Source organism: Thermococcus nautili, assembly GCF_000585495.1.
In the GTDB taxonomy this organism is placed as follows: Archaea; Methanobacteriota_B; Thermococci; order Thermococcales; family Thermococcaceae; genus Thermococcus; species Thermococcus nautili.
In genome coordinates, this window is record NZ_CP007264.1 from 327,107 (window position 1) to 380,299 (window position 53,193).

General features: G+C 55.0%; 63 protein-coding genes and 1 tRNA gene (2 of these 64 only partly in view). 19 read left to right on the forward strand and 45 right to left on the reverse strand.

The genetic code is table 11. The features are described 5' to 3' along the window. From hcp to BD01_RS01870, 3 genes are all read left to right on the forward strand, one after another. Positions 1-978, forward strand: the 3' portion of a protein-coding gene (gene hcp / locus BD01_RS01860) for a hydroxylamine reductase (RefSeq protein ID WP_245599262.1). It extends 396 nt beyond the left edge of the window; 978 of the gene's 1,374 nt are visible here — the last part of the coding sequence; its start codon lies beyond the left edge, outside the window; it ends in the stop codon at positions 976-978. A 96-nt stretch (positions 979-1,074) separates the two neighbouring features. Further along, positions 1,075-2,415: a DUF438 domain-containing protein gene (locus BD01_RS01865; protein WP_042689350.1), complete on the forward strand. Its 1,341-nt coding sequence runs from the start codon at positions 1,075-1,077 to the stop codon at positions 2,413-2,415. Between the two features lies 1 nt (position 2,416). Beyond that, on the forward strand, positions 2,417-3,493 hold the full coding sequence (locus BD01_RS01870; RefSeq protein ID WP_042689352.1) for a M24 family metallopeptidase: 1,077 nt from the start codon (positions 2,417-2,419) through the stop codon (positions 3,491-3,493). On the opposite strand, the gene BD01_RS01875 is transcribed toward BD01_RS01870, so the two are convergent. Beyond that, positions 3,490-3,951 carry an Lrp/AsnC family transcriptional regulator gene (locus BD01_RS01875; protein ID WP_042689354.1) on the reverse strand — a complete coding sequence of 154 codons (462 nt, stop codon included), beginning with the start codon at positions 3,949-3,951 and terminating at the stop codon, positions 3,490-3,492. The two genes, BD01_RS01870 and BD01_RS01875, sit on opposite strands and share 4 nt — an antisense overlap. Positions 3,952-4,066: 115 nt before the next feature. On the opposite strand from BD01_RS01875, the gene BD01_RS01880 reads away from it, so the two are divergent. Together BD01_RS01880 and BD01_RS01885 are read left to right on the forward strand one after the other, a co-directional pair. Then, positions 4,067-5,404, forward strand: a complete 1,338-nt coding sequence (locus BD01_RS01880) for a leucine/methionine racemase (RefSeq protein ID WP_042689356.1) — start codon at positions 4,067-4,069, stop codon at positions 5,402-5,404. 76 nt (positions 5,405-5,480) lie between these two features. After that, positions 5,481-6,779, forward strand: coding sequence for a uracil-xanthine permease family protein (locus tag BD01_RS01885; RefSeq protein WP_042689357.1), 1,299 nt, complete (start codon positions 5,481-5,483; stop codon positions 6,777-6,779). 19 nt (positions 6,780-6,798) lie between these two features. On the opposite strand, the gene nuoI is transcribed toward BD01_RS01885, so the two are convergent. The 14 genes from nuoI to BD01_RS01955 all read right to left on the reverse strand — a co-directional run bounded on the left by nuoI (position 6,799) and on the right by BD01_RS01955 (position 17,342). Then, positions 6,799-7,476, reverse strand: a complete 678-nt coding sequence (gene nuoI, locus BD01_RS01890) for an NADH-quinone oxidoreductase subunit NuoI (protein WP_042689359.1) — start codon at positions 7,474-7,476, stop codon at positions 6,799-6,801. Positions 7,477-7,481: 5 nt separating this feature from the next. Further along, complete coding sequence (locus tag BD01_RS01895) at positions 7,482-8,666, reverse strand: NADH-quinone oxidoreductase subunit D (RefSeq protein WP_042689361.1); 1,185 nt, start codon at positions 8,664-8,666, stop codon at positions 7,482-7,484. A 10-nt stretch (positions 8,667-8,676) separates the two neighbouring features. Beyond that, on the reverse strand, positions 8,677-9,264 hold the full coding sequence (locus tag BD01_RS01900; RefSeq protein ID WP_042689362.1) for an NADH-quinone oxidoreductase subunit C: 588 nt from the start codon (positions 9,262-9,264) through the stop codon (positions 8,677-8,679). Next, entirely contained in the window at positions 9,255-9,833 is a 579-nt protein-coding gene (locus tag BD01_RS01905; protein ID WP_042689364.1) for a NuoB/complex I 20 kDa subunit family protein, read from the reverse strand. Before BD01_RS01905 ends, BD01_RS01900 begins: the two co-directional genes overlap by 10 nt. Positions 9,834-9,836: 3 nt before the next feature. Further along, a complete protein-coding gene (locus BD01_RS01910) occupies positions 9,837-10,736 on the reverse strand; it encodes a respiratory chain complex I subunit 1 family protein (protein ID WP_042689365.1) in 900 nt (299 codons plus the stop codon). Next, positions 10,737-12,602 (reverse strand): proton-conducting transporter transmembrane domain-containing protein, encoded by a 1,866-nt coding sequence (locus BD01_RS01915; RefSeq protein WP_042689367.1) that lies wholly within the window; start codon positions 12,600-12,602, stop codon positions 10,737-10,739. Continuing rightward, on the reverse strand, positions 12,599-14,086 hold the full coding sequence (locus BD01_RS01920) for a proton-conducting transporter transmembrane domain-containing protein (protein WP_042689369.1): 1,488 nt from the start codon (positions 14,084-14,086) through the stop codon (positions 12,599-12,601). Before BD01_RS01920 ends, BD01_RS01915 begins: the two co-directional genes overlap by 4 nt. Then, positions 14,083-14,439 carry an NADH-quinone oxidoreductase subunit K gene (locus BD01_RS01925; RefSeq protein ID WP_042689372.1) on the reverse strand — a complete coding sequence of 119 codons (357 nt, stop codon included), beginning with the start codon at positions 14,437-14,439 and terminating at the stop codon, positions 14,083-14,085. Before BD01_RS01925 ends, BD01_RS01920 begins: the two co-directional genes overlap by 4 nt. Beyond that, the gene (locus BD01_RS01930) at positions 14,436-15,143 is read right to left on the reverse strand and encodes a Na(+)/H(+) antiporter subunit B (RefSeq protein WP_042693102.1); all 708 of its coding nucleotides are present in this window, start codon (positions 15,141-15,143) and stop codon (positions 14,436-14,438) included. The genes BD01_RS01925 and BD01_RS01930 overlap by 4 nt, the downstream gene beginning before the upstream one ends. 2 nt (positions 15,144-15,145) lie before the next feature. Further along, positions 15,146-15,430, reverse strand: coding sequence for a DUF4040 domain-containing protein (locus BD01_RS01935; RefSeq protein WP_042689374.1), 285 nt, complete (start codon positions 15,428-15,430; stop codon positions 15,146-15,148). Then, on the reverse strand, positions 15,427-15,834 hold the full coding sequence (gene mnhG, locus BD01_RS01940; RefSeq protein ID WP_042689376.1) for a monovalent cation/H(+) antiporter subunit G: 408 nt from the start codon (positions 15,832-15,834) through the stop codon (positions 15,427-15,429). The genes BD01_RS01935 and mnhG overlap by 4 nt, the downstream gene beginning before the upstream one ends. After that, a complete protein-coding gene (locus BD01_RS01945; RefSeq protein WP_042689377.1) occupies positions 15,831-16,085 on the reverse strand; it encodes a monovalent cation/H+ antiporter complex subunit F in 255 nt (84 codons plus the stop codon). The genes mnhG and BD01_RS01945 overlap by 4 nt, the downstream gene beginning before the upstream one ends. Then, a complete protein-coding gene (locus tag BD01_RS01950) occupies positions 16,082-16,615 on the reverse strand; it encodes a Na+/H+ antiporter subunit E (RefSeq protein ID WP_042689378.1) in 534 nt (177 codons plus the stop codon). The genes BD01_RS01945 and BD01_RS01950 overlap by 4 nt, the downstream gene beginning before the upstream one ends. A gap of 226 nt (positions 16,616-16,841) precedes the next feature. Beyond that, entirely contained in the window at positions 16,842-17,342 is a 501-nt protein-coding gene (locus BD01_RS01955; protein WP_042689379.1) for a hypothetical protein, read from the reverse strand. A 157-nt stretch (positions 17,343-17,499) separates the two neighbouring features. Here BD01_RS01955 and BD01_RS01960 point away from each other — a divergent pair, with 157 nt between their 5' ends. The 3 genes from BD01_RS01960 to BD01_RS01970 are packed head-to-tail and all read left to right on the forward strand — an operon-like array spanning position 17,500 to position 20,015. Continuing rightward, positions 17,500-18,759 (forward strand): radical SAM protein, encoded by a 1,260-nt coding sequence (locus BD01_RS01960; protein ID WP_042689382.1) that lies wholly within the window; start codon positions 17,500-17,502, stop codon positions 18,757-18,759. 41 nt (positions 18,760-18,800) lie between these two features. Beyond that, positions 18,801-19,451, forward strand: coding sequence for a hypothetical protein (locus tag BD01_RS01965; protein ID WP_042689385.1), 651 nt, complete (start codon positions 18,801-18,803; stop codon positions 19,449-19,451). 21 nt (positions 19,452-19,472) lie between these two features. Continuing rightward, complete coding sequence (locus BD01_RS01970; RefSeq protein WP_042689386.1) at positions 19,473-20,015, forward strand: hypothetical protein; 543 nt, start codon at positions 19,473-19,475, stop codon at positions 20,013-20,015. Here BD01_RS01970 and wecB read toward each other — a convergent pair. Further along, positions 20,001-21,134 (reverse strand): non-hydrolyzing UDP-N-acetylglucosamine 2-epimerase, encoded by a 1,134-nt coding sequence (gene wecB, locus BD01_RS01975; protein WP_042689388.1) that lies wholly within the window; start codon positions 21,132-21,134, stop codon positions 20,001-20,003. The genes BD01_RS01970 and wecB overlap by 15 nt on opposite strands. Continuing rightward, the gene (locus tag BD01_RS01980) at positions 21,131-22,402 is read right to left on the reverse strand and encodes a UDP-N-acetyl-D-mannosamine dehydrogenase (RefSeq protein WP_042689390.1); all 1,272 of its coding nucleotides are present in this window, start codon (positions 22,400-22,402) and stop codon (positions 21,131-21,133) included. The genes wecB and BD01_RS01980 overlap by 4 nt, the downstream gene beginning before the upstream one ends. Positions 22,403-22,695: 293 nt before the next feature. Here BD01_RS01980 and BD01_RS01985 point away from each other — a divergent pair, with 293 nt between their 5' ends. Then, a complete protein-coding gene (locus BD01_RS01985; protein ID WP_042689391.1) occupies positions 22,696-23,796 on the forward strand; it encodes a DUF354 domain-containing protein in 1,101 nt (366 codons plus the stop codon). Here the strand turns inward: BD01_RS01985 and BD01_RS01990 are convergent. Together BD01_RS01990 and BD01_RS01995 are read right to left on the reverse strand one after the other, a co-directional pair. Beyond that, the gene (locus BD01_RS01990) at positions 23,743-24,288 is read right to left on the reverse strand and encodes a stage II sporulation protein M (RefSeq protein WP_042689394.1); all 546 of its coding nucleotides are present in this window, start codon (positions 24,286-24,288) and stop codon (positions 23,743-23,745) included. The genes BD01_RS01985 and BD01_RS01990 overlap by 54 nt on opposite strands. Before the next feature lie 5 nt (positions 24,289-24,293). Beyond that, the gene (locus BD01_RS01995; RefSeq protein WP_042689396.1) at positions 24,294-24,572 is read right to left on the reverse strand and encodes a lipoate protein ligase C-terminal domain-containing protein; all 279 of its coding nucleotides are present in this window, start codon (positions 24,570-24,572) and stop codon (positions 24,294-24,296) included. 69 nt (positions 24,573-24,641) lie between these two features. Here BD01_RS01995 and BD01_RS02000 point away from each other — a divergent pair, with 69 nt between their 5' ends. After that, positions 24,642-26,564, forward strand: a complete 1,923-nt coding sequence (locus BD01_RS02000; protein WP_042689397.1) for an arginine--tRNA ligase — start codon at positions 24,642-24,644, stop codon at positions 26,562-26,564. Here the strand turns inward: BD01_RS02000 and BD01_RS02005 are convergent, their stop codons facing one another. The 6 genes from BD01_RS02005 to BD01_RS02030 form a co-directional block, all read right to left on the reverse strand. Then, the gene (locus BD01_RS02005) at positions 26,565-27,635 is read right to left on the reverse strand and encodes an AAA family ATPase (RefSeq protein WP_042689398.1); all 1,071 of its coding nucleotides are present in this window, start codon (positions 27,633-27,635) and stop codon (positions 26,565-26,567) included. Between the two features lie 104 nt (positions 27,636-27,739). Then, positions 27,740-28,987: a peptide chain release factor aRF-1 gene (gene prf1 / locus BD01_RS02010; RefSeq protein WP_042689401.1), complete on the reverse strand. Its 1,248-nt coding sequence runs from the start codon at positions 28,985-28,987 to the stop codon at positions 27,740-27,742. A gap of 58 nt (positions 28,988-29,045) precedes the next feature. Next, the gene (locus BD01_RS02015) at positions 29,046-29,291 is read right to left on the reverse strand and encodes a pro-sigmaK processing inhibitor BofA family protein (protein ID WP_042689402.1); all 246 of its coding nucleotides are present in this window, start codon (positions 29,289-29,291) and stop codon (positions 29,046-29,048) included. A gap of 9 nt (positions 29,292-29,300) precedes the next feature. Further along, positions 29,301-29,861, reverse strand: a complete 561-nt coding sequence (locus BD01_RS02020) for a hypothetical protein (RefSeq protein WP_042689404.1) — start codon at positions 29,859-29,861, stop codon at positions 29,301-29,303. Between the two features lie 28 nt (positions 29,862-29,889). Next, positions 29,890-30,084 carry a class III signal peptide-containing protein gene (locus BD01_RS02025; RefSeq protein WP_042689405.1) on the reverse strand — a complete coding sequence of 65 codons (195 nt, stop codon included), beginning with the start codon at positions 30,082-30,084 and terminating at the stop codon, positions 29,890-29,892. A 91-nt stretch (positions 30,085-30,175) separates the two neighbouring features. Then, complete coding sequence (locus tag BD01_RS02030) at positions 30,176-30,358, reverse strand: class III signal peptide-containing protein (RefSeq protein ID WP_042689407.1); 183 nt, start codon at positions 30,356-30,358, stop codon at positions 30,176-30,178. Between the two features lie 122 nt (positions 30,359-30,480). Between BD01_RS02030 and BD01_RS02035 the strand changes: the two genes are divergently transcribed. Beyond that, positions 30,481-31,041 (forward strand): hypothetical protein, encoded by a 561-nt coding sequence (locus BD01_RS02035; RefSeq protein WP_042689408.1) that lies wholly within the window; start codon positions 30,481-30,483, stop codon positions 31,039-31,041. Here the strand turns inward: BD01_RS02035 and BD01_RS02040 are convergent. Next, positions 31,034-32,317, reverse strand: a complete 1,284-nt coding sequence (locus BD01_RS02040; protein ID WP_042689410.1) for a site-2 protease family protein — start codon at positions 32,315-32,317, stop codon at positions 31,034-31,036. The genes BD01_RS02035 and BD01_RS02040 overlap by 8 nt on opposite strands. A 181-nt stretch (positions 32,318-32,498) precedes the next feature. Between BD01_RS02040 and BD01_RS02045 the strand changes: the two genes are divergently transcribed. Next, positions 32,499-33,890 carry an ATP-binding protein gene (locus BD01_RS02045; protein ID WP_245599263.1) on the forward strand — a complete coding sequence of 464 codons (1,392 nt, stop codon included), beginning with the start codon at positions 32,499-32,501 and terminating at the stop codon, positions 33,888-33,890. A 30-nt stretch (positions 33,891-33,920) separates the two neighbouring features. Here the strand turns inward: BD01_RS02045 and BD01_RS02050 are convergent, their stop codons facing one another. Both BD01_RS02050 and BD01_RS02055 read right to left on the reverse strand, forming a co-directional pair. Further along, the gene (locus BD01_RS02050; protein WP_042689415.1) at positions 33,921-34,316 is read right to left on the reverse strand and encodes a DUF126 domain-containing protein; all 396 of its coding nucleotides are present in this window, start codon (positions 34,314-34,316) and stop codon (positions 33,921-33,923) included. Positions 34,317-34,325: 9 nt separating this feature from the next. Next, positions 34,326-35,486, reverse strand: coding sequence for an aconitase X catalytic domain-containing protein (locus BD01_RS02055; RefSeq protein ID WP_042689418.1), 1,161 nt, complete (start codon positions 35,484-35,486; stop codon positions 34,326-34,328). Positions 35,487-35,579: 93 nt separating this feature from the next. On the opposite strand from BD01_RS02055, the gene BD01_RS02060 reads away from it, so the two are divergent. Together BD01_RS02060 and BD01_RS02065 are read left to right on the forward strand one after the other, a co-directional pair. Beyond that, positions 35,580-35,657 (forward strand) — tRNA-Met (locus BD01_RS02060). Positions 35,658-35,748: 91 nt separating this feature from the next. Further along, positions 35,749-36,765 (forward strand): M42 family metallopeptidase, encoded by a 1,017-nt coding sequence (locus BD01_RS02065; protein ID WP_042689419.1) that lies wholly within the window; start codon positions 35,749-35,751, stop codon positions 36,763-36,765. 115 nt (positions 36,766-36,880) lie between these two features. On the opposite strand, the gene BD01_RS11460 is transcribed toward BD01_RS02065, so the two are convergent. The 6 genes from BD01_RS11460 to BD01_RS02090 all read right to left on the reverse strand — a co-directional run bounded on the left by BD01_RS11460 (position 36,881) and on the right by BD01_RS02090 (position 41,038). Beyond that, positions 36,881-37,213 (reverse strand): GNAT family N-acetyltransferase, encoded by a 333-nt coding sequence (locus BD01_RS11460; protein ID WP_394296086.1) that lies wholly within the window; start codon positions 37,211-37,213, stop codon positions 36,881-36,883. After that, complete coding sequence (locus tag BD01_RS02070) at positions 37,209-37,451, reverse strand: hypothetical protein (RefSeq protein WP_042689421.1); 243 nt, start codon at positions 37,449-37,451, stop codon at positions 37,209-37,211. The genes BD01_RS11460 and BD01_RS02070 overlap by 5 nt, the downstream gene beginning before the upstream one ends. A gap of 186 nt (positions 37,452-37,637) precedes the next feature. Beyond that, positions 37,638-38,642, reverse strand: a complete 1,005-nt coding sequence (locus tag BD01_RS02075) for an SPFH domain-containing protein (protein WP_042689422.1) — start codon at positions 38,640-38,642, stop codon at positions 37,638-37,640. Between the two features lies 1 nt (position 38,643). Further along, positions 38,644-39,138 (reverse strand): hypothetical protein, encoded by a 495-nt coding sequence (locus tag BD01_RS02080; protein WP_042689424.1) that lies wholly within the window; start codon positions 39,136-39,138, stop codon positions 38,644-38,646. A gap of 9 nt (positions 39,139-39,147) precedes the next feature. After that, positions 39,148-40,044 (reverse strand): zinc ribbon domain-containing protein, encoded by an 897-nt coding sequence (locus tag BD01_RS02085; protein ID WP_042689426.1) that lies wholly within the window; start codon positions 40,042-40,044, stop codon positions 39,148-39,150. A 1-nt stretch (position 40,045) separates the two neighbouring features. Next, positions 40,046-41,038 carry a hypothetical protein gene (locus BD01_RS02090; protein WP_342665198.1) on the reverse strand — a complete coding sequence of 331 codons (993 nt, stop codon included), beginning with the start codon at positions 41,036-41,038 and terminating at the stop codon, positions 40,046-40,048. A gap of 199 nt (positions 41,039-41,237) precedes the next feature. Here BD01_RS02090 and BD01_RS02095 point away from each other — a divergent pair, with 199 nt between their 5' ends. From BD01_RS02095 to BD01_RS02110, 4 genes are all read left to right on the forward strand, one after another. Next, entirely contained in the window at positions 41,238-41,552 is a 315-nt protein-coding gene (locus tag BD01_RS02095; protein WP_042689430.1) for a hypothetical protein, read from the forward strand. Further along, positions 41,549-42,343, forward strand: coding sequence for a hypothetical protein (locus BD01_RS02100; protein ID WP_042689433.1), 795 nt, complete (start codon positions 41,549-41,551; stop codon positions 42,341-42,343). The genes BD01_RS02095 and BD01_RS02100 overlap by 4 nt, the downstream gene beginning before the upstream one ends. 1 nt (position 42,344) lies before the next feature. Then, entirely contained in the window at positions 42,345-43,118 is a 774-nt protein-coding gene (locus tag BD01_RS02105) for an oxygen-binding di-iron domain-containing protein (RefSeq protein ID WP_042689436.1), read from the forward strand. Between the two features lie 80 nt (positions 43,119-43,198). Continuing rightward, positions 43,199-43,492: a hypothetical protein gene (locus tag BD01_RS02110; RefSeq protein ID WP_042689439.1), complete on the forward strand. Its 294-nt coding sequence runs from the start codon at positions 43,199-43,201 to the stop codon at positions 43,490-43,492. On the opposite strand, the gene BD01_RS02115 is transcribed toward BD01_RS02110, so the two are convergent. Further along, positions 43,489-43,947, reverse strand: a complete 459-nt coding sequence (locus BD01_RS02115) for a hydrogenase maturation protease (RefSeq protein WP_042689441.1) — start codon at positions 43,945-43,947, stop codon at positions 43,489-43,491. The genes BD01_RS02110 and BD01_RS02115 overlap by 4 nt on opposite strands. 109 nt (positions 43,948-44,056) lie before the next feature. Between BD01_RS02115 and BD01_RS02120 the strand changes: the two genes are divergently transcribed. Continuing rightward, on the forward strand, positions 44,057-44,785 hold the full coding sequence (locus BD01_RS02120) for a hypothetical protein (protein WP_042689442.1): 729 nt from the start codon (positions 44,057-44,059) through the stop codon (positions 44,783-44,785). Between the two features lies 1 nt (position 44,786). Here the strand turns inward: BD01_RS02120 and BD01_RS02125 are convergent, their stop codons facing one another. The 10 genes from BD01_RS02125 to BD01_RS02170 all read right to left on the reverse strand — a co-directional run. Further along, a complete protein-coding gene (locus BD01_RS02125; RefSeq protein WP_042689445.1) occupies positions 44,787-45,215 on the reverse strand; it encodes a type II toxin-antitoxin system VapC family toxin in 429 nt (142 codons plus the stop codon). Further along, entirely contained in the window at positions 45,196-45,405 is a 210-nt protein-coding gene (locus tag BD01_RS02130; RefSeq protein ID WP_042689447.1) for a hypothetical protein, read from the reverse strand. The genes BD01_RS02125 and BD01_RS02130 overlap by 20 nt, the downstream gene beginning before the upstream one ends. A 54-nt stretch (positions 45,406-45,459) precedes the next feature. Then, positions 45,460-46,746 (reverse strand): NADPH-dependent hydrogenase/sulfhydrogenase 1 subunit alpha, encoded by a 1,287-nt coding sequence (hydA, locus tag BD01_RS02135; protein ID WP_042689449.1) that lies wholly within the window; start codon positions 46,744-46,746, stop codon positions 45,460-45,462. Beyond that, a complete protein-coding gene (gene hydD / locus BD01_RS02140; protein WP_042689450.1) occupies positions 46,743-47,537 on the reverse strand; it encodes an NADPH-dependent hydrogenase/sulfhydrogenase 1 subunit delta in 795 nt (264 codons plus the stop codon). Before hydD ends, hydA begins: the two co-directional genes overlap by 4 nt. 10 nt (positions 47,538-47,547) lie before the next feature. Continuing rightward, on the reverse strand, positions 47,548-48,432 hold the full coding sequence (hydG, locus tag BD01_RS02145; protein ID WP_042689453.1) for an NADPH-dependent hydrogenase/sulfhydrogenase 1 subunit gamma: 885 nt from the start codon (positions 48,430-48,432) through the stop codon (positions 47,548-47,550). Further along, entirely contained in the window at positions 48,429-49,532 is a 1,104-nt protein-coding gene (gene hydB, locus BD01_RS02150) for an NADPH-dependent hydrogenase/sulfhydrogenase 1 subunit beta (RefSeq protein WP_042689454.1), read from the reverse strand. Before hydB ends, hydG begins: the two co-directional genes overlap by 4 nt. A gap of 188 nt (positions 49,533-49,720) precedes the next feature. Further along, a complete protein-coding gene (locus BD01_RS11280; protein WP_042689456.1) occupies positions 49,721-49,885 on the reverse strand; it encodes a hypothetical protein in 165 nt (54 codons plus the stop codon). 38 nt (positions 49,886-49,923) lie between these two features. Beyond that, a complete protein-coding gene (locus BD01_RS02160) occupies positions 49,924-51,804 on the reverse strand; it encodes an ABC transporter substrate-binding protein (protein ID WP_042689457.1) in 1,881 nt (626 codons plus the stop codon). Positions 51,805-51,891: 87 nt separating this feature from the next. Next, positions 51,892-52,458, reverse strand: a complete 567-nt coding sequence (locus BD01_RS02165; protein ID WP_042689460.1) for a CBS domain-containing protein — start codon at positions 52,456-52,458, stop codon at positions 51,892-51,894. Between the two features lie 257 nt (positions 52,459-52,715). Next, on the reverse strand, positions 52,716-53,193 hold the 3' portion of the coding sequence (locus BD01_RS02170) for a DMT family transporter (RefSeq protein WP_042689462.1). 389 nt of this gene lie beyond the right edge of the window; the window shows 478 of its 867 coding nt (coding positions 390-867); the start codon falls outside the window, past its right edge; the stop codon is at positions 52,716-52,718.

Genomic DNA, 53,193 nt, shown 5'->3' on the forward strand with positions numbered 1-53,193 from the left:
GACGAGGGGCACGGAATTCTCGTCACCGGCCACACCTACAGGGCGCTCTACGAACTCCTCAAGCAGATAAGGGAGATGGGCCTCGAGGACCAGATTAGGGTCTACACCCACTCCGAGATGCTTCCGGCCCACTCCTATCCGGAGTTCAGGAAGTTCAAGTCCCTTTATGGCAACTGGGGCGGTTCGTGGGTCTACCAGAGGAAGGAGTTCACCGAGTTCCCGGGTGCAATCCTCGGAACCAGCAACTGCGTCCAGCAGCCGCCGAAGAGCTACGCCGACAGGATGTTCACCACCGACATAGCGGGCCTTGAGGGCGTTCCCCACCTCGAGAACGACTACGAGCCCCTCATCAAGCGCGCGCTCGAGACGCCGAAGATGGAAAAGAGGGACGACGGCTACATCGTCACCGGTTTCCACCACACCAACGTGCTCCCGCTTATGGATAAGCTCATCGAGCTCATAAACGAGGGCAAGATAAGGCACGTCTTCGTCATAGGTGGCTGTGACGTCCCCAACCCGAAGATGAGCTACTACGAGAAGCTCACCGCGATGGTGCCCGAAGATGCCATAATCCTCTCGGCCGCGTGCGGTAAGTTCCGCTACAACAGGCGCGACTACGGCGAAATCGAGGGAATACCGCGCTTCATGGACTTCGGCCAGTGCAACAACGTCTACTCGATAATCCAGATTGCCGGGGCACTCGCGAAGGAGCTGGACGTCGGCCTCAACGAGCTCCCGGTCAGCATAGTCCTCAGCTGGATGGAGCAGAAGGCCATCGGAATCCTCTACAGCCTGCTCTACCTCGGAATCAAGGGCATCTACATCGGACCCAAGGCTCCTGAGTTCTTCACGCCGAACATCTTCGAGACCCTCAGGAAGAAGTTCGACCTCAGGCTCATAAGCGAGCCCGAGGAGGACTTAAAGAGGATGCTCAACTCCACCACCGCTGTGAGCGAGGATTCGCCCCTGCTCGACTGATTTCATATCTCCCTTTTCTTCGTGTTCTTTCATACACATTTCTGCCCAGAAAGACTTAAATATGTCCCCCATGACATTTGTCATGAAGGTGGTATCATGACCGAATTGCTCTCAAACCGCGAGCAGAAGAAGGAAGCCCTGAAGGCCCTTCTCCTCAGGATTCATAACGGTGAGGATGTTAATTCACTTAAGGAGGAATTCCGGGCAGTTCTAAGCTCGATATCTCCCCTTGAAATTCCAATCATCGAGCAGGAGCTCGTGAAGGAAGGCGTTTCCGCCAAGGACATCGCCAAGATGTGCGACCTTCACGTCGAGCTCTTCAGGGAGGCGGTAAAGGGAACGGACGAGGTTGAGGAGAAAGAACTTCCTGAGGGGCATCCCCTCTGGGTTCGCTACATGGAGAACAGGGAAATCCTCAAGGACGCTGAGATGCTGAACCTCTACGCGAGAACCCTTGCAACGACGAGAGATGAGCGCATGAGGGAGGAAATCCTCGGAGTTCTGGAGGAGATAGTTGGAAACCTCCGGAAGGTCGGCTTCACCCACTACAACCGCGACGAGATGCTGACGTTTCCCTACATTGAGAGGAGGGGTTTGACGGCAATAGCAACTGTCCTCTGGACGAAACACGACGAGATAAGGTTCATGCTAAAGCACCTTTACGGACTTCTGGCCCGGAGGGATGAGATGCCCTGGGAGGGGTTCGTTGAGCGCTTCAAGGCGAAAGCCGGCGAGGCATCCTTTGCGCTGAGCGACATGGTCTTCAGGGAGAACAACATCTACTATCCAACCCTCAATGCCCTCCTCAGCGACGGCGAGTGGAAGGCAGTAAGAATGCAGGACGACGAGATTGGTTACTACAAGGTGAACCCGCCTGAATGGGACCCGGGAGAGGACGTTAAACCGCTCCAGCCCTGGCAAATCAACCCGGAGCTGAGCGCTGAGGAACTGCTAAGCCTTCCAAAGGAGGTTCAGCAGGCCCTTAAGGGCCAGCCCCTGGAGTTTGACAAAGGCCAGCTGAGGCGCGATGGAGACCTTGACCTCGGCACCGGTTTCGTGAGCGTCGAGGAGCTTAAGGCCATATTTGAGGCCCTCCCCGTTGACGTTACCTTCATAGACAAGGATGACCGCGTTCGGTTCTTTTCCCCGGGCGAGAGGATATTCACAAGGACGCCGTCGATTCTCGGACGACCGGTCCAGCTCTGCCACCCTCCGAAGAGCGTTCACATCGTTAACAAAATCCTGAGGGCCTTCAAGGAGGGCAGAAAAAGGGAGGCAACGTTCTGGCTCAGGCTTGGCCCGAAGTACGTCTACATCAAGTACGTGCCCCTCTTTGACAGGAACGGGAACTACCTGGGAACCCTTGAGATTACGATGGACATCGGAGAGTATAAGAGGATAGAGGGCGAGAAGAGACTGCTCGACTGGAGGGATTGAGATGCGCGGGGATGAGAGAATCTTTAAAAAACGAGTTGAGCGCTTTCAGGAGCTTTTGAGGGAGAACGAGATAGACGGTGCCGTCATCAGGACGCTGTCCAGCTTCATATACTTCACCGGAACCAAGTGGCTCAGGCCGAGTCTTCTCATACCCGCTGAGGGAGAGCCGGTCGTTTTCGTTGTTAAGGGTGAGGCGGAGCTGTTCAAGGAGAGGAGCTGGATTGAGAACGTTGTTGAGTATCAGCGCGTTGAAGACCTTATGGCCGGTGTCGTCAGCTGGGTCCACAGGAACGGTATGGAGAGGGTCGGCCTCGAGTTCGGGGTCGAGAGGGACGCCTACCTGATATTCCTGAAGATATTTGAACGCCTAAACCCGACTGTGGAGATAGTGGACGTGCTCGACCTCACGATGAGCCTGAGGATGATAAAGGACGAGTGGGAGCTGGAGAACATCAGGAAGGCGGGAAAGATAGCGCGGAAGGGAATGAAGGTCGCCGGGGAAGTCATAAAGCCCGGTGTCAGCGAGCTGGAGATAGTGGCAGAGATAACGAGGGAACTCATGCTCAGCGGGAGCGAAGAGCCTAAAGTGTACGTCTCAACGACTCCAAGGGCCCACGCCGAGCCTTTCCGCGACCTGAAGGTTCCCGAAAACGGCGTCGTTACCGTCGTCATCGGAACCGACTGGAACCACTACTACGCCAACACCGCGAGGACTTTCATCGTTGGTGAACCCGGCGAGAGAGTTAAGAAAGCGATGGAAGTCAAGATGGAAGCCTACAAACTCGCTCTGGAGGAGACGAGGGTTGGGGCCCCGATAAATGCAGTTGAAAAGAAGATTGCCAGCCTTTTCAAAGAGAGGGGCTTTGGGGACGCGTACATAGCCGGCTACACACACGGCGTTGGTCTGCTCGTGGAGGAACCTCCAATAGCGACGATAGTGGTTCCGCAGAGGGCCACCAGAGTACAGGAAAACATGGTTCTCACGATAATACACCCACCTCTAATGATTCCCGAAGGGGCAATAAAGCACGAGGACACTTACATCGTCAAAAAGGATGGGCTGGAGAAGGTGACCTAAAACACCCTCGCGTAGCCCCACTTCTTCACGCTCGTGAGGATTGATGTCTCTGTGCTCTTTATCCCATCTATCCTACCGAGCTTTTCAACGAGGAAGTTCTCAAGTTCCTGCAAATCCCTTACCGTCACCTGCATCAGTATGTCGTGGGCCCCGGTCGCTATGCCCAGGACGTCCACCTCCGGGAGCTCCTTCAGCTTCTCAACGGCTTCCTTTATCTTGCTCGGCTCAACGTCCACCGCTATAAAGGCCACTATTGAGTAGCCGGCCTTGAAGGGGTTTATCAGCGCCGCGAACTTCCTTATAACGCCCCTCTCAACAAGCTTTTTAACCCTGAGCCTGACCGTCGATTCCGGCACCTTAAGCCTTCTCGCTATCTCCGAATAGCTGGCTCTCCCGTCCTCCTGGAGGATGTGAAGTATCGCCCTGTCGAGTTCGTCAAGTCGTTCAATCTCAGCCATTTTGGCCCACCAATTTTGAATTTTTGTGATGTTATTTTTAAAGTTTTCCGCTAATTTCGCAAAAATTAACCGAAATTCCTATTAATTCCAAACGCATATGGTTAACGGTGGTCCCATGTTGCTCCCAAAGGATGAGGTTATTCAGGGCTACTCCCGCTACATCTCGCGCGCATCCCACGTTACCTACGCCCCAATCGTCCCCTACAAAGCTCGAAACGCCCTCGTCTGGGACGTTGAAGGGAGGGAGTACATAGACTTCCTGAGCGATGCGGCCGTTCAGAACGTCGGGCACAACAACCCGAGGGTTGTCGAGGCAGTCAAAAAGACAGCTGAGAGGTTGCTTCACTTCACCTTTATCTACGGCTTTCCGGCTGAGCCGTACCTTCTCGCCCGGAAGCTGAGCGAACTTGCACCGGTTGAGAACGCGAAGGTTGCCTTCGGCCTCAGCGGGAGCGACGCTAATGACGGGGCCATAAAATTCGCGAGGGCCTACACTGGAAGGAGGTCGGTAATCGGCTACCTCAGGAGCTATTACGGCTCCACCTACGGGGCCATGAGCGTTACCGGTCTCGATTTTGAGGTTCGCTCGAAGGTCGGCCAGCTCAGCGACGTTCACTTCATCCCCTACCCCAACTGCTACCGCTGTCCCTTCGGGAAAGAACCGGGGAAGTGCCGTATGGAGTGCCTTGAGTACCTCAAGGAGAAGTTCGAGGGCGAGGTTCACGCTGAGGGAGTAGCTCTTCTCTTAGCTGAGCCGATACAGGGCGATGCCGGAATGGTGGTTCCGCCCGAGGGCTACTTCAGAAAGCTCAAAAGGCTCCTCGACGAACACGGCATTCTCCTCGGCGTTGATGAAGTCCAGAGCGGTCTCGGGAGGACGGGCAGGTGGTTCGCCATCGAGCACTTCGGCGTTGAGCCCGACATCATAACCCTCGCAAAGCCCCTTGGCGGTGGATTGCCTATAAGTGCAATCGTCGGAAGGGGGGAGATAATGGATTCCCTGCCCCCTCTCGGCCATGCATTCACCCTCTCAGGAAACCCCGTCGCGAGCGCCGCGGCTTTAGCCGTCATCGAGGAAATCGAGGAGAAGAACCTCCTTCAGAGGGCCGAAAAGCTCGGGAAGAAAGCAAAAGAAAGGCTTGAAAGAATGAAGAAGAGGCACGAGCTCATCGGCGACGTCCGCGGGCTTGGCCTGATGCTCGGCGTTGACCTCGTTAAGGACAGGGAAACCAAGGAGAGGGCCTACGACGAGGCCAAGAAGGTCGTCTGGAGGGCCTACGAGCTGGGGTTAATAGTGGCCTTTCTCCAGGGCAACGTGCTGAGGATTCAGCCCCCGCTGACGATAGAGGAGGAGCTCCTTGAGGAAGGCCTTGACAAGCTTGAAGAAGCAATTGAGGACGTTGAAGAAGGCAGGGTTTCAGATGAAGTCCTTGAAAAGGTGCAGGGGTGGTGATTGACAAAAGCCTGCTTATTCTCAACTTTTCCGAAAACTTTTTATACAACTACCTACACAGCCCGAGCGGGCTTCAATGGAAAGCCTGGAAAACGCAAGGAAACCCGTTCTCAAAGTGGGGATAGAGGATAGGGTTGAACCTTCCAAGGCTTTGGTTTTTGGCCTTCAGCACGTTCTGGCGATGTTTGGGGCGACGGTGACGGTGCCTCTTGTAGTAGGCGGGGCGATAGGGCTCAGCGGTTCCCAGATAGCGACGATGATACAGGCCGTCCTGCTGGCGATGGGAATAGCAACGCTTCTCCAGACGACGATAGGCTCGCGCTATCCGATAGTCCAGGGTTCGAGCTTTGCCTTCATCCCTGGGCTGATAGCGATTGGCTCAAGCATTGGAATGGCCGCGGTTCAGGGGGCGCTAATCGTTGGCGGGCTGATTGAGGCCCTAATCGGCTGGCTCGGAATAATCGGAAGGGTCAGGAAGCTCTTCACGCCCCTCGTTACTGGGGTTACGATAACTCTCATTGGCTTCAGCCTCGCCGACGTGGCCGTTAATAACTTCTTCAACGCCTACGCCGACCCCTCCGGCGGGACCGTCGGAAGGGCCGTGCTTGTGGGTCTGATAACGTTTCTCACAACCCTCTTCGTTGCACTGAGGGGAAGGAGAACGAGGGCAATGCCGGTCGTTGTGGGTGCCCTCGTTGGCTACGCGGTGAGCTTTCCCCTTGGCCTCGTCAACCTAAACCTCGTGGAAAGCCTTCCTGCTCTAAGCGTTCCCAAGCCGTTCCCCTGGGGAGAGCCGGTATTCGATTTAACAGCGATAGTGCTCCTCCTCTTCGCCTTCATGGTCAGCATCATCGAGAGCGTTGGTGACTACCACGCGATAGCAACGGTTACCGGTTCCGAGATAACTGAGGGAAGGATAGCAAGGGGTATAGGCGCTGAAGGCCTCGCCTGCTCGGTAGCCGGTTTCCTCGGGGCCTGCGGAACCACGAGCTATTCAGAGAACATAGGTGTCGTTGCCCTTACCAAAGTTGGTAGCAGGCACGTGGTTCAGGTGGGGGCGGTTATCCTGATTCTCCTCTCGCTCCTCCCGAAGTTCGCGGGAATCCTCGCCTCAATGCCCGCCCCGGTCCTCGGCGGCCTGACGCTGGCCCTCTACGGCATGATAAGCGTTACTGGACTTAGGCTGATAAAGGAAAAGGTTGAGTTCAACGACAGGAACACGCTGATTCTCGCGGCCTCGCTGATAGCCGGGCTTGGCGCACCGCAGCTACCGCCTCAGCTCCTTGAATCCCTTCCAAGGCTCGTTTCGAGCATACTCGAGTCGGGAATGGCGGTAGGAGCCCTGACTGCAATAATCCTGGAAAGAATCCTTTAAAGGGGAAGAAAAGAGGGGCTCAAGCCCCTTCCTTCTTCTCGGCCGGCTTTGATTCCGTCTTTTCGGCGGGTTTACTGGTCTCCTTCTTTGCAGTGGACTTGGTGGCAGGTTTGGCAGGGGTGGGCTTCTTGGGTGGCCTTATGCCGTAGCCAAGTATCTTGAACTCGAAGACCTCTCCGTCGCGGAGGTGGTAGCGGTAGGTTCCATCGCCGAGCTTCTCAATCTTGACGACCGGGAAGCGGTAGTCGCCGTACTTCTCGTTGAGCTCCCTGACCTTGTCCGGGTGAATCGGCACCCAGTTGAAGAGCTCAAGGGCATCCTCAGTTCCGTCGGTCGTCAGGATGTAGGCCTCGCTGAAGCCGAGCGCTCCCGTTGGGCAGACGTCGACACAGAACTGGCAGAACGTACAGCGACCGTAGTCAACCTTCGGGTGGGGCCTCTTCTCCATCTTGCCGTCCACTTCGAGCCAGGTCATCTCTATTGCCCTCGCCGGGCATATCTGACCGCAGAAGTTACAGCCCACACATTTCTTCCAGTCGAGCGTGTGGAATCCCCTGTACTTTGGAGCCGGCTCTATCTTCTCGAAGGGTATCTTTATCGTCACGGGCTTCTTGAAGAGGTACTTGATGCCCATCCAGGGCTTGACGAAGGACTTCTTGAGCTTGACCTTTTCCTCACCAACGACTCTCGCGGGCATCGTCATCACCTGTCTATGTCGGGCGGACAGTTGTCAAGGGTCTTCAATATGACCGGCACGTCGGCGAGGCGGGCTCCCTTGAGGAGCTCCTCAAGCACCGTAACTCCGTGGCTCTGGCTCGGTCCACGGACGTGGACGCGGTAGGGCTTGTGGCTTCCGTCGCTGACGACGTAGGCTCCGAAGTCTCCCTTGGTGCTCTCAACGTGGGCGTAGGCGTCTCCTGCCGGAACCTTGAACCTCGGCAGGTTCTTGAGCTTGGGGTCCTGCACCATGTAGGGCCCGCTCGGCGGCCCCATGTCGAGAAGCTGTTCGAGTATGTAGAGGTCCTGCTCCAGCTCGTACCTCCTGACGAGAACGCGCGCGAGGCTGTCTCCTTCCTTCAGGACCGGAACCTCGAAGTCGAGCTCTGGGTAGAGGTAATAGGGGTCGTCCTTCCTGACGTCGTAGGGAACTCCCACGGCCCTGAGGTTCGGCCCGGTGACCGCGTGCTTGAGGGCGAACTTCTTGTCCATCACGCCAACGCCTTCAGTCCTCTCGAACATAATGTAGTTGTCAAAGAGTATCTCATCGAAGTCCTTGAGCTTGGACTTGATGTACTCAACGGTGTCCCTCAACTGCCTCAGCCACTTGTCTCCTGGGATGTCCCTCCTGACTCCTCCGGGGACGGTGTAGATGTGGTAGACCCTTCCGCCGGTGAGCTCCTCAAAGAGGCGCATGAACCTCTCACGGTAGGCGGCGGCCCACTGGCCCGGGGTGTAGAGGCCTATCTCGTTTCCAAATCCCATTATCCAGAACATCCAGGCTGAAACCCTCGCCATTTCAAGCACAACTGTCCTAATCCATATCGCCCTCTCAGGAACCTCCCAGCCGACTATTTCATCAACGGCCATTGAGTATATGTTTTCCGGAACGTCGCTCTCGGGAACACAGATACGGAGGAGCAGGGCGATGTTAGTGAAGTAGGGCCTCTGCTCGGCGAGCTTCTCGAAACCGCGGTGCAGGAATCCGGGGTTAACTATGGCCTTCTCTATCCTGTTGCCGTCCATCTTGAGGATTATGCTGAAGTTCTCGGTCGCCATGTGCTGTGGACCGAAGAACAGCTCATAGGTGTCCTTGGCTATCGGGGTCAGGTACATGTCGTGCTTTCTCGCTTCCTCCCTAAGCTCCTTTGGAACCTCCAAATTCGCCATGAGCATCACCTCATATCACGTAGTTCGTCTTACTCTCATCGTACCTGTCGAAGTCATCACCGTAGATTGTCTTGACGTAGCTAAGGGTGTTGAAGTCCTTCCTGAGCGGGTGCTTCTCGTATTCGCGCGGCTCGAGTATGAACGGTCCGAGCCTCGGGTTGCCCTTGAAGTTTATGCCGAAGAACTCGTGTGCCTCCCTCTCGTAGGTCTCTGCAACGGGCCAGATGTCCATGGCAGTCGGCACCTCTGCGTTCTCCCTTGGAACCCTCGTCCTGACAAATGCATGAACGCTCTCGCTGACGCTCCAGAGTTGATAGACGAGCTCGAACTGGTTCTCCTTGAGCCAGTCAACGACGCTTATCTGCATGAGCATCTCGAACCTCTCGCTGGCAAGCTCGAGGAACTCGTGTATCCTCTCGGCAGGAACCTTGAACTCTATCCTCTTCTCGCGCCTGACGCTTCCCTCCGCGTAGGGGGCCTTCTCGAGGAGCTCCTTCACGAGCCTGCCCTCCTTGGTGTTCGGGAGCTCGGGCTTTTTCTCCTCGGCCTTCTCAACGGTTTCAACCTTGTTCTCAACCTTGTTATCGTTCACAGCCATGCCAACCACCTCTTGGCGTCCTTCTCACGCCATCCCTCTCCAAAGAGCTCGTCCTGGTTCTTCCTGTACCACTCGTAGTTCTCCCTATAGCGCTTCCAGCCGTCCGCTTCCCCGCTCTCTATTTTCCTCATTATCTCCTGGATTCCGTCCATAACCGCCTCGGGCCTCGGCATACAGCCGGCTATGGCAACGTCTATCGGGATGTACTTGTCAAGCTGTTTGACGACGTTGTAGGAGTCCCAGTAGACGCCGCCGTTGATTGGGCATGAGCCGTGGGCGAGGATGTACTTGGGGTCGGGCATCATCTCGTAGGTTATGATGATTCTCTTCAGCGTTTTTGGCGTGACGTAGCCCGTAATCAGGAACAGGTCTGCCATCCTTGGGGATGGGTTCGGCATCATACCGAATCTCTCAATGTCATAGCGAGCTGTAAAGAGGGGCGGCATCTCTATGCCGCCGCACCCGGTACAGAACGCCACCAGCCAGATGCTCTTCTTTCTCGCCCATCTGAAGAGCGGCTCGAAGAGCTTGAACTCCTTGAGCTCGTAGCTTATGAAATCCTCTCCCATCTTTCACCACCCCATCGTGAGGATTACGGCTATTATTCCCAGTATGGTCGGCCACTTCCAGAAGAACTTCGCGGCCTGGTCGATGGTGAAGCGCGGGTAGATGCTGGCGACGAATATCGCGATGAAGAGCACCGCTATCTGCTTGACGAGGAGCTCGAGCAGGTTACTCGCTCCGCCGAGGAAGAGCACGGCGAAGAACGCGGTCTCGGCGAAGAGCTGAACCGCGTGCTGGGTGAAGAGCAGTGCCGCGTGCTTGCCGCCATACTCGACCATTGGACCCATCGAGATTTCCGCGGGGGCGGTGATGATGTCGAAGGGCTCGAGGCCGAGCATCGCCTGGAAGACTATGTCGAAGACGATGAAAGCTAAAAGCAGCGCTGGAACGGTTATGCTCCAGCCGTGAACCCCCTGGAGTGCCACTATGTTGCTCAGCTTGAAGGTTCCCCAGTGCTGGATTAATGCTATCAGCGCGAGACCATACGGTAACTGCATGGCAACCATGGTGAGCAGACCACGCTGGACACCGACCGCTGAATAGGGGTTGCCCGAGCTCATGGCACCGAGCATTATCCCGAGCATCGGCACCTCAAGGAGGTAGGCGACAACTATCAGGTCGGCGTTGCTGCTGAAGAGCTGGAAGTTGGCGATGGGTATGAACAGGAGCGCCGCTATGCTCGCTCCGAGGGCAAAGACAGGTCCGAAGTCGTAGATGAAGCCGTGGCTTATGCTCTCCTTCTTTCCGAGGAGCTTGAGGGTATCGAGGATTGGCTGGTAGATGGGCGGCCCAACGCGCCTCTGGATTCTCGCCATGGCCTTCCTCTCGATACCCATGAAGATGAAACCCATGAAGGTGGCGTAGATTATCATGCCGATGGCCTCAAGTGCTAACTTCCAGTCGAACATTCACAACACCCCCCACAGTGCTAGGATTAGGAGTACCACCGCAAGATACCAGGCGTAGCTCTGGACGTTTCCGTTGTAGAACCCTTCCCTCAGGGAGTCAGCGAAGTCCTCGAACATGCCGGCGAGGCGCTCGTAGAACCTGTCCCAGCTGTACTTGAGCCAGAAGTCAAGGGCTTCAGCGAGAGGCCTGTAGAAGTTTCTCCTCATGCTGAGGTTGTAGTCCTCGGTGACTGGGTTACCTGACTGATAGGTGTCTGTAACTGGAACCTTCCTGGCCTTGGCTCCGTAGATGAATATGAGTCCCGCTATTGCAAGGCCGAGGGTCAGGATTACGGTGACGAGGAGGGCGTTGTAGGTTCCAGTTGGGGTTACGAGCTTGAAGTAGTCACCGCCGACGGGAATGTGGATTTGGAAGAGAGAGTACATTATGTCATCAATGAACTTCACCACGAGGCCCGGGGCGATACCGAAGACGAGGTTCGGGATAGCCAGTATCGCCATGCCTATGAGGAGCGGGAGCGGTGCTTCCTTGACGTCCTCAAGGTCGCTCGGTCTCTGGCCGAACCAGACCGCGTAGAGGAACCTGACGACGTAGGCGAAAGCGAGACCGCTTCCAAGGAATATCGCGCCCGCGACCAGTGGCATGTGGGCGCTTATGGCAGCTTCGTAGAGGAGCCACTTGCTGGCGAAACCTGCCATCGGCGGGATTCCGGCGAGGCTGAGGACTGCTATGAGGGCCATCGCGAAGGTTATCGGCATCTTCTCCGCCAGACCGCCGAAGTCCTCGAACTTGGTCTTACCGGTTCTCAGGATAAGCGCCGCGACGACGAGCCAGAACAGGCCCTTGAAGACCGCGTGGCTGAGGACGTGGAAGAGGGCTCCAACGAATCCAAGTGAGGTGCCAATACCGAGACCTAGGAGGATGTAGCCGACTTGGCTGATTGACGAGTAGGCGAAGAGCTTCCTGATGTCCTCCTGAAGGACTGCGAGGAAGCCAGCGACGACGACTGTTATCGCGCCGAGCCATGCTATGATGTACCCAAACACGAGATGGCCGTGCCAGACTCCAAGGGCGTAGTAGAGCTTGGCACCCATCAGGATGTAGATGAGCAGGAAACCATAGGCTCCGGCCTTGCTGAGGGCTCCGCTGAAGAAGGTAGTGTAGCTCTGGTCAACCTTGCTGTAGGCGCCGGGTGCCCAGACGTGGAGTGGAACGGCACCTGCCTTGACGCCGAAGGCCGTCAGGAACAGCAGGAACACGAGAGCTGTGAGACCCTTGCTCATGCTTCCGAGCATTGCGTCCATGTAGAGCGCCTGCCTGATTGCCCCGAAGTCGAGCGCTCCGGTCTTTGCGTAGAGTATACCAATCGCTATGAGCATCGCGTAGGCACCGATGACGCTGAGCACGAAGTACTTGAGGGACTCGTGTCTGTTCCTCTTAAGCACCATCATGAAGCTCGCGAAGGTCATGAGCTCCCAGAACAGGAAGAAGCCCACGAAGTCCTGGCTGAGGAAGACTCCCAGCACTCCGGTGTAGCTCATGAGGGCGAAGAGCCACTCGTAGGAGCTCCTTGAGGTGCTGGCCATTCCAAAGGCCATCGCAACGCCGACGAGCGAAGCCACCGCCGCGAAGTACCAGGTGATTGTGTTGAGCTGGAAGAGCAGCTTAAAGCCGCCAATCGTTATAGTGTGGGTCACGGTTTCGGGGTTGCTACCAGCTATCGTTGAGTAGTACTTGGCGAGTATCCCAAGGGGAACCGCTGCACCAAGGATTCCAACAATCTCGCGTATTCCCCTGATGTCAAGGGCCCAGGCTATGAAGCCAGCCACCAGAGGTGCGAAGAGCATTATCATGAGCTCGTTCATGCTCCCACCCCCATCAGCGGGACGTTCTTAATGTACTGGGCGACGTTGAAGATGTCGCTTCCGGCCTTCTGGGAGACGCTCCAGAGGTAGTTCGGGTAGACGCCTATTGCTATTACGAGCACCACCAGAAGGACGACTATGGCCATCAGAGGCACGCTCTCCGAAATCCTCTCGCCCTCTCCCTCGAACCAGATGGCGTGAATCAGCCTGAAGTAATAGACCGCCTCCACGACGCTGGCCGCGAGGACGAGGAAGGCCGCCCAGGTGTAGCCGACTTCAATGGTCGCCAGGATTATCCTGAGCTTGCTCCAGAATATGTTGAACAGCGGTATTCCCACGGCCGCCATTGCTCCTACCGTTATTCCGAAGGCGGTAACCGGCATCCTCCTGCCGAGTCCGCGGAAGTTCTCAATCTCGGCCCCTCCAAGCTGTACGGCAACGTAGCCAACGCCGAGGAACAGGAGAACCTTCACTATCGCGTGGTTGACCATCTGGAACACTCCAGCGTCAACGCCCGCCTGGGTTCCGAGGGCGAAGGCGAGCGCTATGAGTCCGACCTGGCTGATTGACGAGTAGGCTATCATTCTCTTGACGTTCCTCTGCCTCAACGCCGAGAACTCCGCCACGACGACGGTGAGGGTGGCCATCACTACGAGGAGCCTGAGGACGTTGTGCCAGGTTCCGACCGAGCTCATGAGGTAGAGAACCCTGGCCATCGCGTAGAGGCCGGCCTTGACGACGAAGGCCGAGAACATGGCCGTTACCGGGTGCGGTGCGGCCTGGTATGCATCGGGCGCCCAGGCGTTGAGCGGGAAGAGCTCCGCCTCGACGGCAAGGCCAAAGATTATGAGAGCCAGTCCGACCTGGGCAACGGTCGGGTTGATGTGGCCGGCGAGCTGGGCTATCTGGGCCATGTTGAGTGTTCCGGTGGCGCCGTAGATTAGCGCGACGCCGATTAGGAAGAAGCTCGAACCGATTCCTCCGAGAATCATGTACTTGAGCGAGGCTTCAGCAGCTTCGCCGGTCTTGTTGTAAGCCGTCAGCGCGTAGGCCGTTATGGCGGTTATCTCCATGAAGACGAAGAGGTTGAAGATGTCACCGGTCGCTATCATTCCAGTGGCTCCGAGCATCAGCAGGAGGAACAGCATGGCGTACTTGTCTATGGGCTCAACATCGATTGCCTTGAAGTTGAATACCGCCATGAGGAAGCTCGCTAAGGCCACTATGAGCACGAAGAGCGAGGCGAAGTAGCCAAGGTAGAGGTTAATTCCGACCGGGGGCTTCCAGCCACCTGCGATGACGATTATAGGCTTTCCTGTTGAGTAAACCTCCTGGAAGACCCACGCCGCTATCCCGGTCTGTATCGCGGTGATTATCAGCACGTAGGTCTTTATCGCCTTCTTCCCGAGCCCCTTAATCAGGGGAACGAAGAAGGCACCGAGGAGAGGTAATGCTATGAGGAGTGAAGCGTACTGCCCGTTCATCCTCTCAACCTCCTTATCTCCTCAATGTTGAGGGTTCCGTAACGCTTGTAGAGGACTATAACCGCGCTGAGGGCCATAGCGGTTGTGGCAACGCCTATGACTATCGCCGTCAGAACGAGCGCCTGCGGAATCGGGTCAACGGCCTGGTTGGGCCCTATTCCCTCGCTCAGAATCGGCGCGCTCCTTCCGGAGATGTAGCCTATGCTGACGAGGAGCAGGTTAACGCCGGTTTCCATGATGCTGAGCCCAATGAGCATCTTGAGGATGTTCTTCTTGACGAGTATCGCGTAGAGGCCTATGAGCACGAGGGCAATCGCGCCGAAGTAGAATGCACTGATGTGTGGCACGCTCATTCGCTCACCTCCTCCTTGAGCATGTTGTCGATGATTCCGCTGAGCTCGGTGCCGACCTTGAGGCCTATGATGGTGTATATTATCGGTATGAAGCCACCGCTGAAGAGCCTGCCGATGTTGTCGTGTCCCCAGCCCCAGGTCTGCCATATCCAGTCGAAGAGGAAGTAACCGCCTATCGCGAGGCCTATGAGGCCGACGATGACGTAGCCCATTCCAACGAGCCCCTCGGTCTTCTCAAAGGCCTTGTGCGGAATCTCATACATGGTGAATGCCATGTAGAGCAGCAGGAACGCCGTCGCTATGGTGGCTCCTCCCGGGAAACCTCCACCCGGGGTCAGGTGTCCGTGGATGAAGATGTAGGCGCCGAAGAGTATCACGAAGGGGACGAGGAGCCTTGTTCCTGTGGTGAGAACGATTGAGCCCTCGGTCTTCGCGGTTCTCCTCTTCTTCCTCTCCCAGAGAAGCGCTCCAACACCGGTGGAGGCTATGAAGAGGACTGTGACCTCACCGAGGGTATCGAAGCCACGGTAGTTGACGACAACAGCGGTAACGGCGTTGACGGAGCCCGTCTGCTCCTTAACATGGTCGAGGTAGTACTGTCCGACGAGCATTTTATCCTGGCCGAAGGGAACTCCAGCGAGTCCCTGGGCGAGCCAGTAGCCGATGATAAGCAGGGTAATTATCGCGAGACCCCTCTTCAGTATGCTCACCATCTTACCCACCACCCGGGCCTCTCTTCCTCCTCTGTCTCAAAGCGCTGGGTTCTCTTTATGGCGAAGATGAATATCGCACCGCTGAGCGCGGCCCCTATGGCCGCTTCGGTCATTGCCACGTCCGGCGCCTGAAGGATTAGGAACAGTATTGAGGCGAACAGGCTTACCGCGGCCATTCCAACGGCGGCCGCTAAGAGGTCGCGCCACTCAACGGCGAGTATCGCCGAGATTATCATAACGCCTATTATGATGTAGTTGATGCAGGTTACGCAGTTCATTCGCTCACCTCCTCAGAGGTCTCGGGAGTCTCACCCTCAGCCTTTTCGGCCTGCGCCTTGCTCGCGAGGTGTTCTCCATACTTGTCAACGACGCTACCGTGCCAGAGAGGAATTCCGCGCTTGTAGGCGGCCCTTATGAGTGCGTGGGCGCTTATCGGGTTGGTGAGCAACAGGAATCCCGCGACAGCTATCGTCTGCACTATCCACGCTGGAGAATAGCCCTTTCCAACGGCCCAGATTCCAACGCCCACTATGACGCCCAGCGAACCGAGGGTGGCGCTTTTGGTGGACGTCTGCATCCTGTTGTAAACGTCGGGCATTCTTATCAGACCGAGTGCTGACAGGAAGTAGAAGAACGTCCCTATGAGGACGAGGACTTCACCGATTATCGCCAGAACGCTCATAGGCCTCCCTCCAGGTAGCGGGCAAAGGCTATGACTCCACCGAAGGCAAGGAGCGCGTAGACGAGGGCAACGCTGATGTAAATCATTCTGCCGTAGTAGAGCGCGAAGAGCACCATCAGCCCGGTGGTTATGGTCGTCATGATGTCAACGGCGACCAGCCTGTCAACTGTCGTCGGTCCCCTGAAGACCCTGTAGGTGCTGAGGAGCGTTGCTATCGCAATCAGGGCGAGATAAATGTTAATCCCTATCATCCGAATATCACCCTCAGGTACTTTTCAAAGGGCCTCGTTATGGCCTCAGAGGCCTTTTCGACGTGCTCAGAATCGTCCTTGGCGTTGAGGACCTCGTCCGGAACCCAAATCCAGTGGATGAAGTAGTTATCCTCGTCGACGTCGAGAGTTATCGTTCCTGGTGTGAGGGTTATCGAGTTTGCCAGAGAAAGCTTTCCGGTGTCGCTGTTGAGAACCGTCTTGCACTTGACGATTCCGGGCCTTATGGGCCTCGCCGGGTGAAGAACCCTGTAAGCCACGTCAAGGTTGGCCATTATCATGGCCCACAGGAAGTACGGTATGTATGCTATTGCGTAGGCGACCCTCTTTGGATGAAGGTTTGCCAGTCCTGCTTTGGTGAAGACGTCGTGCGTCAGTGCCGCTACTATTAAAGCTATAACGGCTCCGGTTATCAACTCCTGGCTGTCAAGGCTGGCCGTGACGACCAGCCACAGAATAAACAGCACGATAAAAGTGTAGGCGAACTTGCTGGCGCGACTTGCTTCTTCCATACTCAACCCTCCGGAGGTTGATGCACTCATTTGGAGTGACTATCGAAGGTTGCCAACCATAACTTATAAACCTTACCTGGGAAGAAGAAAGGTTTAGAACTTTTGGTTAAAATAGGGGTCTCTAATTTGTCCCATAGTCCGGAAAAGCGTCCACGAGCGTTCATTCTTCGAGAAGAGGTAACAAAATCTTTTGGGGAAAGAAGGGATACTGGCCAAAAAAATTCGGTCAGTAGATGGATATCCTCTTGACGCCTTCGAGCTTTGAGAGCTCGTTGATGAGGTCGCCGGGTATGGGCTTCTCGGTTATGATGGTCAGGGTTGCCTCAGGGTAGAGCTCCGGGTCTTCCGCGACGACCTGAACTATGTTGATGTCGCGCTCCGCTATCTTCTGCGCAATCTTGGCGAGTATTCCTATGGCCCTCGGCTCGGGCTCAATCTCGATGACGCCGTAGCCAACGTGCCTGCCGACGTACTTCATATGGACGGTCGGCTCGAGGTTGGTGTATATCTCCTTGAGCTCCGGAACCTTGAGTATCATGGCAACGGTTTCCTTGACGACACGCCTGTCAACGTCGAGGGCCTTGGCTATCTTTGTGTAGGGCACCTCGATGTCTCCAGCCTTTATCTTCATGTCCTCTGAGACCTTGAGGCCGTACTTGAGAAGCGTCTTGGCGATTTGCTTTCTGACGGGATACTCATCAAAGTAATGCTCAATCTTCCCCCACATGAGCTACCACCCAGTTCAGTTCACCAGTAGACTCTTTAAGCCAATAGTATTAAAATGTTTCCATGCCCGCATGTCTTCAAGGGGGGAATTTAAAAGTCTTCCGGACGGATGTTTTGTCCATCAACGGGTTTTTAAACGCACCGTTAAACTCACGACCATGATAGAGCTTCGCCTTCCCCACGTGACGTTTGAGGATTTGGGAGACACGATACGGCTAATCTGGCGTGAGACCCTTTACGCGGACTTTCCAAAGCGAGAGCTTGAACGGGTCATCCGGAAGAAGTACCGCGTCTCACCTCAAATCACGGCCCGAAACGGCGCGCTAATCATAGACACCGACTACGAGAAAGTTGAAGGCTTCATAGCGCTCTACATTCAAAACAACCTCGGAGCACTTCTCAGGAACCGCTACACGAAGAGGAAGGTCCTCTACATTCACGAGGCCATGGACGTTCCGCTCCTCGGCTACAACGCCTTCGGTTTGATAGACAGGGGAACTAACCTGATTCAAATTAGGGGCGTCAGCGGGTGCAACCTGAGCTGTATCTTCTGCTCCGTTGATGAGGGGCCATATTCGAGGACGAGAAAGCTTGACTACGTCGTTGATATCGACTATTTGATGAAGTGGTTCGACGAGGTCGCGAGGATAAAGGGAAGGGGTTTGGAGGCACACCTCGACGGTCAGGGTGAACCGCTCATCTACCCCTTCAGAGTGGAACTCGTTCAGGCGTTGCGGGAGCACCCGAACGTCTCGGTAATCTCGATGCAGAGCAACGGGACGCTTCTCAACGACAAGCTCGTCGAGGAGTTGGCGGAGGCCGGCCTCGACAGGGTGAACCTCTCAATACACTCCCTCGACCCGGACAAGGCGAAGATGCTCATGGGAATGAAGAGCTACGACCTTGAGCACGTTCTGGAGATGGCGGAGGCCCTTGTGAACGCGGGAATAGACGTCCTCATTGCCCCGGTCATAATTTTCGGAATCAACGACGACGAGGCGGAGGCGTTCATAGAGTTCGCGAGGAAAATCGGCGCCGGAAAGCGCTGGCCGGCCCTCGGCTTCCAGAACTACATTCCCTACAAGTTCGGCAGGAACCCGGTCATAGCCAAGACTGTCCCCTTCAAGGAGTTCTACGCCTGGCTGAGGGGGCTTGAGGAGAAAACAGGAATGAAGCCCCTCGTCCTGAAGCCGAGCCACTTCGGCATGGAGAAGCGCGAGTTCATTCCCCTCGCCTTCCGGCCTGGGGAGGTCGTAAAGGCAGAGGTCGTCCTTCCGGGCAGGATTGAGGGTGAAATGCTTGCGAAGGCCAGAAACCGGCTCATCGAGGTCGTTGGAACGAAGGCGGAAGTCGGGGACAGAATAAAGGTGAGAATCGTGCGGACGAGGCACGGTATCTACATCGGGACCGAGGTTTGAAAAACTTTTTAAAGTAAATTCCCAACTTCTTTTGATGCGTTATGAGGGGGCGCGCCCTTATTGTCCTCATTGTAGTCGCCGCAGTTATTGGCCTCGGAATAGCTTCGGAATTCTCAGTGCTCTCCGAAGTGTCGGGGGAGTCCCATTTTGATGGTTCTCTTATTCTCAACGATACCGGCTGGAGGAGTGCTCCAGAGAATCCCAACGTCGTTTACGTGGCCCTGCTAGTTTCCGAGCCGCAACTTTTGGAAGCCCTTAAAAGTTCTCTCTCAACAGTTATACGCTCCCATAACTTGACCCCTGAATTCGTTGATGAACCCATGAACTACGACCTCAAGGGACGGCTTGTCGTGGTTTTCCTTCCCCACTCCTTCAGCAAGAACCGGATTCTCTATCGGGAATACGGGGTCTCTGGAATCCTCTACTACTCCTACGCCGGTGATGCCGAGACCTTTACCTTGCTAACAAACGGCAAAACCCTCTCAGGAGAAAACCTGGAGAAGCTTGCCATAAAACTTCGCGTTTCGAGCATCGAAAGGCTAAACGAAGAGCATATTCTCAACCAGACGGTTTCCGTGACCTACTGGTGGAAACTAAGGGTAAAGGCGGGAATACTCACGGAAAGAGACCCCTACAAGACGATTGCCAAGCAGATTGCCCTGGAACTGGATAGCTTCCTGAGGAGTCATTAGTTCTGTTTTGGGGTGGAATCCATGCGAACCGGTGCGACCGTGTTCCTCCTCTTACTTCTTGTTGCACTCTCTGTTCACCAGCTCGTGTCCCACAGCACCTCCTGCTGGTGGAGTTCGGAGGTAAACCCCTCGCTGGAACCCGGAAACGGAACCGTGTACGTTTACTTTGATGGAGGGGGCAACACGTACCTATACCTTCCCGTCTACCTGAACTGGTCTCTCCGTCCGCTGGGACTAACTCCAATTTTTGTTGACTGGAACGCTTCCAACGTCACCGGAAACGTCCTTATCGTGTCAGTACCATTCTGGGGCGAATTTGCGGGCTTTCTTTCGGTGACGTACCGTGCTAACGTAACAATTGAATACTACAAGAATGTCAGCGTCAGGGAAGTGATTCTCAGGCACGTCAACGGGCAGAAAGTTCCGGCCGAGCCCGCCGCGAGGGCTCATCTCACGGTCACGATGAGGGCAGGGTACCTTTCAAAGTTCGACCCGTATCTCGAGCTGGCAAAAATCATCTCCGAGAAAACAGGAAAAATTTTGAGGCCCTCAGATAAACCTTGAGCTCCTAACCCTCAGCTCTCCCCTTTCGTGGAGTTCCAGTAGGATTTTTGCTATCCTTTCCCCGGCCCTTCCGTCGCCGAAGGGGTTCGGAGCGTTCGCCATCTTCTCGTAGAACTCTTCGTCTTCCATCAGCCGTCTAAGGTAACCGAGGGCGCGGTCCTTTTCAAGGCCGACGAGTATGTTTCCGCCGGCCTCCACAGTCTCCGGCCTCTCTGTGTTGTATCGGAGGGTCAGGCAGGGTACGCCGAGGATTATAGCCTCCTCCTGTATTCCCCCTGAATCGGTCATTATTGCAAAGGCGTTCTTCTCGAGCCCGAGGAAGTCGAGGTAGCCGAGGGGCTTTGTGACCGTGAGGTTCTCAATCGCCTCCACTCTCTCCAGCAGTCCAAACTCCTCCAGCCTCTTCCTCGTGCGCGGGTGCATTGGGTATATAGCTCTCATCGGCAGGCTTTCAAGGATTTGGACGAGCTTCTCAAGGTTCTCCCGGCTGTCGGTGTTCTCCGCCCGGTGGGCCGTTATGAGGACGTATTCCTTTGGTTTAAGGTTAAACCTCTCAAGGACGTCGCTCTTCTTCTCAGCCACCTCGGCGTTCTGCAAAACCGCATCAACAATCGTGTTGCCGACGACGTAGACGTTCTCGGTTATCCCCTCGCGTTCGAGGTTTTTCTTAGCCTCCTCAGTCGGCGGAAAGAGAACCTCGCTCGCGTGGTCTGCAAGAATCCTGTTTATCTCCTCTGGCATCGTTCTGTCAAAGCTTCTCAAGCCGGCCTCGACGTGAGCTACCGGAATCTTCAGCTTGACGCTGGCCAGAGCTCCAGCCAGAACCGTGTTGGTGTCGCCCTGAACGAGCGTAACATCTGGCCTCTCGTCCATCAAAACCCTCTCTATTTTTATCATCGCCTTTCCGGTCTGCTCCGCCTGTGTTCCAGAGCCGACTTCGAGGTGGTAGTCTATCCTCGGAAGCTCAAGCTCCTCAAGGAAGACGCTGCTCATCTCGTAGTCGTAGTGCTGACCTGTGTGGATTAGAAGGGGCTCTACGTCCCTCTCAAGGAACGCCCTTATGACCGGCGCGAGCTTTATTATCTCCGGCCTCGTTCCAAAGACGAAAGCGGGCTTCAAAACTCACCCCTCCCGATGCCCTTGAAGAGGAAGCCCCTCGGCGGGTTCTCGACCACGTGCCTGCCGTCTATGAGAATTCTCGTCCGCATGAGCTTTCCGAGTTTTTCCCAGTCGAGGGACTTGAACGCCGTGTGGTCGGTGGCAATAACGACGGCGTCCGCGTTTTCAACCGCTTCCTCGACGCTCCCGCTCGTGCCCGGGACGAAGGGGTCGTAGGTTTTAACGGCCTTCACGTCCCCCTCTATCTCTTCGATGAAGGCCAGCGCCGGCGAGTTCCTCGTGTCGTCGCTGTCGCCCTTGTATGCCAGTCCGAGGACCGCTATGGTGGCGTCCTCGGGCGGAACGTTCAGCTCCTTAAGCGCCGAGAAGAGCAAATCCTTCGTAAAGAGGGGCATAGAGTCGTTTATCTCCCTCGCGAGCTTTATGAGCCCGAAGTCCTCTTTGGCTGGCCAGAGGAGGAGGTGCGGGTCCTTCGGGAGGCAGTGGCCGCCGACCCCTATCCCGGGGGTGTGGATTCTAACGCGCGGGTGCGTGTTGGCAAGCTCTATTGCCTCGAAGACGTCTATCCCGTACTGGTGAGCGAGAAAGGCGAACTCGTTCGCCAAAGCTATGTTCACATCCCTGAAGGTGTTCTCCATCAGCTTGACGACCTCACTGACGGTCGAGTTCGTCTTGAACGTCTGCCCCTTGACGAAGGAGCGGTAGAGCCTTTCGGCCATCTCGGCGCTCTCGGGCGTTATCCCGCCGAAGATGCGGGAGTTGTAGACGAGCTCCTTAAAAATCCTGCCCGGCATTACCCTCTCCGGCGCGTGGACCATGTAGAAGTCCTTTCCCGCCTTGAAGCCCGTCAGCTCCTCGATGAGCTTCGCCATCTTAACTGTCGTGAGGGGCGGAACGGTGCTCTCTATGACCACCAGCGAGCCCCTTTTCATGGCCTTTGCAACGGTTTTAACGGCGCTCTCAAGGTAGCTCAGGTCCGGCGTTTTGTCCTCCCTCAGGGGGGTTTGAACACAGATTATGTACGCATCCTTCCCCCGTATCTCCTCTGGGTCTGAGGTTGCCCTGAGGTTGCCGCTTTCAACGGCCTTTCTGAGCAGCTCGTCTATCTCGGGCTCGACGATGTGGGCTTTCCCCGAGTTTATCTTCTCGACTACTTCTTCCCTTATTTCATAACCGGTGACATTGAAACCGGCGTTCGCGAACATTATCGCCGTTGGGAGGCCTATGTAGCCGAGGCCTATGACCGCTATCTCCCTTATCCCGTCCATCACTTCCACCGGAGCGGGTTGGAACGGCCGGATAAAAGCCTTTTTGAGGTAACGATTTTGAAAGCGTTGGAACCGTTTTGGTGCGCCTATCAAGAACTTCCTTCGCCTGGACACTCTTGTTCACTTAGCCCGGTAGTAGTGGCCCGGCGAAAACCTACATCATGGAAGGAAAGCGTTAGAAAGCGTTTTTCATTGAAAGGAGCCATCTGAAACGTCCGAAAAAACGCTTCTGCAACCGTTTTTTGGAAAGCCTTATATTGGACAAAGCCGTTCACTCATCGGCGGGTGGTAGAATGAAGGTGTGGATTGACATCACGAACGCGCCTCACGTTCACTTTTTCAAGGGCCTCATCAGGGAACTGGAGAAGACTGGCCACGAGGTTCTAATCACGACGAGGGAGTTCGACGGTCTTACCGGAATTCTCGACATGTTCGGTTTCGACTACTACGTGGTCGGAAAGCACGGGGGTTCCACCCTTGAGGGCAAGCTCATCGCGAGCGCCGAGAGGGTTTACAAGCTCAGCCGGCTGATAATCGAGGAAAAGCCTGATTTGGCGGTTTACAAACACTCGGTCGAGGCACCGCGCGTTGCCTTCGGCCTCGGGATTCCGAGCATAGGCTTCGTTGATAACGAGACCGCCATAGCCCAAAACAAGCTCATACTCCCCTTCACGAAGCTCCTCCTCTTCCCGAAGGCGATAGACGCCTACGAGCTCCTCAAGTGCGGCGCCGACCCCAACGGCATGAAGCCCGTAAACGGCTTCTCGGAACTGGCGCATCTCTACGGCTTCAGGCCCGACAGAAAGGTTCTCAGGGAGCTCGGCCTCAGGAGGAACGGCTACATAGTGATGCGCACCGAGCCGGTCAAGGCCAACTACTTCAACGGGCCAGAGAGGAGCGTCCTCGAAGACGTTATCCCCCTCCTACCCGAGATGCCCATCGTGCTCTTCCCGAGGACGGAGGAGCAGAGGAGGCGTTTTGAGCGCTTTGACAACGTGATAATGCCCGAGAAGCCCGTTGACAGTTTAAGCCTCCTCTACTACGCGAGGCTCATGATAGGGGCCGGTGGGACTATGAACAGGGAGGCGATAGCCCTCGGAACACCGACAATCTCGACCTACCCCGGAAGGCTCCTCGCGGTCACGAGGTGGCTCGTCGAGCTCGGTGTCAAGTTCCACTCAACTGACCCGGCGGAGGTTGCCGAGGTCGCGGAAAGGATGATAGAGGCCAACGGGAGTTACAGGAACTACATAAGGAGCGTTGTCGCGGGCCTTGAGAACCCAATGGACGCGATACTGAGGGAAATAGAAACATACGAGGAGAACGGGACCTTCGAGGTCTCAGAGGCCGGCAACCTTCGGGGTTACGTAAGCCTCGATGAGGGCCGCAACTAAGAGCATCCCAACCGTTACCGCGTAGAGCTTCAACGCCTTTTTCATTCCCTCTTTGAAGCCCCCTGCCGGTTCTTCGGCCTCGCGTATGCTCCTGTACCAGAGGATTCCCGCGGTTCCAGCCAAGACGAAGGCCGGGATTTCAACGAGGCCGTGTGGGACGAGTCCGAGGACGATTTTGCTCGCCGGGACGCCTATCTTCACGAAAAACCCTGCAACGATTCCAACAACCAGACCGTTGAAGAGCATCATGACCCAGGGGCCGAGCCCGAAGAACAGCCCCGAAACGAGGACGAGGAGGGCAACGCCGGCGTTGTGGGTGAATATCCTAACGAAGTTATCGAAGGGGTTCGGTGAGAGTCCGCCGAGCTCGTTCGCGAGTTTGAGCACGTACTCCCCGGCTTTCTCGGTCTGAAGGTAGGCGTAGGCAACGCCGAGGACTATTCCAATTCCAAACGTCCCGAGGAGCAGGGAGAAAGTCCTCTTAACGTTCACGCCCTTCACCCTTCGAGGGCTTTCTTGAGGGCAATCTTGAAGTCCTCGACGTTCACGTAGGGCATCTCCACGTCAAGGCGCATCGCGAAGAACTCGTCAATCAGGCTTTCGAGCTCCTCGATTTTATGCCCTTCAAGCTTCCTCTCAAGGTCGTGGACTGCCTCCTCAGGGTGCATGAAGAAGTCTCCCGTAATCCTGACGTGCTCAGCTATGCCGTCCCTCTCGTCGAACTCAATCCTTATGAGGCCCTTCTTGGCCTTGTGCTCACCGACGTGGTGCTTCATACCCATCCCCGTTGTAAGCTCGCGGGAGAACTTTTTAAAGGTTGGGTTAAAGTGGGAGCGGTGGTGAAGATGGTCTATAAGGAGATACAGGAGAGGGCGAGGCTTTCTCTGAAGAAGGCACTCGACGAGATGCTCACCGAGGCCGGAAAGGAGTGGGACGGCGAGATAACCTTCGACGATACGCCAAGCCTCGAGCTCGGCGACTTCGGAACGGCCATAGCGTTTCAGCTCGCTAGGGTTTTCAGGAAGGCCCCGAAGCTCATAGCGGAAGAGCTTGTCGAGCGCATCGAGAGGCCCGAGGGCATAGTCGAGGTAAAGGCGGTTAACGGCTACATCAACTTCTACGTTGACTACTCCTACCTTGGGCGCGAGCTGGTTAGGGAAATCCTTGAGAAGGGAAGCGCCTACGGTGAGAGCGAAATTGGGAGGGGCAAAAAGGTCATCGTCGAGCACACCTCGGTCAATCCAACCAAACCGCTCCACATGGGGCACGCGAGGAACGCGGTTTTGGGCGACACGATGGCGAGAATAATGAGAAAGCTCGGCTACAAGGTTGAGGTTCAGAACTACATCGACGACCTTGGAGTGCAGTTCGCGCAGGTCCTCTGGGGCTATCTTAACCTGAAAGAGGAGTTCGAGAGGATTGAGGCCGAGTTAAGGGAGAAGGGCCTGAAGGAGGACTTCATAGACCACGTCATGGGCCTGCTCTACGTGGAGGTCAACAAACGCATCGAGGAGAACCCAGAGGTGGATAAGGAGGTTCGCGAGCTCATGAAGAAACTTGAGGAAGGAAACAATGAGATAGCCGAAATCGGCAGGAAGCTTGCCGAGCGCGTCGTTAAAGCTCAGATGCTCACGACCTACCGTATGGGCATCGCCTACGACCTGCTCAGCTGGGAGAGCGACATAATGCGGAGCGGAATCTTCGAGGAGGCCTACGAACTCATCGAGGCCAACGAGAACTTCTTCTGGGGGAAGGATGGCAAGTACAAGGGAGCGTTTGTAATGGACCTCCGGAAGCTCTTCCCTGACATGAAGAACCCCTTCCTCGTCCTCAAGAGGAGCGACGGAACGGCAACCTACACAGGCAAGGACATAGCCTATCACCTCTGGAAGTTCGGCAAGGTGAAGGCGGACATGCTCTACAAGCTCTGGGACGAGATTGAGAACCACGAGACCTGGACGACGGCTCCGGACGGAGAGGAGATGCCCGGCAGGTTCGGCAGGGGGGATATAGTCATAAACGTCATCGGAGCGGAGCAGAGGCACCCCCAGATGGCGATTAAGTACGCCCTCCAGCTCCTCGGCTTTGAGGAAAGCGCGGAGAACTTCCACCACTTAGCTTACGAGCACGTTGTGAGGCCGGAAGGTAAGTTCTCGGGCAGAAAGGGAACCTGGGTCGGCTTCACCGTTGACGAGGTCCTCAACGAGGCCGTTCAGAGGGCGAGGGAACTGGTTGAGGGGAAGAACCCGAACCTGAGCGAGGAGGAGAAGGATAGGATAGCCGAAGCCGTTGGAGTCGGCGCGGTTCGCTTCAACCTCGTCAAGTACAGTCCTGACAAGGTCATAACCTTCCGCTGGGATGACGTGCTCAACTTCGAGGGGGAGAGCGCGCCGTACATACAGTACGCCCACGCCCGCTGTGCATCAATCCTGAGGAAGGCCGGGGAGAGCGGAGTCGAGACCGACTGGAAAGCTCTGCTTGAAAAGGCTGACTTCTCAAAGCTGACCCTCCGCGAAAAGGAGCTCATCAAGCTCCTCGCCAAGTTCCCGGAGGTAATAGAGAGCGCAGGTAGGGATATCAAGCCTCACCTGATTCCGGCTTACCTCAACGAGCTGGCTTCACTCTTCAACAAGTTCTACATGGACCACCCGGTGCTCAAGGCCGAGGAAGGCGTAAAAGAGGAGCGCCTGCTCCTCGTTCTGGCGGTCAAGCAAGTGCTCAGGAACGGGCTGGAGTTGCTTGGCATAGAGGCGCCGGAGAAGATGTGACTAGCCTTTCAATATTTTTTCCACGAGGGGGTCTATTATCCTGTACTCCCCGTTTTCTTTCCTCACCCAGCCCATTTTCTCAAGGTTCTTCAGGAGCGCAGATAGTCTCGCGTTCGTTATAGGTCCGCTTTTTGCTTCCACGTAGTCCTTAACCTCCCTCCAGCGTGAGAGGCCCATTGCTATCGCCCTGAGGATTAGGGAGTACCTTGGAGAGCGCTTTTCGAGTTCAAGGAGCTCTTCCCGTATCATTGCCCGGGCCCTCTCGACAGTTCTCTCCATGGCCCTCTCGAAACTTCCGCTCTTCCAGTAGTTAAACCCAAACTCCACGAGCCAGCCCGGAATGCCGTCGAGCTCATCAACAGCTCTCTTTATCTCCCCCTCCGGAACTTTCAAGCCGACTTCTTCAAATCCTTCCCGCAGGAAAGCCTCCGAGAGTTCCCTCGGGAATGGCTTAACTTCAACCTCCTCATAAACCCTGCCGAATAGTGGACTTGAGTAATCGTCGATGCCTATGAAATCATGGAGGAGGCCGACCTCCGAGCCTGTGAACACGAAGCCAAGGTTCGGCAGGGAGTCGTAAGCGTAGGCCATTCCCGCCAAAAGGTCTTTTCCACCCCTCGGCCCGTAGAATCGAAGGTACTGGGCCTCGTCGAAAGCCAAAACGACCCTCCCAAACTTTTCACCGAGGCCGTTTAAAAGTTCGAAGATGTCTATTATGGTAGTCTCCTTTGGTTTGATTTTTATCCCGGCCAAATTAACGCTCTCAAGCTTTATCCCGCTCAGAAAGCCAAACCTGCCCTTCCCGAGGAGTATCTTTCTAATCTCGTCCACAAGAACGGCGGGGCTTATCATCCCTCCACCGGATGCATAGAGTCTCCTTGCGTCGAGGTAAAGGCCGAGACCGTCAAATTCATTAAGAGTCACCCTCAGGAGGGAACTCTTCCCCACCCTCCGGATTCCGATGAGAACCGTTATCGGGTACTCTTCCATTCCCTTAAGCAGAGAGTTCAGCTCCTTCTCCCTGTCGAAAATTTCCTCCCTCCTGCTCTTCGGCCTCGGGTCAAACAACATAGGTATCGCCCCCGATACTAAGTATCGGTACCGATACTTAAATGTTGCTGAGGCAAACAACAGCAATATATAATGAAGGTGTAAAAAAGAAGCCCGCAAGTAGCTCAGTGAATCTTGTACCTCAGGAACGCGCCGAGGCCTCCAAAGGCCTTGTAGAACTGCTGGCCCTCCTCGGTGTCGAGGGAGATTATCTCCACGTTCGAGCCGGCTTCCTCCGCCATCTTGATGAGCTCCTCCGCGACGTCCCACTTCTCGAAGGTTATGTTCTGACTGCCACACTTTGGACAGTGGGTCAGCTTCTTCTTGTAGACGTGGAACTCCTGCTCGCTCATCGTCTTCTCCTCGCTCCAGCCGCAGTTGTTGCACTTGGCCTTGACGCGAACCTTGTCATAGCCCTCGCTGATGAGGAGCGTGTCAACGGCGCCGAGCTCAAGGGCCTGGCGGACTTCCTTCTCACCGTAGGTTATCATCCCCGTGTCCTTGACGAGGTGCCTGAAGAAGTCCTGGATAAGTTTCCTCTCCTTGACCGCCTCATGGTCTCTGAGTATATCGCTGGCCTTCTCAACGAGCTCCCTTAGGCCGTACTCGCCGTGGTAGCTTATGTCGACGACGCCGATAATCTTCTTCCTCAGCTCGTGGTGGAGGTAATCACCCTCAACGAACTCCTCCTTGGTCGGCCCGGGACCGCCGATGATGATTCCCCTCAGCTCGCCCTTCTCAAGGAGCGGGAGGAAGGCCTTGTTGGCGTGCTCGCCGATGCGCTTCATGAACTCGTGCGTTTCCTGCTCGCGAATCCTCTCGTAACGCCTCGCCGACTGACCACCGGCCCTCGTCTTTCCTGGAACGTTCGAGGTGAGCTCGTCTATAACCTCAATCCTCTTGCCCCTGAGGAGGCCTATCGTTGCCTCGTTCTTCTCGACGGTTATGAGGCCGTACGCATCTTTAACGCGGAGCATCTCCTCAAGCGGTTCGGTAACGAAGGTCTGGTCACAGCGGTAGAGGCGGACCTTGAGGGGCTCGGGCGGAACGATGGCCCAGAGTCTTATGTCGCTGACTCCCTCCTGCTCGCTGACGTTACCGACGAACAGGGCAAGGCCGTTCTCCGGAGTCTTGCGGTAGAGCTTGAGGTGCTGCATCGCCCTTTCGAGGGCTCCTAAAACGTTCTTTCGAGTTGACTTGCTCTTGATGTTCTGGGCCGTTCCGTACTCCTCGCGGAGCTGTTGCATGACCTTGTTGATGTCGTAGCCGGCCGGAATGTAAAGACTGACGAGTTCGGTCGCTCGACCTCGATAGCTCTTGAGTTCTTCAACCTTCTTCTTGAGCTCGTACATTTCCGCTGACTTGTGAGACATGAGCATCACCCCTTCTCTTCCCGTTCCCGGTTAAAAGGGGCCACTTATAAAAGTTGGCCTAGAAGAGGGATAGGATTATGAGTATAAACGCGCCGATGACTCCTCCAATGGCCAGGATTAGCAGTGTCAGCCAGTTTATTGGGACGTGAGTAACGCCAAGGAAGTTCAGGACGCCGATTATAATGAGGCCGGTAATCGCGTTCACCGCGAGCCACTTGAGAATCGCTATGGTAAGGGCTAGGATTGCCCACCCAACGATTGCGAGAAGGAAAAGGAGAACCAGAAGGAGGATAAAATCCGGCATGGTAACACCTCAGAGTTTTTCTAGGGTCTCCCTGGCTATCTGTCCAAGGGGAACCCACTTTTTGCCCTCGAAGGGGAGAACTACCTTGTCTTCCACGCCGGTGAGTTCCTCCACGAGGGGTTTGAGCTCGCTGAGCCCGAGTTCTCCTATGACGACCAGCAGAAAGCCCTTCTCGTCCCTTTTGCCCTCGCGAAGGCCCCGCTTTATCTCCTCAACTATCCAGGAGCGGTACTTTCGGGCCAGTTCAGGATAGGTTCTGATGATGTCGTAGGCGAGCACCATGGCGTTTTCCCTGATGTAGGGATTCCTGTGGTGGATTAGGGACATCAGTTTCTTGAAGTTGCTCTCATCGAGGTACTTTGAGAGAACGCTCCTGTCGGTTTCCAATACCTGGGTCAGGGCTAAGAGAGCATCGCCCACTATTCCGGGGTTTTCGTCGTCAAGAAGTTCAACTATCGCGCTCATGACCTTTTTGTCCTTAATGGCATCCTGAACAAGGAGCTCGAACTGTCCCGATTCAAGCATCTCCTTAACTTTCTTCTTTTTGGAGCCGAAGCTGAAGATAGGCATGTAAATCACCGGATAATTTTTATGTTAATCACTTTTTAGTTTTATTCAAAAACTCATTTAAACTTGAATTAATATTCTGGCTTGTGCCGTTGGAGATATTGCCTATTTTCTTTACCGTTCCTACTCTTGGGTCTAAAAATTTTTTTAGGATAAACACTAATACTACTAACGATAAAGCAATCATGAAGAGGTACTCAATTGCACCCTGGGCCCTTCGATTCATAGACTTCCCCTTTTAAGTTTAATGTAAATTTTTAATGCTAAACTTTAAAGAGAAAATAATAGATGTAAACCAAGAGAATATCTCATAATATTCACTTAGTTCCATTTACACTCATATTGTTGAGTATCTGGCTAGCATTACCACCTGCACTTTGGGCTACATTCTTTGCTGTGTCTCCCTTGTTCTGCAACTGCTTAACAACTATCAGTATAATTACCAGCGCCGCGGCAATCATGAAGAGGTACTCAATTGCACCCTGGGCCTTCCTCATCATGGCAAATCACCTCCAAAGGTTTACTTCAACCTAAACTCGACTAAAAAGGCTTATATATCTTTCTACCCAATACTGAGGAGAGGCATACCCAATATTGCAAGGACTCCAAGAGGTGTGCATTCATGTTGGTGAGCTTTCACTGCGAATCATCGAGCATTGAAGATTGCGTTGAAGAAATCAACAAAAAGTCAGAAAATATCCTACGTGACCTCCCAGGCTTTGTAAATTCTGCAAAGATATTGTTGAGCTTTGGAGCCTTCATGAACCTTGGCGTCGTGCTGGCAGTTGACAAATCCCTCACCGCCCACAAGGTTGTTCGGGCAGATTTTTCTTCCGGCAAAAACAAGGAGGATGCCATCAACAAAACACTCGAGAAGCTCAATGCGATAATCCCAGACCGCGCCAAGATAGTTGATTTTGAAGTGAAAACCTACACCACACCTGTAACGAGGAGAACCTATGCAGTGGGGGTAGTGGTTTACAACGTTTTCGAACAGAAGAAGCCCATTGGAGAGTACACCCTCAAAGAGAGACGAAAACTGATAGCGATGGTTCTGGAGGCCTTCAACTACAACCCAAAGGTTCTCAACATCTCAGAGCTCGCGAGGGTCTTCGGGGTTTCCAGGGACAGCATATACTACGACATCGAGCAGATACTCAAAGAGGCGGGCAAATCTAAGTAGTCCAAATCGGCCTCGGTGTTGCGGTGAGGATGAATAGGATAGCCGCCAGTATCGCAAGGGCTATCCTCTTCTTGGATATTGGCGATACTTCGTCGAGGGCGCCGGGATTCCCAGCGGAGCCAATGAGGAGAACGAGCAGTCCCCAGATGAACCAGCCACTCCAGAGGTAGCTCATCCCGATGAGAACGAAGGCCGTGACGTAAGTCACTATCCTGTGTGTCCTTTCGCTGATGAACGCCCTCAGCACGTGTCCCCCGTCGAGCTGGGCAACCGGAATCAGGTTGAGGAACGTGACGAGCAGTCCGACCCAGCCGGCCATCGCAATGGGATGAAGGAATATCACGTAGTTGTCAGGGATTCCAAGCACTGCCCTGGTTAGGAGCTCGAAGAGCAGGTTCGTACCGAAGTAAACCCCTCCTTCCGTCTGGGGCACCATACTAGGGGGAACCACAATCGAGAGCTTCAGACCTATGGCCGTGACTGGGATGGCCACCAAGAAGCCCGCTATCGGCCCGCTAACGCCAAGGTCTATTGCCGCGTCCCTCGTTGGCAGGGGAGACTTAACCCTTATCACAGCGCCAAGGGTTCCTATCAAACTAAACGGGAATGGTATGAAGTATGGCATCGTTGCACGGACGCCATGGTAGGCAGCGGCTATCTTGTGGCCAAGTTCGTGGGTTCCGAGAATTGCCATGACGCTTACCGAGAAGGAGAGTGCTATAAGGTAGGGGTCCTTCATCCCGGGAAGTCCGTAATAATCGAGGGCAGAGATGTAGTTAAGGGCCAGCATGTAGCCTGCGAATAGGGTCGTCGCTATGGTCGCGAGCAGGAAAACCCAGGGTAGCCACTTGTTGTCTGGCTTGACCTCCCCCGCGGGAAACACAAACAGGAGGACTTTGCCATCGCGTTTCTTCAGGGCGCACCAGTAACCGAGCCTCTCCATCTCACTTAGAACCTTCTCGAAGTTTGGCTCAAGGATGTCCTCAACCTCGAAAACGAAGACCCTCCCGTCGAAGCCAGCAAACCGGAGGTTGTAAAACGTCCTGAGTTTGGCCTCAACCTCCGGCGGAAGGTCCGGAGTCTCGGCAACGTGAATCTCGGGGGTGGGGACGGATTCCAGCGATGGGCTACGTGGTCTTTCGGCATCTTCCCTCGCGTAGCCCACGAGAATCATGTCCCCTCCGCAACGGGGGCACGAGCGCTCAAGAAGGGGCTCGGTGGAATCCCTCTCCTCGCGGTAGCCACAGTTAAGGCACTCGTAGATTCCCCTCGGCATCTTTTACCTCCTGATTAAAATTGGGGGGAGGGTTAAAAAGTTAGTCCTTTTCAGGGCGTCCAGTTAATAGGTATGCACTCTCCAATGGATTTCTTCATGAAAGTTTCAGCTTGTTCCATTATATTCTGTTTTGATGATACAAAACGATAGCTTTTTATCCTATCATGATGAACTACACTTGGTGAGAGTCTTGGAAGAAGGACTCGTGGAAAGCATTGTGAGAAGAACCATTGACACGGCCGAGGCAAGGCTTAGGAAGTACGCGTTCACTTCAACTGGAGAAAAAAGACCCGAAAGGAAACCCCTCGCGAAGCTTAAAGGGGAAGTTGAGATGTTCCTTAAAACCCGGGAGAACAGGCTTCTGGTTCTTTACGGTCTTCGCGGTGTCGGAAAGACCACCATGCTCGCTCAAACCTACTTCAAGCTTCTCCCTCAGATTCCAAGGGAGAGACTTGTCTACGTCTCCCTCGACAAGCTTCGTCCGTTGGGGATAAGTCTGAATGACTTTGTCCGTGCTTACGAGCGTCTTCTCGGTGAGAGAATCGAGGAGTTGAGTCAGCCAACCTTCCTATTCATCGACGAAGCTCACTATGACGAGAACTTCGGGATTACGGTGAAAGACCTTCACGACTCCGCGAGTAACCTCATGATTGTGGTCACTGGCTCCTCTTCACTTCCCCTTAAGCTCGACCCCGACCTGATGAGGAGGGCCAGAAAGCTCAGGGTGCCGCCTTTAACCTTCACAGAATACCTACTTTTAAAGAAGAGAATACAAATCCCCGAGGAACTCAGTGCAGCTTTAAAGAGAGCAGTCCTCAGCTGTGATTTCTCAGGAATTGAAGAGAAGCTTGGAGGGGTACTCCTGAAGTTCACTGAAAAAGACGTTGAGGATTATCTCGTTCAAGGCTCGCTCCCCCTTTACCTCGCTTCGCCAAACCCGCTTGAGGATGCTTATGAGATACTAAGGAAGATTGTCGAGGTTGATTTAATGCGCGAAGGTCTTTCCGAGACGACACGGGAAAAGGCCCTTGGCCTGCTACTCCTTCTTGCTTCCGGTGAAAGCTTGGCCTACGATGACCTGAGCTCGACTCTGGGGCTCGCCAAGGCGACTGTGGAAAAGATGATTGAGAAGCTTGAAGACCTCGAAGTCATCTTTCCGGTGAGGGCCTACGGCTCTTTGGGCAAAGTCGCCCGAAAGACCCCAAAATACAAGTTCTTGGCACCTATGCTTAGGAGCGCGGTGCTTTACGAGTTCGGACTCTTTGAGAGGGATTCAAAAACGCTCGGTATGCTCCTTGAGGACGCGGTTGCGCTCTATCTCCATCTGCTTGCCAGGGAGAAGAAGTTGGGACTTCACTACGATGCCCAGAGGGGCGGTGCGGACTTCATCTTGAAGGGACATGGCGAAGGAGTCGTGGTCGAGGTCGGCTGGGGGAAGAAGGGCGTCCGTCAGGTCCTCAAGACCATGAAGAAGACTGGATTAACCTGCGGCGTCGTGGTTCACAACGGACCGTTGAAAAAGAAAGGAGATGTGTGGTTTGTGCCGAGGGAGCTCTTTTTGCTGACGCTCTAAATCCTTTGATTTCAAGAATGAAAAAACGGCTCAACCTTCCTCGACCTCAACCTCACCCGAGTCGGCGTCAACCTTAACTTTCATTCCGCTCCTCAGCTTTGAAACGTCTATCCCCTGAACCATTGGAATACCGGCTATTATCGCGCCCGTCGCCACTATCGTCTCGGCCTCACCGACGATTATCGCCTTCGGCGCCTTTCCGTTCTTCTTGAGGGCGTAGATTACGTAGGAGCCGACGGTTGAGCCCTTCCCGCGCGGGAAAGCGAGGATTTTGCCCGCTATGCTCTGACCCCTTATGTCGCTCTCCGCGTCGGTGACGATTCCAGTCTCGGGGTCAACCCCACCGAGGAATGAAAGTGGCTTCTGCGAGACTATCAGCTCGCCCTCGGCCTTCCCGCCGACGACCTTCCTTCCCTTCAGCTTCATTCTACCACCTCACGGTGCCTCCTTTATGAGCCTCTCGGCGTCGTCGAGCCTTACGCTAAAGCCGAATGAGCGGAAGTAGAATGCGCTCTTCCCGCTGTTGGTGGCAATGCCGTTATACCAGCCCTTAATCGGCGATACGACGAAGCACGAGTCCGCTATAATCCGCCCGTTGTAGCGCTCTATCGTTTCGGTGTAGCCGAGCGAGTCAGATAAAGCCTTAACGGCCCTGCTCGCGGTTATGAAGAGCGGTATCTTTAGGGGCCTTCCGCGCATTCTCAGAAGTTCGGCTACCTCCTTGATTTCCATGAGGGAAGCGTGAGGACAGCCGATGAGAATCATGTCTATCTCACTCCAATCGTCGGAGAAGCTCTCCCTGACGGCCTTCAGGTCGGCGTCTTCAACCGTTATCGTCTCTATCCCGTCAGAAATCGCGTTTCTGTATTCGGGCGTTTCGCCTTCGACGTGGTAGAGCGCTATCGAGCCCGTCGCCGCCATCGAGGCGCCGAGCTCCTTGAGGTAGTCCAGGCTCTCCGGTTTCAGGCCGGTTATGTAGGGCACGTCGTTTCCGAGGGTCTTTCCGAGGTGGTAGCCGAGGGCTGAGTAGTCAACGAACGTTTTGACTTTAGCTTCTACCTTCACCTTCACGGTCGCCTTCCTGTTCTCGTCGAGGTGGAGTCCGTACTCCGGCGTTTTGCCGACTATGGCTGATGCCAGGCTTGACGGTCCGCCCTCGCGGTTGGTTCTGGCACCTATTATCGAGTTTGCGAAGGAGACCGCCGAGCTCTCGCTCCAAGCCAAGTGGTCGCCGAACTTCGGAAGGTTCGCCCCGTAGTATGGGGTGCAGGTCGAGGTGACCTCTATCCCCATCGCGCGGTAGAGCTCCAAAACTTCCCTCTGCTTCTCCATGAACTCGTCGTCGCCTATTCCCGCCGGGTTGAGGGTCGTGTAGACGCTGACCTTCGCTCCAGCATCCACGAAGTCCCTCAGGAACTCAATGCCGGCCTCGCCGAGGTTTTTGTAGGAAACCCCTGCTATCTGGGCGCTCTTTATGGGAATCAACCGTTCCGCCCCGTAGATGTCACCGAGCGCAACGAGGATTTCCATCGCCTTCTGGAGGGCGTAGCCGTACTCGCCGGCCAAAATCAGCTCCTCTTCCTTCGTCAGGTACATAACACCACCGAACTGAGAACGGCCTTGAAGAATATAAAGCCCGCTCCGAAAGATTTATAAAGTCTCTCAGGATGAGTAACTAACGGGTCGAGCAGCGGGGTGGGGCAGCTAGGAGTGCCCGCCGGGCTCATAACCCGGAGGTCGGAGGTTCAAATCCTCCCCCCGCTACCAGATTTCTCATGCTTTCACGCCAACTTCTCTGGGATTCATTTCGGGCGATGTCCTTTTTAACCCTTCGAGTGATTTCTCAACGGTGATTTCGATGGAGCGCGTAGTTGAGATTCTGAGGGAGATTCTGGAGATTCCGTCTCCAACTGGATACACTAAGGAGGTTCTGGCACACATCGAGAAGAAACTGGATGAGGCCGGCATAAAGACGAGATACACCAACAAGGGAGCGCTTTTGGCCTACAACCACCCGGAGCCCGAACTCGTCATAGCGGGCCACGTGGACACGCTTGGCGCGATGGTGAAGGGAATCCTTCCTGACGGGCATCTGAGCTTTACGAAAATCGGCGGACTTCTCCTCCCGACGTTCGAGGGTGAATACTGCACTATAATAACCCGCTCAGGGAAGCGCTACCGCGGAACGCTCCTCCTCAAGAACCCAAGTGTCCATGTTAACAGAGATGCCGGAAAGAAGGAGCGCAAGGAGGAGAACATGTACATTCGCCTCGATGCAGAGGTCGAGAAGAAGGAGGACACCGAGAAGCTCGGCATAAGGCCAGGCGACTTCATAGCCTTCGACCCGAAGTTCGAGTACGTGAACGGCTTCGTCAAAGCTCACTTCCTCGACGACAAGGCGAGCGTCGCGGTGATGATTGACCTGCTCCTTGAGCTGGCGGACGAGCTTGAAAAGCTCCCCGTGGCGTTCTTCTTCTCGCCCTACGAGGAGGTCGGCCACGGCGGTTCTGCAGGCTACCCATCAACGACCAAAGAGTTGCTCGTCGTTGACATGGGAGTTGTCGGCGAAGGCGTTTACGGCAAAGAAACGGCCGTTTCAATAGCGGCGAAGGATTCGAGCGGGCCCTACGACTACGAGATGACGACAAAACTCATCGAGCTGGCAGAGAAGAACGACATACCGCACGTCGTTGACGTCTTCCCCTACTACGGCTCCGACGGTTCTGCGGCATTGAGGGCCGGCTGGGACTTCAGGGTTGCGCTCATCGGGCCCGGTGTTCACGCGAGCCACGGAATGGAGAGGACGCACGTCAAGGGGCTCCTCGCGACGAAGGAGCTGATAAGGGCCTACATAGGGGATAAGTTTGGGGTTTAATCTTTTTCTCTGGCTCTCATTCCTTCAGAATTCTGACGTCGAGCTTTTCGAAGTCCCTGTCAAATTAGGGAGTGAACAAAACTCAAAATCCAAATTCCCCTGAAAAAGTCGAAATCTAATCATATTTATCGCTTTCCCAAAAGGGCAGAGGGTCTCTTTGCCAGTGTAATAGTTGTATTATGCTGTCCATAATATACCCCTCACTGCTTCGTTTGACGAGACCCACTTTTGTTAGAAGGTCTCTCATACATTTTTTGTGTATGTGGTAAAACGCTATGGGTTCGCCTCTGTGAGAGTTCACGAAATCTTTTAACATCTCTATGCCGTAACCATGCCCTCTGTATTCTGGAGCTACGTATATCTCTGCTAATGTGGGAAATTCTAAGTGTGTGAATTCAGAATAATATCCTACGGCTCTTCCATCTTTCCAAAGAATTTTTGCCCTAATTACATTGTATTATGTATGCTCCGTCTGCATAAGGGGACCCTTCAATCTTAAGTTTATACCTAAGGAGAGCGTGGGTAACTTCATCTCGGGTTCCTGGAATGACTTCATGAAGCCCCTCCTTAGAGGATACTAAGAAGAGGCTTGCGTCTACTAATTTTCCATAGTACTTAACCCGGGAGATACTCCCCCAATCAGAATCATTTATTAACTCAAACCCCGAGTATGTTATATCACCCATAACGCACACCCCTCTTATTCGTTTCATTATTTATTTTAAAATTTTAATTTAAAACCATTAGCAGGAGGAGTCGTCCTGAGAGACCAATAGAATATAGGTTCTAACGTCATGAAACCTGCTGAAGATTGAAAAGGAGAACATTGAGAAGACCGTTAAACCCCCAAGATAAAGGATGAAAAATAAAACTCACTCAATCTTCGCACCGCAGACCGGGCAGAACTTCGCCCCCTCTGGAACTATGTGGCCGTTGGGACAGCGCTTGATTTCATGCCCGCAGTATGGGCAGAAGCGCGCCCCTGGTGGAATCGGTTTGCCACAATAGGGGCATATCTCCTGTTGCGCTGGCTGGGCAGGGGCTGCTTGCTGTGGTTGCTGGGGAGCGGGTGCACCGGCGTAGGGCTGTGCCGGGGCCTGCTGGACGGGCTGAGCCGGCTGGGCCGGTTGCTGGAAGAGCTGGGGAACGAGCACCATTCCGGTTCCCATTCCAGCCCCTGGGCTCTTGCCGAGCTCTGCCGCGACCTGCTTCACCGTGTCCATCTGCATTACAGCTTGAGCGTTGCCCGTCTGCATGAGCCAGAAGAGCCTCTGGCGCCATTCGTCCGTGGTGTTAACACCTTCAATCTTCACATCGACCAGCTCGAGGCCCAACCTGCGGAAGTCCTCCATGAGCTTTATCTTCACCTGAGTGCTGACCATGTCAAGGTTCTGGAAGAGGTCAACTATCGAGTAGGCAGAGAGGTGCTTCATCATGCCCTCGTTGAAGTAAGCCCTGATGAACTTGGTAACGTCGCTCGCGTCGTACAGGCTCTGGCCACCAACAACTTCCGTGATGAAGAGAACCGGGTCCGCGACCTTGAACCAGTAGACGCCGTAGTACTTGACAGGTGCCAGCTCCTTAGTCTGCGTTTCGCCACCGTAGCGCCCCTGGAACTGCTTCATGCTGACGAAGATTATCGTTGCCTTGAAGGGGCTGTTGCTCCCGCCGACGAGCTTGTATAGGAGTGGCAAATTCTGCGTCGTCAGCGTGTGCCTTCCGGGCCCGAGGACGTCGTAGATTTTGCCGTCGCGCATGAAAACTGCCACTTCGTACTCGTGGACTATCAGCTGGGCACCCCACTTTATGACCTCGTTCGGGTACCTCCAGATTATCTCGTCCTCACCTGGGTTGACCCATTCGATTACTTCCACCATTTCACTCACCCACCGCGAAGCTCATCCTCTGGTTAAGAACCTCTTCAAAGTTCACGAGCTTGTCGTCAAGGTTGAGCACCGCCATGCCAAGGGCCTGAGGGTTCGCCACCTGGGCGTTCAGGTTCTTTGCCTCGTTAAGTATCTCCTCAGCGAGCTCAATCATCTTGGCGTCGTACTCGATGAGCCTTTCGAGTTCCTTCTCCTTGAACTTGACCCTGTCGAAGTAGCCGCGGTAGCCGGCCTCGGCGTGGAGAACCCTGCTCTCGAGCATCATGAGCTTCTTCCTCAGGTTTTCAATGCCCATCAATTGCTGACAGTTCACCATGGCGCACCTCTGCAGGGCCCTCTCAAGTTCTCTCTTTGCCTGGGCTAAAAGGTCAGCCACCTTTCCCCTAATCAGCCTGTCGTCTTCCCTGAGGAGTTCCTTCTTCTTGTAGCCGTGGAATCCGGGCACGATAAGTTCAAGCTTCTCCACAATCGAGGTTTCCTTCCCCATCTTATCACCTCAAATCGGCTGGAAGTAGAGGTTTCCGGAGCGACCCTTTATTACACCGCTCACGATTCTCTTCTTCACGGCGCCTTTAGAGCCTATCCCCCACGCGCCGACCGCCCCGGGGATTAGGCCGCCCAGCAGGCCGAAGGGCGTTCCGAAGATTGCCGACGCTATGAACCCGAGAACCGCCCCGGCCCCGATTACGCCCATCGCCATCGCACTGGCTTTCTTTCTGGCACCGCTTTCAAGGGGGTATTCTGCCGAGATAACCCTTCCATCGGTTCCGTCAACGTAGCCCCAGTATTCCTTTCCGGCATACTCATAGCGGAGCTCCCAGAGCGGGTAGTGGACGAGACCGAGGTATCTTACTTCGAGTTCGAGCTCGTCTTCGCTGACGCTCTTGTCTTCCTGCCTCGCCTCTCCAATTAGGGCGTTTATCAGCGCAACCCTCGCGAGCTCTTCGGCCTTCTCCTTCGGAACCTCCGGCTCGTAGTAGTGGCCCTTCTTGACGACGTCCTCGCTGAAGAAGACCTTGCCCCTAATCGGGAACGGGTAGCCCTCAAGGAGGGTCTTGAAGGGCGAACCCGCTGGAATTCCCATGAACTGAACTTCCTCAACGGTCGGCCAGAGCCTGCTCCTTCCGTGCAGGTAGAAGAAGTAAACCGGAACCCAGTGAAGTTCTTTCTTGGTTATCTTCGCCCCAGTTATATCAGCCGGAGCGCCGTACTGCCTTGAGAGGAACTTCAGCAGAACGCCACCGGCGTCCTTCTTCATCGGCGGGAAGAAGAAGTGCTCACCGGTTTCCTTCGTGTGGACGTGGAAGGTCGTCCCGCAGTAGGGGCAGGTGGCGACCTCAACCGTGTCGGGAACCTTAAAGGTCGCGGAGCACGTGGGACAGGTAACCTCCATTTCAACCACCCCTCTCAACGCGCTGGCCCTCGAGGACTTTGAAGCCGAAGTACCCGCTCAGAACCGAGCCGAGCCCTATCGCTATCCCCGTCAGCGCGTAGGCGCTCGCCGCGGCACCGTAGGCCCCGCCTATGGCCCCTATCAGAATCCCGAGAGCGACGCCACCCATGTACTCCGCCCGCCGGAGGGTTGACATGGGTTCCGTCGAGGCAACCCTCTTCCCGTCCCAGCCCGCGAAAACCGAGTGGTATATCGAGTTCTCGAACTTGTAATAAACCGTCCACATCGGCAGAAGAACGAGGCGCACCTTGCTCGGTTCCTCCGCCTTCACGTCAAAGCGGTCTATTCTATCTGCCTTGGCGGAGTAGCGGTTTCTAATGACGTCTATCGCATCTTCGCGCATCATGAGCTTTGCCTGCTCCTCGTCCATCTCCGTGTTGAGTATCTCCAGCTTGAGCTTCTCCCACTGCCCCTCATCGAGGTCGAGCAGGCGCTTTTCTTCCGGCTTCGTCTTGGAGTAGTGCTTTATGATGTCGTCAACGCCGAAGCTCGCCACCTGCCTCCTGGCCGGCCCTATGAGGTGCAGGGTCTCGCTCACGACGTCGTGGTAGTGCCTCTCAACGGTGTGGCACCGCGTTTCCGTGTTCCCCTGGCTGTCAGTGTAGGTTTCGCACTCCTCCTCTCGGACGGTGTAGTCCACTTCGCCGCTAACGTAAACGTCACCGACCCAGTACGGCGCGTAGTGGCCCTCAACACCGACAACCTGAATCGAGTCCTTAATCCGCTTGAGGTCGAAGTCCTTCTCGACCATGCGCCAGAACGCTTCCGCGATTTGGTTCTTGTTGAGCGAAGGAACCAGGAACATGTCCTCCGTCCTGAGGTTCCCGGTCAGGTGGTTAGGGAAACCGCAGTACGGACAGACGGCAACAATCGTTTCCGGGGTCACCTCAAGGGGTGCCCCGCATCGTTCACACTTGAAGGCCTCCATGGGCATCACTCATCTTAGTTATGTCCCAACACCTATTTAAGACTGCCCATGCCCCTTTGCGTTTCGCGGCTCAAACCATTTTATCCTTTGAACTGCTATTATCGAACTCTCTTGCAACAGGCTTCAAAATTCAAAACCATAAGGTTTAAGAAGCAAACTTCATGATTTTGATTATGACTCAACAGGTGCGTTCAGGTGATGGACAATGATGGTAACCGACACCAAATCATCTGGAAGGGGCACGTTCCTATGGAGAATCAACCCCTTTGAGGTTATAGCTTCAATCTGGAAAGACGTCGTCGAGGGCTCCAGGGTCGCGGTTCCCCATGCTGTAGGCACAATGAAGACGAGCCACGGTTCAGTGGTGGAACTCGAACTCAGCGTGGTTCTCTACCCCTCGGAGAAGAGGCTCGTCGTGAAGGACGGTGACGAGGTGTACTTCCTGTTTCCGGTGAGCCCTGCCGACGGCCCGGAGGGACTCTACGTCAAGCTGATAGAGGCGCTGGGGATGGTAGCATGAAGCGCAAGGAAGCCAGCGTTGAGATAAAGTCCGGCATGGACTCCGTTGAGGCCATACTCCACGACCCGGTGCAGTTCATAACAAACTGGCCCTACGTGGTCAAGGTCAGGGGCAGAAACCCGGTCGTGGCCGAGATAATGCTACCCCGCTTCGTCTTCAAGTTCAGGGACACCTACGAGTTCGAGTTCCACGAGGACTACAACAGCCACATCTACGAGGGAAGGGGAAAGAGGGGCAACCTGACGGTCGTGATAACCCTCAAGGAATGGCGGAAGTACGTTTCTGCCAATGTGGAGCTCTCCTACTCGGGCAGGGGCGAGTTCTTCCTCGGGAAGACCCTGGAGATACTTGTCGAGGGGATAGCCAGGAACCTCAAGGAGCTGGCGGAGGCGTCCAAGCCAATCGAAGTTGGCAAGAAGACCGAAAAGGCCATACTCGAAGTGGACTTCTCCGACCCCATGAGCGTCGCCAACTTCCTGGCAAAGGCCAAGATGGTTCACAGCGGTCTACACGTCATCCCCGAGGGTGGCTTCTTCAACGTCCTCAACGAGATTCTCGAAAAGGCGGGCAGTGAGGTTCTCTACCTCTCGGGAATAACGTCCGATGGAACCAGCGGTTTCAAGGTGCTCGTCAGGGGCAGTCAGGTTCTGGCCGTTGAGTTGAGGGACGGAAGCGAGGTTAAGACCCTCAAGGTTGAGGGAGAGGACGGTGTTAGGGAAGCCGTTGAGCTCCTTTCAAAGGTTTCCGGGGCCTATATGGTGAACGCGTGGGTCCCTGCTGGAGGTGTTTGAGATGATTAGGAACATGAACAGCTACCCGCTCTACGACGACGGTAGCCATAAGGTTTACTGGCTTGGAATTGAAGAAAGCGAGGACGAGAAGGGAATACTGACCAACCAGTACCTCGTCATTGACGGAAACGAGGGCGCGCTTATAGAGCCCGGAGGGTTCTTCGTGTTCTCCCGCGTTCTCAAGAACGTCTCCTCCCTGATTCCTCCAACGCAGATTAAGTACCTCATGTACTCGCACCAAGACCCCGACGTAGTTGCGGGCTTGAACCTCTGGTTCGAGTACGCGCCACTGGCGAAGGTCGTCATCTCGGAGCTGTGGGTGCGCTTCATTCCGCACCTGGCCGTAATGAGCGCGGGGAGAACGGTAGGAATCCCCGATAGGGGAGCGGAGTTCAAGCTTGGAAACTCGACCATAAGGGCAGTTCCAGCCCACTACCTCCACAGCCCGGGTAACTTCGCCTTCTACGACGAGAAGAGCGGAATTCTGTTCAGCTCGGACATTGGAGCCGCCGCCTTCTCGAAGGACGAGTGGTACCTCTTCGTTGAGGACTTCGACGAGCACACGAAGCACATGGAAGGCTTCCATAAGAGGTATATGAGCTCAACGAAGGCCCTTAAAGCATGGGTCCGCTCCGTGAGAAAGCTGAAGCCCAAGATGATAGCGCCACAGCACGGGGCGATATTCAGGGACGAGGACGTTGGCAGGTTCCTTGACTGGCTCGATTCGCTTGAGGTTGGAATCGACGCCTTCGAAGAGGAGTTCTACGGGGACTGAGTTCTTCAACCTTTGGTTTTAAATGAAAATTTTTCAAAGTGCTTTTAAATGACGCACGTCATTTAACCCTTGGTGGTCCCATGAACCCGATGGAGAAGGCGTTTGAAGAAGCTATGAAAAACCCCAAACTCCGGAAGAAACTGCGAGTGAAGGCCTTCCTCTCGCTCCTGCTCCTCGTAGGGTTCCTCGGGGTGGTCTTCATAACAATCGGCACGATGATGGCGAGCAAGAACGGAACGTTCCTCGGAATGACTCACCTGGACTTCCTAAAGTTGCGCGCCCGCTACGGTCTCTTCATGATGGCCCTGATAACAATACACATAATCATGAACAGGGGCATAATGCGAAAAGAGCTTGGCCTGCTCTTCGGCTAATTCTTTCGATTTTTACATAGTTCTTCGATTAAAGCTACTGCCCTCGGCACTGCACCCAAAACCTCACCGCTGAGCTCGGTTCCAAGGTCAATCTCCTTCGCAACTATCCCTACGAAGTGAACCTCCGCCCTGGCGAGCCTCTCGTCGAGCTTCATGAGGAGCTTAAGGCCGTCTATCGCCCCCATGAAGTGCGCGCTTCTTATCTCCGCTTTCAGCTTCTCAAAGACATCCTCCCCTTCGAGGTGTATAACTTCTCCCGGCTTGAACTTCTCGCTCAGAATCGCGTCAACGATTATCAGCCTCTCCTCCCCGTTGTAGTGGCTTGAGAGCATGAAGATGTCGGTTCCGACTTCGAGGACGTTGTAGCCCTTCTCGGCGAGGATTCTGCCGACCTTGAGCCCAACTCCGTCGTCCTTCATCAGCTCGTTTCCTAAGGCAAGGATTAGCGTTCTCATTTTGCCTCCCTCACGGAGTTGTCCCGGGGGTTTATGAGCCTTATCGAAACCCTTATATACTTTTTGCAGTAGTCATGACCATCTCAAAGTTTAAAAGGAGGATGTTCCGATGACGTGGAAGATTGCGCCGCTGCTTCTGGTGCTCGTCGTTTTCTCGGCGGGTTGTCTAGTCCAGACGGGAAGCGAGACGACATCCCCTGGCTTTGTCCTCAACGTGACTTACGTCCCCTTCAAAGTGCCCCTCAACGTTACTGCTGTCGCGATTAACGTGAGTGCTAACTTCATCGGCTACAAGAGCCTTGTCATAAACGATGTTTATCCCGCCATACTGATAAAAGCGGGTCCGAATGTAAAGAACATTTCCGCCTTCAGACTCTCGAAGGACGTTTATCTTGTCGTTCCCTCCCTCGACGAAGACTCCTCGGAGAAGTTCTACTCCCTAACGGTATGGCTCAAGAACGGCTCCGTTGCGATAGCGAACATAAAGTTCTCCGGAACCCCCGCGAAAGTCGTTGACATGGTCGTCAACTATGAGGTCGAGAAGAACGGGACGCACTACGTCGTCAGGCCCATGAGCTGGTCTATAGGTGAGGCAACACTCTGGAACGAGACCTTCAACGTAACTGTTGAACTGCCGGAGCCAATTCAAATCGCCAACGCTCCCTCTGTTGAATATAAAAACGGCACCTACGTCCTGCCCGAGGTCTGCAAAACGGCGAGCGGAGGCGTTACCGTCATCTACAGATACTCCATTGGCGACGTTTACGTCGTTGGCCCCATTGGTGAGGGCTTCGTCGGGAAGATATACTTCCCCTGCGAGAAGATGGCGGGAAAGTGATTCAGGAAATCAGCTCAACTTTTTCTTTCTTTGCGGGTTCAAAGAAGTCCTCGTCTAGCGTAGCCAAGGCAAAGCCGTGCTCGATGCAGGTTGAGAGAATTAGTGCATCGTTCGGGAGCATGGCGTACTTTTCTATTAGCTCCATTGCTTTGAAGACCGTTCTCTGAGAGGATTCGATAAATCCAAAACCCTTCAGCGCCTTGAAAACTGCTCTAATCTCCGGCGGCAGTTTGTCCCTTCGTCCTTTGACGGTTCGGGGGGCGAGCTTTGAAAAATAACCGATAAGCAGGTACGTGACCTCACTGAAAATGGTCTCCGTTATGTAAAGGGCAACCTCTTCGTTCTCAAAAGACTCAAAGAGCTTAACCGCCCGTTCGTTGCCTTTGAAGTACTCCACAAGGAGAGAGCTGTCAATCAGCAATTCCCTCATAAATCTCCCTCTTGAGCTCTTTCCAGCTCTTGTCGGTTTTCATGATTCCTTTGAGCTTTTTCATGTTCTCAAACAGTTCGTCTTTGTGGGAAAGATACCAAGCCATGGCCTCGACGTCCTTTTTAAACGTCTCAGCGTACTTTTTGGGAACCTTCACGTGAATAACAACATCCACGATTTCTTCGGCCATGCTAACCCCCGATGAGTTCTATCTTCGACCCCTTATAAAAAATTTGAGAAGAGCTCAGAGCTTCGCTACATGGACAGAACAGGAGATGCATGGGTCGTAAGCCCTTACCACCATCTCGGTGAGGAACTTAATCCTCTCTGGGTCGTCGTTGTAGTGCTTCTCGGCCATCATCCTGACGTGCTCCTCCATCATGGCGAGGTTGAAGGCAGTGGGCGTTATGATGTCCGCGTAGGCGACCTTTCCGTCCTTCACTTCGAGCGCGTAGACGAGGATTCCGCGCGGTGCCTCGGTCGTGCTGACGCCGAAGCCGTCTTTCACAGTTACCTCGTCCCTCGGCCTTATCGGCCACTTCGCGAGGGCCTCGTCGAGCAAATCGATTCCGCGCTCGATGAAGTAGACGAGCTCAAGGGCCTGAGCCAGGTTGTTGGCGAAGGGATTCGTTGGACGGAGAAGCTCCTTATGAGCATCGTAGAGTTCCTTCGCCCTGCCGTAGAGGAGCTTCCAGTTGTTGACGACGCGCGAGATGGCACCGACCATGAAGGGCTTTCCGTGGTAGTGGGAGTGCTTGGCGAAGCTGTGCTCGACTACGAACTCCTTTATGTGCTCCTTATAACTCTCGCTCGGGAACTCGTTTCCGTCGCTGGCCTTTATGTAGTCCCCGTAGATTCCGTAGACGTCGTTCCTCGGCTTCACGGCGAGGTGCGTTATCGGCCCCTCAACCTCCTCGTACTGCTCCAGCTTGGTGAACAGCTCGAAGGTGTATTCAGCCTTCGGAAGGGCTTCTTTAAGCCTCTCCTTCATCCTCTCGAGAGTTTCCCTGCTTGGGAGCTTTCCAAAGCCCCCGAGGACGACGTTCTCTTGGTGTATAGCCCTCGCGCCAAGCTCGTCCATCATCCAGCTTCCGAGGTTCTTGAGGTCGAGCGCTATGCCTATCTCCTTCTTGTACTTATCGACCATGTGGAGCGGTCCGGAGTAGCCGAGGTAGTCTGGTAGAACGAGAAGGTAGAGGTGGAGTGCGTGGCTCTCAATCATGTCGCCGATGTAGAGGACCTCCCTCAGGGCCTGAATCTCCTCGCGCGGGGTGAAGCCTATCGCCTTCTCGGCCGCCTCCACGGCGGTGAGCTTGTGCGCCGCTGAACAGAAGGAGCATATCCTCGGGTAAACCGCGAGGGCCTCGTCGAGCTTCTTGCCGATGGTTATGGCCTCGAAGAACCTCGGCCCCTCTATGATGTTGAGCTTGACCTCCCTGACACCATCGTCGCCGATGACTATCTCGACGCCACCCTTGCCCTCTACCCTTGCTATGTGGTCAACGGTGATTGGCAGGTAAACGTTCTTCATTGGCTCTCCCCTCCAAAGATTTTCTCAACCATCTCCTCAAGCTTCTCGTTGTGGGCGTTGAAAATCTTCATCCTCTCAAGGATTTCCTCCTTGGTCAGGCCCTTCTCCTTGAAGACCCTCGCGAGGGAGTCGAACCAGGCAACGTCGTAGCCTATCGCGCCCCTGCAACCGATGCACGCTATTCCAAAGCTTGGACACCTCGCGTCACAGCCGGCCCTCGTTATCGGACCGAGGCAGGGCTCGCCCCTCTCGAGGAGTACGCACGGGTTGCCCTTCAGCCTGCACTCAAGGCAGACCGGGTAGTCTATGTCCTCCGGCCACGAGCCGACGAGGAACGTTCCGAGGGCGTAGAGGAAGTCCTTCTTCTCCGGCGGACAGCCGTAGATGTTGTAGTCTACCTTGATGTACTTCGAGACGGGCTCGGCCATCTTGGGCTGGAACTTGACCTTTCCGTCGCCGTAAACGGTCTTCCAGAGCTCCTCAAGGGGCTTGTCCTTCTCCCAGCTCTGGACCCCGCCCTGGACAGCACAGGAACCTACAGCCACCACAATTTTCGCGTTCTCGCGGATTTTCTTGACGAGCTCAACCTCTTCCTCAGTCGAGACGCTACCCTCGATGAACGCGATATCGACGGGCTCGTCCTCGACGCTGTTCCTGTCGAGCATGTACCAGCAGACTATCTCGGCCCTGGGAAGGAGCTTGAGCAGTTCGTCCATCATCGCCAGCTGGAGCTGACAGCCGTAACAGCTCGTTAGAGCGTAAAACCCAATCCTGACTTTCTTCTCCTCCATCGCCACCACCTCAGTCCAGCAGGCCGGGCGTTGATATTATGTCGAAGTAGCCGAAGACCGGGCCATCTTTGCAGATGTACTTCCAGCTCGTGCTCGTTCCGGCGACGCAGTGGCCACACTTTCCTATTCCGCACTTCATCTTCCTCTCGAGCGTCACGTAGATGTTCTCAGGGCGGTAGCCATAGTTGATGAGGGCCTCGAAGACCGACTTGTACATCCTCGGCGGACCGCAGATAGCCACTGCCGTCTTCTTCGGGTTGGTGTTGGCCTCGACTATGAACTTTTGGGGCCTTCCGTGCCTTCCGGGCCAGTCGGGGTCTCTGGTTACGCTCTGGATTATCTTGACGTTCTCGGCCTCTGCCAGGTCCTTCATAGCTTCGAGCTCCTTGTAGAAGAGCAGGTCCTTGCCGTAGCGGGCAGTGTTGATGAAGGTTATGTTGCCGTACTTCCAGCGGTTGTCCATCGCGTAGAGGAAGACGCTCCTCAGCGGGGCCGTTCCGAGACCCGCCGCTATAAGAAGTAAGTCCATACCCTCCCAGTCGTCAACGGGGAAGCCGTTGCCATAGGGACCGCGGACGAGAACCGTATCGCCGGGCTGGAGCCTGTGGACGACGGTGGTGACCCTTCCGGCCTTCCTGATGCACAGCTCGAAGAAGCCCTTCCTCATAGGTGAGGAGCAGATGCTTATCGGGACCTCTCCAACTCCCGGAATCGTGAGCTGGACGAACTGGCCGGGCTTGAACGTCCAGGTCTCGGCTATCTCGGGGTCCTCGAAGCGGAAGAGGAAGAGCTTCTCCGTATCGGTGAGCTTGTAAACCCTGAGGACTTTGGCCCTGTGGAGGGCGTAGGGGTTATCATCGGGCATCATAATCTCCTTGGGAACTACCTCGCTCATACGTCCTCACCCCTTATGTTTTCGGCGTAGGCGAAGCCCTTCTTCGGTATCTCCTCGGCTATCTTCGCCGGGCAGGAGCGCTCCTCAAGGCCGAGGATGACGCGCAGGTTGCGAACGAAGCTTATGCCTGCCGGGCAGAAGGCGGTACAGCGACCGCAACCGACGCAGAAGCTTAACCCGAGCTTCTCGTTGTAGGAGTTCTTACAGAGGTAGCGGTTCATGAAGCGGTCCTTTTTGGTGGGTCTGAAGTTGTGGCCTCCGGCAACGAGGCCGTGGCTCCTGAACTGGCAGGAATCCCAGCGCCTCTCGCGGTAGCCGGTTACGCCGTCAAGGTTTACTATGTCCTGCACCTCGTAGCAACGGCAGGTCGGGCAGGTCGTGTTGCAGATTCCGCAGGCGAGGCACTTTTCGCTTTCTTCCTCCCACATCGGGTGCTCCATCTCAAGTTCGAGCAGGTAGCGCAGGTCTCCCCAGTCCTCGTGGTACTTGAAGGCCTCGCTCCTCTTCCTCTCGAACTCCCTGAAGGCGCAGATGTCCTCTGTGGTGACCTCCTCGAAGAGCTTGATGTTCTTGTCAACTATCCTGTGTCCCTTGGGCGAGCCAACGCGGACGAGCCAGCCGTCGGGGAGCTCATGGAAGAACAGGTCGAAGCCGTCATCGGCGAAGTCCGTCTCGCGGAGGTTGCAGAAGCAGTACTCGTCGGGCATACAGCTGATTCCTATTATGATTCCCTTCTCCCTGCGAACCTTGTAGTACTTGTCGGGGAGCTCGTCGAGGTAAACAGTGTCGAGTATCTTGAGGCCGAAGATGTCGCAGGCGTGAACTCCAAAGAGCACGAAGGGCTCGACGTCCTCAATGGTCTCCCTGTACTCCGGCTTGCTGAGGTCGAACTCGAAGAGCTTCTCCCTGGGCTTGAAGAAGAACTTCTTCGGGGGCATTATCGTCCTGTTGTAGTGGAACTCCACCTTCCTGACGTCATCAACTTCGCGGAAGTCGTAGAACTTCTCCGATATCTTGACCGGGGCGTAGAGCTTGCCCCACTCCTTGAGCCTTTCGAGGAACTCATAGGTGTTTTCCCTTGGCAGTTTAACGTATCTCAACCCCACCACCTCCGATGAACATAAACATACATACGACCATTTTTGTTCCCTCAATAGGGACTTATCCGGAGCCTAAAAAAGCGTTTTTAAACCCGAGAATTCTAAACCAAAGGTTTACATCGTTTGTTTAGCCTAACGAGAGAAGAAAACAAAAGTGCTTTAACAAAGGACGGGTGTGTTAGGCTTTCCTAACGTCCCTTGCTGAAGCGCAGGACGAAGAACAGGATTACCATGAAGACGGTTATGTACTCGCTCCAGACGAAGGGGACAATGCCAATAACGCCGAGCGTGAAGATTATCGCAAGGATTATCACGATGACGAGCAGAACCCGGTAGACCGTTTTTCTCTCCATGCCATCACCGGAAAAGAAAAGGGAATGGGACTTAAAAATCAGCCGGTCGCGTTGGCCGTCGTGTTGGTGGAGCAGACGAGGGGCTGTGGCTGGTACTTGAAGAGCTCTGGGTGAAGCAGTTCTGCCATCTCTTTGATTGCCAGCACAATCCTCGGGCTGGGCCTCTGGAAGACGTTGGGGTCGCTCACGGTGTAGACCCTTCCGTCCTTTGCCGCCTTTATCGTCGAGAGCGGGCCTGAGCAGAATATCTTCGGGTCAACGTAGGCCGAGGCTATAATCACCACGTCGGGGTTCCTCGCCACCACCTCTTCCTCGCTCACGGCCTTCCAGCCGGTAACGTCCTCGAAGGCGTTCTTACCGCCGGCAATCCGGATTATGCTGTCGGCGAAGGTGTCCTTTCCGGCTATCCAGTAGCCGTTGTAGGTGCTAACGAGGTACATCACGCTCGGCCTGCTCGCGTTGGCGACGAGGCCCTCGATGTAGCTTATCTGGGCCTTCATCTCCGCCACGACGAGGGAAGCCTGCTCCTCCCTGTCGAGGACCTTCCCAAGGAGTTCAACCTGCTGGTAAATTCCGTCGATGCTCTTCGGGTCGACGATTACCACCGGTGCAATCTTCTCAAGGCTCTCCAGGAAGCCCTGCTTGTAGAAGACCGCGTTGTCGGCTATAATCAGGTCGGGCTTGAGCTTTGCAATCTCTTCAAGGTTCGCGTAGGCTCCGTAGCCACCGACCTTGGTGATGTTCTTAACGGCTGGAGGCCAGTCTGCGTACTTCGTGACACCGACGAGCCTGTCACCGGCTCCGAGGTAGAATATCGTCTCGGTGATGCTCGGGGCGAGTGAGACAATCCTCTGGGGCTCCTTCGGGATTATAACGGTCCTGTTGGCCATGTCCTTAATCGTGAGCGGATAACTTGTCTTGAATGCATCGGGGTGGAGGATTCTTGCCATGGTCTCGATTCCGCGGATTAGCCTCGGGCTCGGGTGAATGAGGTCGTTCTCGTTCTCAATCATGTAAACGTGGCCGTTCTTCACCGCGTTGGTTCCGGCGAAGAGCTTGTAGGCTTCTTCCACTGTCATACCGCAGTGGGGGGTGAGTATTATGACGTCCGGGTTCCTTGCGAGAACCTCCTCAAGGCTGACCTGAGGCCAGTTCTTGGTGTCGTTGAAGATGTTCACACCACCGGCGATGCTGATGACGTCGCTTATGAAGGTGTTTCCGCCGGCGGTCATGAGGGGCTTGTTCCAGATGACGTAGAAGACCTTGACCTTCGGCTGGTCCTTCATGAGCTCCTTCATTGCATCGACCTTGGCGTTGAACTCGTCGATGACCTCTTTGGCCTTATCTTCCCTGTTGAAGACCTTGCCGAGGAGCTCTATCGCCCTGGGTATCTCGTCGAGGCTCTTTGGGGCCACGATTATAACCGGCGCAATCTTTTCAAGGCTCTCAAGGTAGCCCTGTTTGTAGAGAACAGCGTTGTCCGCTATAATCAGGTCGGGCTTGAGGCTCGCTATCTTCTCGAGGCTTGCGTAGGCCCCGTAGCCACCGACGGAAGTTATGTTCTTGACTTCTGGGGGCCAATCCTCGTAACCGGTGTCTCCGACGACCCTATCGAGAAGGCCGAGGTAGTAGAGGTCTTCGGTTACGGCAGGTGCAAGGGAAACGACGCGTTTGGGCTCCTCTTTGATTGTGACCGTCCTGTTCGCGAAGTCCTTGACCGTTATCGGGTAGTAGCTCTTCTCCATCTGGGTCGTGCTGGAACTCGTGGTTGAGCTCGTCGTTGAGGTCGTTGAGCTGGTTGGTGTAGCTGTGGCCGAGGGAGATGAGGTCGAGCTCGTGCTCTCATTTGAGGCGATACAGCCCGTCGCTACAACGGCTCCCAGCAGGAGCAGGACGACGAGGAGTGCGGTTCTCTTCATGGTTATCACCTGGACGTTTTGTCCGGATTAAATGTCCAGGGGTGTTGAGAGGGAAGGGTTTTTAAAGTTGTGGTCGGGGGAGAAAAGTCAGGTTTTGCCGACCCTGAAAAGGTCAACCCGCGTTATGATTCCGACTATCTTGCCCTCCCTGTTCTGGACGAGAACCGCCGGATGGTCCTCCAGGAGGTACTTAACGACCTCCAAATCCTCGTCCTCGTTGACTATCGGGAATGGCTCCTCCATCACCTCCATGACCTTGCGGTCGTAGATGTCCTCGTATTCGAGGCTCTGTCTGACAAGTGTCCGCTCCGTCACCGAGCCAACGACCTTGTTTCCAGAAACGACGGGAATCTGGGAGATGTTGTGCTCGTTCATCAGCTTGATGACCTTCTCAACCTTCTCATAGGGCTTGACGAAGATTACCGGCGAGGACATAACGTCCCTCGCTCGGGGCTGGGCCTTCTTGCACTCGAGAAGGGCCTGGAGGATTCGATTCAGCGTTGAGAGCCTCGGGTCAACTTTGCCGGCCTCAAGCTTCGCTATGTAAGCCTGCGTTACGCCGGCTTTTCTGGCGAGCTCCTCTTGAGTTATGCCGAGCTCCTTTCGAATTCGCTTGATTTCCCTGGGGTCAATCGGCCGGGGGATGACCACCATAAATAACCACCGGTTATTAAACGCGCCCAGGGGTTATAAGCCTTCCTCAGAAGGGCGTCGAATTGTGGGCCGGGCACAGAGGCCCGCGCTCATTCGCTCACGCGGGTGGATGCTCCCGGCCCTGTGGGCTCGGCGTGAGCACGCTCCGCTCATCGAACCCGACTACCTCGCGGAGGCGGGAAAACCGAGCCCGTGCGAGGAGACGAGTTGTCCCCTCGCTGTCGGCGGTTAAGAATAGAACGGGGGACTTAAAAGCTTTAGCCGATGGATATGAGAATCACGCCGAGGACCGCTAAGATGAGTCCCTCGAATATCCTCGCGTTCGGCTTCTCCTTCAGCAGGAGAACCGCGAGCAGGGACGCTATTATCGGGTTTATCGCCGAGACGGGAGCGGCTATCGGCGAGCCGACGAGGGAGACCGAGTAGACGAAGAGATACTGGCCGAGGATTAGGCCGAGAACCGCCGCACCGACGAGAACTAGGGCTTCCCTTTTGCTTATATTCCTCACTTCCTCCCCGTATCTCGGGAGGAAGACCGAGACCCCGAGGGCCGCGAAGACCATTCTAACTCCTGCCAGCTGAAGCGATGGTATGCTCTTCGTCAGGTAGTCCATTATCGTTATGGCGACGCTCCACGAGATTGGTGCTATGAACGCGAAGATGAAGCCGAGTCTGTCGGCGTGCTCCTCTTCCTCGGCCCTCTTGACGATTATTATCGCCAGAACGACGAGAACC

Excerpts from the sequence above, each read along its gene's own strand:
- BD01_RS01865 (WP_042689350.1), top strand. The coding sequence starts at position 1,075 with ATGACCGAATTGCTCTCAAACCGCGAGCAGAAGAAGGAAGCCCTGAAG.
- BD01_RS01870 (WP_042689352.1), top strand. The coding sequence starts at position 2,417 with ATGCGCGGGGATGAGAGAATCTTTAAAAAACGAGTTGAGCGCTTTCAG.
- BD01_RS01875 (WP_042689354.1), bottom strand. The coding sequence starts at position 3,951 with ATGGCTGAGATTGAACGACTTGACGAACTCGACAGGGCGATACTTCAC.
- BD01_RS01880 (WP_042689356.1), top strand. The coding sequence starts at position 4,067 with ATGTTGCTCCCAAAGGATGAGGTTATTCAGGGCTACTCCCGCTACATC.
- BD01_RS01885 (WP_042689357.1), top strand. The coding sequence starts at position 5,481 with ATGGAAAGCCTGGAAAACGCAAGGAAACCCGTTCTCAAAGTGGGGATA.
- nuoI (WP_042689359.1), bottom strand. The coding sequence starts at position 7,476 with ATGCCCGCGAGAGTCGTTGGTGAGGAAAAGGTCAAGCTCAAGAAGTCC.
- BD01_RS01895 (WP_042689361.1), bottom strand. The coding sequence starts at position 8,666 with ATGGCGAATTTGGAGGTTCCAAAGGAGCTTAGGGAGGAAGCGAGAAAG.
- BD01_RS01900 (WP_042689362.1), bottom strand. The coding sequence starts at position 9,264 with ATGGCTGTGAACGATAACAAGGTTGAGAACAAGGTTGAAACCGTTGAG.
- BD01_RS01905 (WP_042689364.1), bottom strand. The coding sequence starts at position 9,833 with ATGGGAGAGGATTTCATAAGCTACGAGCTCAAGGAGTTCAAGCTCTTC.
- BD01_RS01910 (WP_042689365.1), bottom strand. The coding sequence starts at position 10,736 with ATGTTCGACTGGAAGTTAGCACTTGAGGCCATCGGCATGATAATCTAC.
- BD01_RS01915 (WP_042689367.1), bottom strand. The coding sequence starts at position 12,602 with ATGAACGAGCTCATGATAATGCTCTTCGCACCTCTGGTGGCTGGCTTC.
- BD01_RS01920 (WP_042689369.1), bottom strand. The coding sequence starts at position 14,086 with ATGAACGGGCAGTACGCTTCACTCCTCATAGCATTACCTCTCCTCGGT.
- BD01_RS01925 (WP_042689372.1), bottom strand. The coding sequence starts at position 14,439 with ATGAGCGTGCCACACATCAGTGCATTCTACTTCGGCGCGATTGCCCTC.
- BD01_RS01935 (WP_042689374.1), bottom strand. The coding sequence starts at position 15,430 with ATGAACTGCGTAACCTGCATCAACTACATCATAATAGGCGTTATGATA.
- mnhG (WP_042689376.1), bottom strand. The coding sequence starts at position 15,834 with ATGAGCGTTCTGGCGATAATCGGTGAAGTCCTCGTCCTCATAGGGACG.
- BD01_RS01945 (WP_042689377.1), bottom strand. The coding sequence starts at position 16,085 with ATGATAGGGATTAACATTTATCTCGCCCTGATTGCGATAGCAACGCTC.
- BD01_RS01950 (WP_042689378.1), bottom strand. The coding sequence starts at position 16,615 with ATGGAAGAAGCAAGTCGCGCCAGCAAGTTCGCCTACACTTTTATCGTG.
- BD01_RS01955 (WP_042689379.1), bottom strand. The coding sequence starts at position 17,342 with ATGTGGGGGAAGATTGAGCATTACTTTGATGAGTATCCCGTCAGAAAG.
- BD01_RS01960 (WP_042689382.1), top strand. The coding sequence starts at position 17,500 with ATGATAGAGCTTCGCCTTCCCCACGTGACGTTTGAGGATTTGGGAGAC.
- BD01_RS01965 (WP_042689385.1), top strand. The coding sequence starts at position 18,801 with ATGAGGGGGCGCGCCCTTATTGTCCTCATTGTAGTCGCCGCAGTTATT.
- BD01_RS01970 (WP_042689386.1), top strand. The coding sequence starts at position 19,473 with ATGCGAACCGGTGCGACCGTGTTCCTCCTCTTACTTCTTGTTGCACTC.
- BD01_RS01980 (WP_042689390.1), bottom strand. The coding sequence starts at position 22,402 with ATGGACGGGATAAGGGAGATAGCGGTCATAGGCCTCGGCTACATAGGC.
- BD01_RS01985 (WP_042689391.1), top strand. The coding sequence starts at position 22,696 with ATGAAGGTGTGGATTGACATCACGAACGCGCCTCACGTTCACTTTTTC.
- BD01_RS01995 (WP_042689396.1), bottom strand. The coding sequence starts at position 24,572 with ATGAAGCACCACGTCGGTGAGCACAAGGCCAAGAAGGGCCTCATAAGG.
- BD01_RS02000 (WP_042689397.1), top strand. The coding sequence starts at position 24,642 with ATGGTCTATAAGGAGATACAGGAGAGGGCGAGGCTTTCTCTGAAGAAG.
- BD01_RS02005 (WP_042689398.1), bottom strand. The coding sequence starts at position 27,635 with ATGTTGTTTGACCCGAGGCCGAAGAGCAGGAGGGAGGAAATTTTCGAC.
- prf1 (WP_042689401.1), bottom strand. The coding sequence starts at position 28,987 with ATGTCTCACAAGTCAGCGGAAATGTACGAGCTCAAGAAGAAGGTTGAA.
- BD01_RS02015 (WP_042689402.1), bottom strand. The coding sequence starts at position 29,291 with ATGCCGGATTTTATCCTCCTTCTGGTTCTCCTTTTCCTTCTCGCAATC.
- BD01_RS02020 (WP_042689404.1), bottom strand. The coding sequence starts at position 29,861 with ATGCCTATCTTCAGCTTCGGCTCCAAAAAGAAGAAAGTTAAGGAGATG.
- BD01_RS02025 (WP_042689405.1), bottom strand. The coding sequence starts at position 30,084 with ATGAATCGAAGGGCCCAGGGTGCAATTGAGTACCTCTTCATGATTGCT.
- BD01_RS02030 (WP_042689407.1), bottom strand. The coding sequence starts at position 30,358 with ATGATGAGGAAGGCCCAGGGTGCAATTGAGTACCTCTTCATGATTGCC.
- BD01_RS02035 (WP_042689408.1), top strand. The coding sequence starts at position 30,481 with ATGTTGGTGAGCTTTCACTGCGAATCATCGAGCATTGAAGATTGCGTT.
- BD01_RS02040 (WP_042689410.1), bottom strand. The coding sequence starts at position 32,317 with ATGCCGAGGGGAATCTACGAGTGCCTTAACTGTGGCTACCGCGAGGAG.
- BD01_RS02050 (WP_042689415.1), bottom strand. The coding sequence starts at position 34,316 with ATGAAGCTGAAGGGAAGGAAGGTCGTCGGCGGGAAGGCCGAGGGCGAG.
- BD01_RS02055 (WP_042689418.1), bottom strand. The coding sequence starts at position 35,486 with ATGTACCTGACGAAGGAAGAGGAGCTGATTTTGGCCGGCGAGTACGGC.
- BD01_RS02065 (WP_042689419.1), top strand. The coding sequence starts at position 35,749 with ATGGAGCGCGTAGTTGAGATTCTGAGGGAGATTCTGGAGATTCCGTCT.
- BD01_RS02070 (WP_042689421.1), bottom strand. The coding sequence starts at position 37,451 with ATGGGTGATATAACATACTCGGGGTTTGAGTTAATAAATGATTCTGAT.
- BD01_RS02075 (WP_042689422.1), bottom strand. The coding sequence starts at position 38,642 with ATGGTGGAAGTAATCGAATGGGTCAACCCAGGTGAGGACGAGATAATC.
- BD01_RS02080 (WP_042689424.1), bottom strand. The coding sequence starts at position 39,138 with ATGGGGAAGGAAACCTCGATTGTGGAGAAGCTTGAACTTATCGTGCCC.
- BD01_RS02085 (WP_042689426.1), bottom strand. The coding sequence starts at position 40,044 with ATGGAGGTTACCTGTCCCACGTGCTCCGCGACCTTTAAGGTTCCCGAC.
- BD01_RS02090 (WP_342665198.1), bottom strand. The coding sequence starts at position 41,038 with ATGCCCATGGAGGCCTTCAAGTGTGAACGATGCGGGGCACCCCTTGAG.
- BD01_RS02095 (WP_042689430.1), top strand. The coding sequence starts at position 41,238 with ATGATGGTAACCGACACCAAATCATCTGGAAGGGGCACGTTCCTATGG.
- BD01_RS02100 (WP_042689433.1), top strand. The coding sequence starts at position 41,549 with ATGAAGCGCAAGGAAGCCAGCGTTGAGATAAAGTCCGGCATGGACTCC.
- BD01_RS02105 (WP_042689436.1), top strand. The coding sequence starts at position 42,345 with ATGATTAGGAACATGAACAGCTACCCGCTCTACGACGACGGTAGCCAT.
- BD01_RS02110 (WP_042689439.1), top strand. The coding sequence starts at position 43,199 with ATGAACCCGATGGAGAAGGCGTTTGAAGAAGCTATGAAAAACCCCAAA.
- BD01_RS02115 (WP_042689441.1), bottom strand. The coding sequence starts at position 43,947 with ATGAGAACGCTAATCCTTGCCTTAGGAAACGAGCTGATGAAGGACGAC.
- BD01_RS02120 (WP_042689442.1), top strand. The coding sequence starts at position 44,057 with ATGACGTGGAAGATTGCGCCGCTGCTTCTGGTGCTCGTCGTTTTCTCG.
- BD01_RS02125 (WP_042689445.1), bottom strand. The coding sequence starts at position 45,215 with ATGAGGGAATTGCTGATTGACAGCTCTCTCCTTGTGGAGTACTTCAAA.
- BD01_RS02130 (WP_042689447.1), bottom strand. The coding sequence starts at position 45,405 with ATGGCCGAAGAAATCGTGGATGTTGTTATTCACGTGAAGGTTCCCAAA.
- hydA (WP_042689449.1), bottom strand. The coding sequence starts at position 46,746 with ATGAAGAACGTTTACCTGCCAATCACCGTTGACCACATAGCAAGGGTA.
- hydD (WP_042689450.1), bottom strand. The coding sequence starts at position 47,537 with ATGGAGGAGAAGAAAGTCAGGATTGGGTTTTACGCTCTAACGAGCTGT.
- hydG (WP_042689453.1), bottom strand. The coding sequence starts at position 48,432 with ATGAGCGAGGTAGTTCCCAAGGAGATTATGATGCCCGATGATAACCCC.
- BD01_RS11280 (WP_042689456.1), bottom strand. The coding sequence starts at position 49,885 with ATGGAGAGAAAAACGGTCTACCGGGTTCTGCTCGTCATCGTGATAATC.
- BD01_RS02160 (WP_042689457.1), bottom strand. The coding sequence starts at position 51,804 with ATGAAGAGAACCGCACTCCTCGTCGTCCTGCTCCTGCTGGGAGCCGTT.
- BD01_RS02165 (WP_042689460.1), bottom strand. The coding sequence starts at position 52,458 with ATGGTGGTCATCCCCCGGCCGATTGACCCCAGGGAAATCAAGCGAATT.